Here is a 57,671-nt window from a genome sequence, read left to right on the forward strand (position 1 = left end):
AAAAAGTGCCCTCAAAGCTTTCTTCGTCGATGATAAACACAGCACGGGATGTTTTGGCATCTCTGCTAAAGTGTTCATCCACTAATTTTGGCTCCACCTTGATATCACTTGAATTTTTTGGAATGGCATTCAATGTGATTTTTTCAACCCCGGAAGCTTCATCCACAGCATCTACCGTTACTTGAATGGCTTTATTAAAAAACATGCCCAGTGTCAGGTGATTCAAGAACTCAGAAATAATGTCATCATGTATCTGTTCCACTTTGACGGATCTGCCAGCAGCAAGCGCTGGTGCGGACTGGTCAATATTAATGTTGACGCTTTGTTTGACAGATTCATTCCCTGCCTTATCCACCGCCCATACTTGATAGGTGCCGGAAGTGTCAGCCGTGAAATGGAATTGGTTTGTTTCCGCATCAAACGGAATTTCTGCAGCTGTTTCTTCTCCCGCTTTGCTGTAGAATACTTTATCAATATCAGATGAATAATGGATCTCTTCAAAATTCTGTTTCCCATTTTCAACCGTGCCAGAAACCTTTACTGGACCGCTATACCATTGGGATCCATCAACGGTATCTTGGTTGGGGCCATCTACTGTTAGGCCGGATAGGGCTGGAGGCTCTGTATCAAATACCAGATAGATATCGCCATCCAATGGAACTTCCTTGCTTCCCCAGCTCCCTGCAGCCTTCACCTTCATTTTTTCGATAGAAATCGATTGCTTAAAGGCATATTCCTTTTTCCAGCCTCTAAAGGACTGCAGGCTGATGAGATCATAGATGGAATCAGTATTTGGAGCCACTGCGGCCTCTGAACCTCTTGAATAAATACGGATTTCCTTATCGCCTTCATGATAAGGCTCTTTGGCTAAAGAACCCGTGATGGACACGTAATCCTCCCAAGTGCCAGTTAAAGACTCATTTTTCGCAAAAATTGCTGTCACTGTCTTGTCATTCGCAATATTCTGAATGACATATGTAAGTGTGCCATCCTCATCGTTCGGAATAATGCCTTCGGTCACTTCCGTTCCATCGATTAGCAATTTGTCGAGGTGATAATCAAAATCTGGATTAATCGTTACTGTTACACTGCCCTTGTAATCCACAACTGGCTTATCGAGTGATAACTGGCCATTGTCTGGTTCGGCAGCCGTCACGTTGTAGGTATTGATGGCAAATTCAATGACCACATTTTGGTCTTTTGTCACGGGGGCAGGCGCCGAAAATTCATATTCTTTCGTTGACTGCGGCTCCCCTGAGGTAATCAAGGTGTCCCCGAAGGTAATCCGCTTAATATGGTAGCCCTCTACAGGAATCACCTTAAACAAAGGTTTCGAGCCATAGTTGACAATGACGGTTCCGCCGGCTGAATCAATGGTTTCGTTGGAGCCATCTTTTACTTCGCCCTGATCGCCATTGTATTGGAAGGAAATCACGTAGGTGTCGACAGCAAAGGCAATGTTGACGGTATGGGCGGCGGTTATATTTTTTATCGTGTACGTATAGCTGCCATCTGGATTTTTAGTGAGATCTTTAAGATCAGTGGCTGTCCCGTCTATTTTAATGGTATCCAGATGATACCCTTGCTCAGGTGCAAGGCTAAAAGAAAAATCGGTACCATAGGTGACGCTGATAGGCTCATCAGGTGGAATCGCTTGGCCATCCGCCGCATTCCTAACAGTGCCATGCTCATAGGAACCAAAGGTAATCGGATTACTTTGTAATCCAAACTCAATGATTATAGTGGTATCCTCTGTCAGGCTGGGGATGGTTTCTGTATAACCGCCCTTATTTTCTTCTGGAACCTTCTTTGCTTCCGCATTCCCTATTTTAATAGATGTAATCTCAGCACCTTGGCTGGGTTCGATTTTGATCTCAACTGGCCCTTCAATGGCCGAAACAGGCAGTCCCTGATAATCATCACCGTTAATTTGCACGGTTCCGCTGCCGTTTCCGATACTGTTAACGGTAATCTGATGGGATATTTGATCTTGATCAGCTGCCGGGTCCGGCTCTTGTACTGGATTGGTTTGTTCTGCAGTGCCGCCAGCTTGTTCCTCATTTACAGCCTGCTGCTCGTCCGTTGTAATCGCAAGAGCGAACTTTCCGGCAGGCAAGTTGTAAGCAGCCAGCATAATGGCAAGAACCACTGCCAAAATACGCGTTACCTTGTTTTTCCTGTTAAACATTTTTCTCCCCCTTGAAAAAATTCTTCATGTTCCTTCCCCTGTATGCGAATATCGTTCATAGATTAAATAACTTCATTCGTGTGGGTAACTTTTATGTCCTTGACCAGCTTAAATTCAACCGCCGGAACTAATTTTTCATCCACTAGTGATGCCGGGTCTAACACGGTTGTTTCCTCCAGCCCTTCGCGGGTCCCGTTCGGCAATTCTTCTGTAATCGGCGCCGATAACAGTTCTGTAGTTTCACTGTCTAGTAAAACCGTTTCCGGAACGGCGATGACCTCGGTGGGCAAGCTTCCCGGACGAGGAGCCGTTTCTTTCGTTTGTCCTGTTTTCCCCAGTCTCCCGGACCGCGGCCGGCTTAGCCGGTCAAACGGGCTCAGGAAAGCACGGTTGCTGCCTGAATGGGCCTGTTCCCGGATTGCCTGGATCTGTTTAGCAGCCGTCCGGCCCGTCAACTCGCCTATCAATGCCGGGATCTTCATTTTGATAAAAAGAAAGATCGTCACGGCCATTAGCACTCCGGCAAGGGAGTACCCGATGATGGAGACGGTTAGCCATGCTGTTGCATCCATACGAATTCCCCCTATTCTTTTCTATAGGCATTATTAATGGCTTGTACGGTAACTTCAAAGCGGTTGATGACGTCCTTTTTAATAGCTGCCAGCTTGTCGGACGAGGTTTCGATGCTGCTGGCACTTGTGTTTACTGATTCAACAACGGATAGCAAATCGCTTTCTTTGACCCCATCCGCTTTAAACTTCCTTGCATACGTTTCAACCGAATGCATCGTTAATTTGTAGAGTTCGAGTTTGACAATTTCGCTTTCATCTTTTTCATCGACGAGTTTGATCAGCTGCTTCATGTTTTTCCAATAAGGTCCGTATTGACCTTTATCGGATGCTTCTTCCATTTTGAGTGTTATGTCCTGATTGAATTTGCCAATGTCCCGGTAAATCACGGCCATTTCATAATAGCTGCTGTCCTTTGACCCATATTTCACAGCATCTTCAAACCATTCAACGGAGCTTTTCATTCTGGTAATCTGGTTGTCGCTTTCGGCCGTTTTGCCATAGTCATAGTAATACCAGTAGACTTTGCCTGTTTCAAATGCCAGGTCGGCATAGTCCGGGTTTTTTCGAAGCTCCGTCAGGTTGGTGTTGATTTTTTTCGTCAATGTTTCTTCTTCCTCAACAGTAAACGCCGTATCATTTTTAAACGTATTAATTAAACCCATATAGGCCTCATTCTCCGCGGGCTTGATATCGATCGCTTTTAAATAGTAGTCTTTTTTATGGCTGTCTGCCGAGGCTGTTTTCGCCATCTGGATATTATGGTCGTAATTGTCATTCGTTTGTTTGACGTACATGATTTGCCCGGTTATGCCTACAGCAAGAAAGAGCAGGGCAGAACCAGCTAGAATGCTGAAATTCCGGAGTCTCGCCTTCTGCTTTGCCCGATAGGCATCATCAGCTTCTTCATAATGGTTCAGTGCATAGAGCAGCTCGGCACAGGACTGGTACCTATCGTCGGGATTGAGCTGCGTACATTTCTGAATAATTTTTTCCAAACCGCCGGATAACTGCGGGTTCCAATGCCGGATGGGATAAATCTCGTAGGGCGGCTCACTGGGGTTTTTCCCTGTTGCCAAATGGTAAAGTGTGACACCGAGACAATAGACATCCGTTCTTGGGTCAGTTTGGCCTTTGCCGCCGAACTGTTCCGGAGCTGCATAGCCTTTAGTCCCTAAATTCACGGTATCTGCGAGATTTTCTTGTTTGAATTCTCTGGCAATTCCAAAGTCAATGAGTTTTAGATTGCCGTCCGGCTTCAGCATGACGTTGGCCGGCTTCATATCCCGGTATATGATAGGAGGATGGTTGGTATGTAAATAATCGAGCACATCGCAAAGCTGCTTTGCCCATTCAATGACCTGTTCCTGCGGCTGTGCCCCGTATTCGTCTAAAACCTTGCTCAACGGCTCGCCCTCGATGTAGTCCATAATGACGTAGATCACGTCATCCTTGTCTAATATGTCAACGATACGCGGCAGGGCAGGATGGTCGAGCTTCTTAATCATGTTTGCTTCGGCAATGGCGCTCTGAATCACCACTTCGTTGTTTTTATCACGGGCCCTTTTTTCAATTTCTTTGACTGCCCATTGTTTATTGAGGCGTTTATCCATGGCCAGATAGACCTTTGACATGCCGCCTTTGCCAATCAGCTTCAGTATTTCGTATTTTCCTTCTATTACAGAACCTATTGCAGCCAAAGTGCGTTCCCCATCCTTACAAAATTTTAATAAGCAGCACGGTGATATTGTCGGTTTCCTGTCTTTGCTTATTAAGTTCCACCAATTCCTTTGTTTTTTCTTCCATCACCGTTTCATCGGTTAAGTGCTGCGGAGCGAATGCCTGATGGATTTCTTCCTCGGTTATCATGTTGCGGAAGCCATCTGAACAAAGCATGAATACTTCTTCCTGTGGAGGGTCCTCCGTTAAAAAAACGGGCTCCACGATCCTGGAGGCGCCGATGCATTGCAAGAGAACATTTTTTCTCGGGTCAAACCTGGCCTGTTCCGGCGTTAATCTGCCCCTTCTAACCTCCTGGCCCACTACCGTCTGGTCCTCCGTTAAGACTTCCAGCTTATGGCGGCCGATTCGGTAAGCTCGTGTGTCCCCGACGTGGGCAATCAGCATGGGTTTTGATTCGATCAGAAGCAGGGCAGTAAGAGTGGTTCCAAGCTGAATGCCAACTTTTTGCCCATAGGCCGCAATCCTTAGGTTTTGTTCCTGAATGATGTGCTCCCAGCTGGACTGAATGTCGTTGAATGGGTCATTGGTGAGTTGTGCCGGCAATTCTAGTTCGAACCAATCCGAGAAGGCATTGATGACGCTGGCACTAGCGACTTCCCCCTTGGCAAGCCCTCCCATGCCGTCGCAAATGACAGCTAAGACAACTGTTCCAATTGATGTTTCTGCTATCTTGATGCAATAGCTGTCTTGATTGGTTGGCTTTCTAATTCCAATATCGGTATGTGCAGCTGTTAATAGTTTCATATCAAACCTTCTTTACTCTGCTATATAAGTAATCCATTACCTTATGTGTTTCTATATGAAAAACAGGATTATAGTATGAAATAATCAATAAAAACGATAAAACTATTATCCTACTCTATCCAATTATTTCCCATTTTACATCAATTTGTTTAAAAGTGTCGATGCACAGTAATACCTAAAAAAAATGATAAAACCTCCGATTTCAGGCAGTTAACTAGGACTTTTTTACTAGTTATTATAAAATTGGAACTGCCACTCACTGCTTTAAAGCGGCGGGGGACAGTCCCCCGCCGCTTTAAAGCAGTGCCGCAACTATAAAAAGAGAAATGTTTCACTAATTCTTCAAATTTTTCACTTGATTTCGACAATTTACTTTTATATATTATGATAGGAATATTTTTTCTAATGTGATTTCTTGGTACTCTATTACACTTAGGCAGGTTTAAAAAATGGTATTTGACGGAATTATAATTTCAGTGATTATCGGCTTCCTTCGGAAAGGGAATCTTAAGGCATTGGGAAATTTGAAGTTTAAGTGGGGATGGATTTTTCCACTGTTATTAGTGATTGAACTTATCGTTTTCGCTTTGCAAAACAAGATTAAATTCCTTGGGCAAGTCAGTGGTTTTATCTACATAGTCATCTATATTTTGGGATTGTTATTTTTATTTATTAATCGGAAAAATCCTGGCTTCATTCTTATTTTAATTGGAGTATTTTTAAACTTTTTAGTTATTGTCATTAACGGAGGGAGAATGCCAGTTTCGCTTGAGGCTGCATCCGTTCTAGAACCCGGGTATGTCGAGTCGCTAAAACAAAGCTTGTATGCCAAACATCAAGTGTTAACCAGTTCAACAAAACTTGGATTCCTGGGAGATATTATCCCCCTGTCTAAGCCATATCCACGAACCCAAATCATCAGTATCGGAGACGTGGTAATGAATATTGGCATCTTTTTTTTCATTCAGTACCTAATGCTTTCTCATCCATCAGCAAATAAAGATAAGTCTGCTTCCGTTACATTGAAAGGAGGTGAAACAAAATGAAACAACAAAAGCGTGATGGCATTAAATTAACTGGAATTTTAGTAAATGGTATTATTTTAGCTTCTATGATTGTCGCTTTAACATCTGGTTGGAAACTAATATAATGACTATTAGAAGGGAGAGAAGCTTGGATTTCTCCCTTCTAATTATTAAAGATAAGAGTGATCGCAATGGATAGTCTAAGAAAACCTTCTAATTTATATTTAATAGTTCTAAGTGTTCTGGGCTGCATTCTCTTTTCTATATATGCCCTTTTCAATTTTAATTCAACGTCTGAAACTGTTATTAAATTTGCCTTTATCGGCTCCATCTTACTACTAAACCATTTTACAATACCCATTCCTCCTGAAGGCAACTCTACCTCCATGGACTCTGCCGTTTACATGGCAAGTATTTTTTTATTTGGCCAGGGTTTTACATTGGATATTTTATTTATTAACTGTATCATCTATGCGATGTATCAAAGGAAAATTGCTTGGTGGAAGCATCTGTTTAATTTCGCCCTTTATAGTATCATGATAATTTTTTCCTATCACATCTTTATTATGCTCGGCGGAAAAATTGGAGAAATCAGTACCGATGATTTACTTCCATACTTCCTATCATTAAGTTCCTACTTTATTCTGAATATAACATTGATTGGAATCTACTTCTTTTTGCTAGAAAAGGAAAATATCGGACAAATATTTTCTAGAATGTTAAAAGATCGGTCTTTTTTAGTTAGTTATTTATCCACACTTTTAATGTCTATTGTTTTTGCGATACTAATTTACAGTAAAAATATTTTTGGCCTTTTCTTATTCGTTTGTATCGCCATACTTTTGTCTGTAGCCTTTAATGAACATTTCCGTCTATTTCAGGAAACATTAAATAAAGCTAACAAAGACTCCCTCACGGGTCTAAATAATCACGGTTATTTTAAGGAAATTTTAGAAAAAGAAGTGGCCTTTGCGAAAGACACTGATAAACCTTTAAGTGTTGTCATACTAGATATCGATGATTTTAAAAAATACAATGATTTAAACGGGCATATTCAAGGGGACCATCTGCTTCAGGAGTTTGGTGCACTGTTAAAGACGGAAGCGGAAGCAGCCAACTTTATTGTTGCCCGATATGGCGGAGAAGAGTTTTCCATTATTATGCCTAACACAGACCACCATACAGCTTACTCGTTCATGAATGATTTCCGGAAAAAGGTTAATGACACATACTATAAAGGGGTAGAGCGGCTCCCCTATGGCTGTTTGTCGTTTTCATCCGGAATTGCCGAATGTGAAAAAGCAACCTACAGCATTTCGGAACTCCTTAATAAAGCCGACCAAGCCATGTATGCGGCCAAAAACCAAGGGAAAAACCTAGTGAAAATCTTTAATGGGCAATCGGATTATTCACTCCACCACTCGCTGTCCCTTGAAAAGGATTTGGAAGAAATGGAGTATCAATTGAGAATCTTTCTCTCCAAAGATGTCTATACCTATCGCCACAGCAAACGCGTTTACCAATATGCAGTCGATTTTTCAAGGATACTAAAATTAAGTGAGTACGAACGAAAAACGCTTATTCTCGGTGCTCTGGTCCATGATATTGGAAAAATAGAAGTTCCGCGGGATATTTTAAATAAGAAAGGCAAACTAGACCCGGATGAATGGGAAATGGTGAAAAAACATGTAACATGGGGAAAAGAAATTGTTTCAACCAATAAGAAATTAGAGGACTTGATCCCACTAGTGGAACTTCACCACGAGCGGTATGACGGCAACGGTTACCCTTACGGACTAAAAGGAAAATCGATTCCAAAACTGGCCCGGATCCTCTGCATCATTGACTCATTCGACGCCATGACAACCGAACGGCCCTACCAAAGGACCAAAACCTTCCAAGAAGCATTCGCCGAACTGCGCCAATGCGCTGGAAAACAATTCGACCCGCAATTCATCGAACCATTCATCAGCATGGCCAAACAACAAGACACCGCCGAAGCCACAGGAAAAGTTCTCATAGCAGGCGATGCACATTAAATAGAATGGGGACAGTCCCCCACTCTGGTAAAGCATTAATGCGCTGGGGGACTGTCCCCATTTAATATGTTGATAAGATCTCTAAGAGTCTGGATCTCATAGGTTGGGACGATGTCTGTGTGGTTTGGCTTTTGTTCTGGGTTGAACCAGCAGGTGTCGATTCCGGCGAGGTGTCCGCCTTTGATGTCTGAGTTAAAGGTGTCGCCAATAATGAGTGTTTCTTCCAATGAGAATTGATCGATTCTGGCGAAGACGAAGTCAAAGTACTGTTTCATTGGCTTTTGGCAGCCAACCGCCTCCGATACGAAAATATCTTTAAAATAGGGATATAATCCAGATGCGCGCAGCCGCTTATCTTGGGTTGCCGCCACTCCGTTTGTCACGATGTATAGATCGTATTTATTTTGAAGGGTCTCCACTACCTCAATTGCCCCCTCCATCAACTGATGGCCCTTATCCAGGTAGGATCGGTACCGCTTCTCTAGAAAAACTCCATCCACCTCTTTGCCATATTCCCTAAATAACAGCGAAAACCGGGTATTCACTACCTTATCCCGGCCGATCTTCCCTTCTTCAAAAGACTTCCAAAGCCCCTGATTGATCTCCATATAGCGCTGCCCTATCTCAGGCGTTAAGGCAAGCTCTTGTTCTTCAAAAAGCGAACTCAATGCTTCCCTTTCAGCTGCGCTAAAATCTAGCAATGTATTGTCAACATCGAATAATAAAGTTCTGTATTGTTTCATCCATCCTTCACCCCTTCGGCGCTGCAGCTTTTCTCATACTTGAAACAGTAGACGTTTAGAATACTAACCTTTTTAAGGGTACGCCAAACACCTAGGAGGGTCAATCTATTCTAGTATAGTCTAATTCATTCTATTAACTAGTCAAAACCGTTTTTCCAGCCGCCGGAAAGGATGGAGCGGCCCTTTCAGCAGTTTCAACGCTACCGTATTTCACCAGCGCAATTCATTTCCTAAATAGTTTAGAAAGTGTGCCCCGCTCTTGTTAGTTGTTTCATAGTTTGATAGTACTTGGATCACCTGTTTCGCAGCTTGCTCAGGCGTCAGGTCAGCGGCTTCATCCAATTTCCCCTGCATATAGTTTTGAATCCAGCCCGGATGAAGCGATAAAACACGTCCTCCCTGTTCCTTCAACTGATTATGCTGCAACTTAGACTGCATGTTAAGCCCCGCCTTCGACATAGTGCAGGCAAATTGGTTCACCCTCCAGCAATCTTGGATGCTTCCCGCCTCCTTTACTGGCCCCGGTGATCAACACAACTTTACTCATTTCTATTCCTCCTTACGTTAAGTCTTAAGAACAAACACATCCAATCCATAATACGTGAAGCAAAGGGACATCTCGATGAGAAAGCCTATAATTCAGTTAAATGCAAACAGGCCAGTGTAACACAAGCCTCATTATTAAATATTCGCTGAGATCCGTCTTTGACCCTTTTTAAATTTTATTATGCCAGTTGAAATGAGTACCCCTGAGATTACCAGCACTGTTCCAGACAATTGAGAAATATAGACGGGTGTTCCTGTCATAACAGACAGAAACAAGGTAACGACCGGAACCAAGTTAAAGAATAATGAGGCTTTGCCTGCCCCAATCATTTCCATCGCCTTGTTCCACCACAAATATCCTAAAACAGATGTAAAAACAGCCATGAATAAAATGGCTCCCCAGGCAGCCAGTGCCACGTGCCCGAGCGGCTGTGGACTTGGCAAAAATAAAGAGAGCAGCACTAGACATATAGCACCAACGACCATCGTGTAGGTAGTTGTTTCCAAAGAAGAACTTTCTTTCAGGTACTTCCTGCCTAATACCCCGTATAATGCCCAGCATAGATTCCCCATTAACACAAGGAAGTCTCCAACGGATATCGACAGGGTCTGAATGATCTCCCATGAACCTTGAGTTAAAACCAATATGACACCTGCCAAAGCAAACAAAATTCCAATTATTTGCCGTCTTGTCAGGGGAGTTTTTAGAATAAAAAAAGCCAATATGGAAGTAAGCAACGGATTCGTCGCCATTATTAACGCTCCATTTAACGAAGAAGTATATTTCATGCCAAAGAAGAATAAGACATTAAACCCAAAGATCCCAATTACACCTAATATCGTGTAGGCTGTCCCATAGCTTCTAATGGTGCTCCATCTGATTTTCTTCTGTAGTCCTAAAATCAAGACCATTAAAAAAGCAGCCATTCCAAATCTCCAGCTGGCAGCACTGGCTGTTGAGAAATAATCAAGCGAGAATTTCGCAAGATTAAAGGTGGCGCCCGTAAAAAACGCAAACCCCACTAACATGGCATAAATTTTAATCATCGCTCCGATCCTCCTGTAACATATCTTGATAAATAGCCAGCTTCTCTACGGTAAGTTTGATGACCATTTCCAGTTCTTCCTTTTGTTTTTGCAATGAAACCAAGTGCCTTTGCAAAATATCAATCCGTTTATGCACTTTTGTACTCTTTTCCTGCTTGGGCTGATTAGTTTCTAAAATACATCCGTCAATTAAAAATTGTTGGATATTCTCTAAAGACATGCCAGTATTTTTTAGGACCTTCATAAATTGGAGCAGCCGAATATCTCCTTCTGAATACTTGCGTTGCCCGCTGCTTCGATCCGGTTTGGACAATAATCCGATTTTTTCGTAATACCTTAATGTATGGGCAGAAAAGCCCGTTTTCTTTGATACTTCAGAGATACTAAACATTCACATCGCCTCCATGTATTTACATCGTAAAACTTAGAGTTAGCTCCAAGTCAAGAGAAAACATATATTTTTTTCAACGCAATAAAACCTCAGGGCCTTTCTTAACCCCGAGGTTTTTGCGTTCGTTCTAATATTTGCTTGAAGCAATAATCGTTTCATCCTTTATTGAAGCAGCCGGACCGTCCCCATGCTTCACCCCGCGTGTCATTTTGGCAGATTGACGGGTTTTTCTGGTTGTTATTTTGGTTTTGATGGTTTTCATGAGGTGGTATGCAGTCGGCACGATGACTAGGGTCAATAGGGTTGATGTTGTGAGTCCTGAGATAACGACGATGGCGAGTGAGCGGGAAATGAGTCCGCCTTCGGTTGACAAGGCCAACGGGAGCAGTGCCCCAATGGTTGCCAGTGCAGTCATTAGGATAGGGCGCAGTCTGTTTTTCCCTGCATCGATCAAGGCAGCATTCAATTCCATGCCCTTTTCTTCGTTTTGCTTCACACGGTCCATTAACACAATGGCGTTCGTCACAACAATCCCGATTAACATCAAGAATCCCACTAGAGCTGGCATTCCCAGTGCTTGCTTTGTCAAATAAAGCCCAAGCAATCCGCCAGAGAATAAGAACGGCAGCGAGGATAAAATAGCGGATGGCATCATCATGTTTCCAAAGGCAATCAACATCACGATAAACACGAGGACAACCGCTACGGCCATGGCAATCAGCATATTGGTGAACCCTTCGTTCATCGCCTGTGCTTGCCCCTCGGAATGGTAAGTGATACCATCCGGCAGATCCAATTCTTTCATCCGTTTATCCACTTCAGCCTGCACACCGGACGAATTGTCAGTAGTGATGCGGCCGGTAATTTGCACATATTGCTGCTGATTCAGCCTAAATAATGCAGAAGGGCTTGGCGCAATTTTCAATGTGGCCACTTCTGAAAGGGGAACCTGCTGCCCCATAGGATTCGTCATGCTTTGGCTCATAATTTCATCAATCGAATCTAATGGTTCACTGTTCAAAGATAAGTGGATACTGGTAGTTTTCCCTTCCACCTGCATGTTGGCCACATTATCACCGGAAATCAACTCCCTGACAAATCCCGCTGCCATGATCGGGCTAAATCCTTTTTCAACGGCTTTTTCATCATCAATGTCCAGCTGCAGCTGTTCTTTGACACCGGAAAGGTTGGATTCCACATTTTCCAAACCATCAATACCTTGAAGCTTTTCTGTGATTAGATTTCCAGCCTTCTCCAGGTCCTTGGCATTTCCACCCTCAACCATTAAAGCGAGACCGCTTGTGCCGACAATGCCGACAGGTGCCAGCGCCACCTGCATTTGGCCGTCCAGCTTTTCAGATTGATCTCTGACCCTTTTTTCAAAATCGGCTGTTTGTTCCTTTGTAGTGTTATCCTTTAAGTCGATGGAAAAACGAATAAATTCACCGTTCACAATGGTTTGAATATCTTTAACCTGTTTTTCCTGTTTAATAATCGCCTCCATTTTTACTGCCAGCTGATTGGATTTTTCTAAGGAAGTCCCAGCCGGCAGCTCCCCAGTTAACTGGTAGTATACAGCTTTTTCCTGCGGCAAAAAGTTCTGCGGAATCATGGGAACTAGGATAAGCGAACCGGCAAATAGCACAATAGCTGACACAATGGTGACGGCTCTTCTTTTTAACACCCATGAAAGGGTGGACTTATACGCTTTTTCAAAAATCGTTTCTTTTTCCTCTTTCGGTTTAATTCGCAGTAAAAATAGCTTTGCAAGCAACGGGACAACGGTTAAGGAAACAATCAGTGAAAATGCTAATGCGACGATGACCGTGATCCCAAACGGTGCAAAGAATCGTCCGATGATGCCTGGCACGAAGGACAGTGGTCCAAATACTGCAATGGTTGTCAAGGTTGACGAGGTAATCGCGCCTCCGACTTCTTTAGCTGCCGTCAGGACCACTTTTTCATCCCTCTGTGGACTCGTTAATGTCCGGCGGTAAACATTTTCAATGACTACTATCGAGTCGTCGATCACCCGTCCCACCGCAACGGCAATACCAGCCAGCGTCATCATGTTTAGGCTGTAGCCGAAGTATTTCAAGGTAATCATCGAGGCTAATATCGATAATGGAATAGACAGAACCGCCACGATCGTTGCTCTGATATTTCGCAAAAACACAAACGTCACAATCACAGCGAACAAGGTGCCAAGCAATACTTCCCGGAGCATTCCATCAACCGATGTTTTGACCTCTTTCGATGTATCGTAAAGCTTCGTTAACGTGTAGCCTTCCGGCAAGTCTAACTCATCCAGCTTCTCTTTTGCATCGCTGACCACTTGGACGGCATTGGAGCCTGCCTGAGCTTTCATTTCGACTAAAACCGCAGGCTTCTCATTTAACCGGGTATAGACCGTTTCTTCTTTGTTGGTATAGGTTACGTCGGCGATGTCCGCTAGCTTCACCTTTTCGATTCCCGTCGGTCCCTGCGATAAAATTTGAACATTTTTTACATCGTCTATAGAATCCAGCTTAAAATCAGCCTGCACATTTAACGTTTTATCCTCCACGTTTACTTGGCCGGCCGGGAATGAAAAGTGGTTAGCTGACAAGGCTTGCTTAGCGGCCTCATACGTGATTCCATGCTGCTTCATTTTTCCAGGATCAAGCTTAATGGCGACTTCCTTTTCCGTTTCTCCTGAAATATCAACGCTTCCTGCACCTTCAATTCCAGTTAATGCCGGCTTAACCTGATCATTGATATAGTAGGTCAAATCGGATTGATTGGCGGTTTCCGATGACAGGGCAAACGTGAATACCGGCATTGCAGATGGGCCGTCTTTTAGGATGTCTGGCTTTTCAGCTCCTTCCGGCAGCTTCATGGAGGACACCGCTGTTGTCACATCCTTTTCCGCTTCGTCCATATCTTTGCTCATTTCAAATTCGAGAACAGCTACGACAACATTACTGTGGGCTTCAATGTATAAATTATCGAGTTTCTTTAATCCTGATAATGTTTGTTCCATCGGTTTTCCAATATCCTCGAGCCCTTGCTCCGGTGTTGCCCCTAGATATGGAACCTGGACGATCATATAGGGAATATCGACATTCGGCATTGACTCCATTTTCATGGTCCTTACTGAAAAAATCCCTCCTATGATCACCATAATCATAGCGATCCATATAACCCCTGCATTCTTTAGTGAAAACTTGATCCATGACTGCATAACCTCATACCCCTCCACTTTCTTTTTCTAGTACTTTAGATCTCAACTGGATCATTTACTGAATTTACCTTTTTTATTATAGATTTTCCATTCTGTTGCCCACATCGGACGGCTACTGTAATCTCAACTACGACTACAGACCTAGAAAAATCCCCCAGCAATTCTTAGTTTAAGCTTCTCAAATCACAATCTATAGTGATGAAAGTCATCTCTTCCGGCTGAAAAAGTCACATTTCCGAAAGGGGGAAAGTCATGCCCATGAACCTCTCATGCACCCCAAGAAAAAACGGCTAACCCCCAATAGTAATAGGGTTAGCCGTTTAATATTTTTGGTAAAAAACAAGGGGACATTGCCGCGAATCAGCCAAGCGATGCAGCCGAACCTTCCCCCTGCATCACCTCATCCATTAACCACTGAAACGGGATGAGGCCTGCTTGGTTTTGGACAGCCATCATTTCCGGGTGCCATTGGACCGCCATGAGGCGGTGGGAGGGATGGACCAGCGCTTCGACAATTCCGTCCGGGGCAATAGCAGCAATATCAAGGCCCTCCCCAATCTTATTCGCAGCCATATGATGAAAACTATTAATCTCAATTTCTTCCGAGGCATAAAGCTGGCGCAAAACGGGATGAAGCAGACTCGCTTTATGGGCCGTATACCAGCGGGGGATCTTTTCAAAATTATGTACAAGGACATCCCCTTTATCGGACACATCTTTATATAACGTGCCGCCAAAATAAACATTAATCAGCTGCAGGCCGCGGCAAATCCCCAATATCGGCTTGCCGGCTTTTAGGGCAGCCTCAAGAAGCTTCCATTCAAAGTCATCCCGTTCCGGACAAATCCTTCCGAACCGGTGATCCACATTCTCCCCGTATAAATGCGGGGCAATATCCTCACCGCCCGTAAAGATAATCCCGTCTAATGCTTCCACCACCGACACATTCTCCTTATTTAAAACAGGCAGACCAACAGGAATCGCCCCCACCCGCTCCACACACCTCAAGTAATCATGCCCAATGACACTAAACCCCTGCCCGGCATTGCCGCGCAATTTCCCGCCAAAACCTTCCTCGCCAGATACATCATACCCTGTCACACCAATCAGCGGTTTCCGTTTCATCATTCTTGTCCCTCCTATGTGACCGTCTTCTGTTGTTCATCCCAATCAATCTATACCAAGGTACAGCTTTTTTGAATTCAAATGAAATACCTGATTCGTCCAAGCCTCCCGCTTCTCCACACTTGTATAACGCGCCACCAGCGGGTCGTCCAAGTGACTGGCAAAGGCATCCCGGAACAGCTCGGCAGCCAATGCAAACATCTCCGGTCTTGTGTGGGCATCGGAGGCAAATAAGTACCTAGAATACGGAGCCAGCTCTAATGCCTCTGCCACAACCCGCCGCGCCGAACTGACGCCAAGCGGGACAATCAGGGACGTATCGAAATAGACATGATTATAGACACTCGCCAAATAGCCTGCTTCCCGATGGTACGGATAACAATGAAGCATCACAACAGAAAGTCCCATCGGCGTAAACGTCTCAATGAAATCACGCAGATGGAGCGGATTGCCAAGCCTCAAGTCCGTATCCGGATCGCCATAGCCAACATGAAATTGCAGCGGCAATGCTTGCTCTGCCAAAAGCGGCGCCGCTGTCCAAACCAGATAATTTAACAGGGACTCATCCGCCAGCCGGCCGGACCCCGATTGTTTCCATGCTTCAAATGACGCTTTTGCTTCGCGCTCCTCTACCTCGTGAAGGTTCAAGCCGGTACGGTAGGCGGCAATCGATTTCGCTCCAATATATCCCTTTTCCCGGGCCGCTTTTACCTGGCTGAGGACCATTTCCCTCCAGTCTGAAAAGGCCGCGGCCGTTTGAAAGGCGGACTCCGCCACTTTTTCCAATCGCAAAACAGGATAAACTGCTGCATCCGTTAAATCCGCCAGTTTGCCTAGTGATGGAGACGCTGCAGGTGCATAGCCAGTATCGACAAACAATGCCTGATAACCGGCGTCCTTAAATAAAGAACGGCAGTAGGCTTTGTAGTCCTGCTGCTTGAGGATTGCCCCCAGCTCTTCCTCCTGCTTCCATTCCGATTTTGTATAGCGCCTGGCAATGGTCTGAACCGCCTCCCAAACGAGCCGCTCCTTCAAATCAGCAAGCGGATAAGAGGAAGGGGCCTCCGAGGTGACCCGGATCATCGCTTCCACATCTCCTTGGCGGCTTTCATCCACAATCGAATGGCAATGGTGATCAATTAAGGGTACTGTAGAAAAATAGTCTGTCAAATCTGCTCACTCCCGTTAAAAGCGTCTAATATTTTTTAAAATGATGGACCAGCTCAAACTCGACCGCTTGTTCCGAAAAAGCAGCATGCTCCGATAATTTGACCTGCTTATAGGAACGGAACAGCAGCTCACCCATCGTTTCAGCAAAGAACGCATCCTTTTCCATTTGCGCGACAGCCTCCTGTAAACTGGCTGGCAGCCGTTTAATTCCCAGCTTCCCTCGTTCTTCATCCGTTAATTTTGCCGGATCTATATCCACACTGTCCCCCGGAACTAACTTTCTGCGGATGCCGTCAAGCCCGGCAGCCACAATGGCACCTAAAGCCAAATACGGGTTAGCGGAGGAATCACTTGCCTTCAGTTCAAGGTTCATCGACTTTTCTTCATTCCCCCAAAACGTCGAGGCAATCCGGACTGCCGCTTCACGATTGTCCTTGCCAAACGCCGCATATGCCGAGCTCCAAGCGCCCGGCTGCAGCCGGCGGTAGGAATTCACACTTGGACAGGTTAAGCCGACAAGGCCGGGAAGATGCTCAAGGAGCCCAGCAGCAAATTGATAGCCCGCTTCACTTAAGTGATTGGGGTCATCCGGGTTCCAAAACAAATTTCGTTTCGTCTGTTTATCCCACAGGCTAAAATGGATGTGCCCCCCATTGCCCGCCTGATCGACAAATGGTTTCGGCGCGAAGGAAGCGGCCATGCCATGTTCTTTTGCTGCCGCTTTTACGGTCTCCCGAAAGCGAATCTGATTGTCGGCAGCCGTCAATAAATCGGCCGGACTAATCGATAATTCATGCTGGCCGTGCCCGAGCTCCGGATAATATTGCTCCGGCTGGATGCCTTGCGCTTTCAGTGCAGCCATAATATCAAGGATCACGGGATTTCCGGCGGCCATCCCAGCAGTGCTGAAGCAAAGCGAATCATCGATGGGCACATAGGTCCCATCTTCTTTTTTCACCGCTAACGTGAACTCATCCTCGTAGGTTGCCATCACCTCGATGCCCATCTCCTCAGCCTGCTGTACAATCGATTTTAAAAAGCTTCTCGGACAGGCTGCCCAAGGCCTGTGGCTTAGATCAATCTGATCGCACATCATTGCCGCCACCTTTGGCTGATACGGCAGGATCCGAAACGAGTCCGGGTCCGGCATCAAACGGACTTCCCCTACTGCACTCATTTCAGGAACCGGCTGCAGCTGATCCAGCATATTCATTGCCAGCATCGCTGAGGTAAGCCCAATGCCCCCGATCATCCGGCTTTTCAGATGATCCACATGTGTCAGTTTGCCGCGGGTAATTCCCCCATAATCCACATATAAAAATGCCACTAATTCTACTCCAGCTTGTTCAGCCTCACGGACCACGTCATCGATATTCATCGCTGAAACCTCCCTTTCTCTGTTTGCCCCGTCAGCGGAAACCAATGTCCCGCCAATTGATCGGTCTCTTTTTTAAACTTAAATATCCAGTCGCTGAGATGTCACTTCCTCCGGTGCCGTTTTCAATTTGACATTAATGATAATAATTCCAATAATCATCCATGCTGCCGCAATATAAGGGAATAAATTAAATGGGAAATCCGGGATCGGATATAGACTGCCATAGATCGGATACAGCAAGGCTAAAAAGCCGAGAATCGGAACAATGAAATGACGGATGGCCGAATATTTTTCATCCTTATTTTTCTGAAAATAACGGACAGCCGCTAAGGTGACCAAAATATATGCAACAAGCAGGGTCAAGGTGCCAATCGTTCCAAAATAAGCATAAAAATTCGGTGCCCCTGTTGCCAGCCCGACGACCAGATACAACACAAGCGAGAGAATGCTGATCGCGTTGACCGCATTAATCGGCGTTCCATGGGTCGGATGAACCCGGCTCAAAAATTTCGGCAGCGTGTTGTCCCGCCCTAAGGCAAACAGCATCCGCGATCCGGCATTGGCAGCCCCCAATGAACAAGCGAAGGCACTGATTAAAGCGGCAAAATCAACAAAAGTGGCCATTGACTTGCTCATATAATTGGAGGCCAGATCATCAAGCGGGGCAGTGGAGCCTGACAGTTGATCAACATTGCCAGTGCCAAAGCCGATGATTTGCGAATAGCTGACAAAGATATAGAAAACACCAGCTGCGATGACAGTTCCAAAAATAGCGAGTGGAACCGCCCGTTTTGGATTTTTAGCCTCCTCCCCCAAAGTGGCCGCCCCTTCAAATCCAGCAAATGATAGTACAGCAAAAATCATTCCGGCGCCGACCCCTGAAATGCCTACGGACCCGAGTGAAAACGGCTCCGCTGTATTCCCAGATTCACCGCCGCTTCCAACAATGACAAAACAAAGAATGAGCACCACAATAATCGAAATACCTTCGAGAATGAGGGCTGCACGAGTGGAAAGACGAATATCACGGGCAGAAAAAAACCAGACAAGCCCAATACACACGATGACCAGCAGCCATTCTGGAATATTGACACCTAAATGGGACAAAAAGGCGTTCGCGAAATTCCCGAATAAAGCGGCTGTACCGGCCGAATAGCAAAAATAAGTCGCTGTAAGCGCCCAGCCGGAAACAAATCCTGTCCGCGGGCCAAATCCGGCTGTCGTATAGGCATAGACTGATCCGGAATGCGGAATTCGTCTGGTAAATTCCACAAAGGCAACCCCTACCAAAATCATCGCAATCGTTCCAACTAAAAACGATAACGGTACACTGGTTCCGGCCACCCCTGCGGTAGGCGCCGTGTTGAAGGCCATCGCCATTGTCGGTGCCACAATGGCTACTGACAAAGCCAGTACCTCCACCATGGACAGATACCCTTTTTTCAAATTCGTTTCACTCATTTGCACTCACTCCAATCTTTCATTGTTTTTTTAATAGAAAAGTTATCATGACAAGGCTGTTCTGATAAGCAGTTATTCAACAAGTCCAGCTGTTTAGCTTAGGACATCGAATGCCTGCTTTAAATCTTCTACAAGGTCTTCGGTGTCTTCAATGCCGGCCGAAATTCGAATTAAGCCATCCGGGATTCCCATCGCTTTTCGCTCCTCCGCCGTACACTCCACATGACTGGTTGTCCTTGCCGGGCCATAGGTGGTTTCCACAGCCCCGAGATTCGCAGCCCGATGAGCATATTGAAGTGCTGGCAGCAAAATCTTCGCCGCCTCCATTCCGCCTTTGAGGGAAAAGCTGAGCATCCCGCCAAATCCATCCATTTGCTTCTTGGCAATATCATGGTGAGGATGGGCTGCTAATCCCGGATAAAAGACCGACTCCACCAGCTCCTCCGTCTGCAGGAATTCCGCAATCGCCATAGCGCTTTTTTCCTGCTGCTTCACACGAAGCTTCAATGTTTTCATCCCTCTTAGCAGTAAATAAGCCGACCAGGGGTCAAGCGAGGCCCCATTGATTTCACGGTAATGGTAAACCTGTTCAACCAGCTCCTTCCTTCCGCAAACGACGCCGCCAAGCGCATCCGCATGCCCGCCAAGAAATTTTGTGGCACTATGCACAACCAAATCTGCCCCTAGACTGATTGGATGCTGGTTGATCGGTGTTGCGAACGTATTATCAACCATCACAATCGCTCCGACAGCTCTAGCCGCTTGTACCATCCGTTCAATATCAGTAATTTTAATCGTCGGATTCGTGGGTGTTTCCAAGTAGACAATCTTGCAGCCTTTGGCAATTTCCTGTTCCATTGCATCATGATCGCCTGTTGCCACCAATGTGGTCTCCACATTGATTTGCGGGAGAAATTCAGTAAAAATTTTATTGGTCCCGCCATATGTATCCTTGATCGAGACCACCCGATCACCCGGGCGCAAAAACGTGTACAAAGAATTGCTGATTGCTGCCATCCCAGTTGAAAAGCTAGTTGCCGCCTCCGCTCCTTCCAGTCCTTTTACCTTATCCTCGAAGGCCTGCACCGTTGGATTGGTGTTCCTGCCGTAAATATGTCCCGGCCTTTTTCCTATTGCTACCTCGTACCACTCATCGACATCCTCATAGGTATACGCAACGCCGACCATGACCGGCACTTGTGTCGAATGATGAACAAGGACCTCTTTTTCTCCTGCCCACACTGCCTTTGTGCCGATTGCTGCCTTTCCTTCCACCATCACATCTCCCCCTGTTGCTCTAAGAATTTAGTAACCAGAATCCTTCTCGTATTTTATCTGACACCATTTGTGATAAAATATATCTTATATTCTAAATAGTCATAAAATTAAAATCTATCAACCAGATTGTAAGAAAATACGACCAAATTTTTTGTCATTTTTTCAAATTCCTTTGCCTCTCACGGTTCATCGTCACTTGCTTGTCAGGTTTACTTACATATTTTTTTGAATAGCTGCATTTACTCAATTTAGGGGGCCTTATGATGAGTTATACCATCCGCGAAATCCTATCCCATCCGCTCATGAATAAGATCAACATTTTATCCGGACAAGCGGTTATTCTTACCCAGCCTGTCGGGTCGATCTCCGTCATCGAAATTCCCGTGGAGCAATTTGTCAGAAGGAATGAATTTGTCTTATCGACAGCAATGGGGTGTCAGGAGGATGAGGAGTTATTTCTATCATTTGTCAAAGACATCATGGAATCGGGGGCAGCCGCCTTGGCGATTGCGGTTGGAAGACATGTGCAGCAAATCCCCGCTAAAGTTCTGGAATTTGCCCGCCTTCATGACTTCCCGCTAATTGAGCTGCCGTGGGAGCTGCGTTTTTCAGATATGATTGAATTCGTCATGAGAGGGATTCATGACTGGGAACAGGCAAGCTGGCAAACATATGAGCAGCTTCAAAAACAGATTCTTCAGCTATACCTTAGTGGACGTGATATCGCAGATACACTAAAAGTCATGGCTGAGACCTTCAATGCCCGTATCTGGCTGCTTCAAAAAAGGGCTATTTACACTGCCCAGGAGCAGGATGCCGAATGGCTATACCAATTCGCCAATCAGAGCGAGCCCTCTTACCATCGGACGGACCGCGATACCTTGGTCCAGCTATTTCCCTTTCGTATTTTTAACCAGGAGCCTGCTGTCCTTGTCCTCGAGACATCCGATGTTTCCCAGCAGCCTATTCCTGCTGCCATTTTGGAGCAAACGGTGCTAGGCCTTAATTTATGGTTCAAAAAAGATGTTGTTTTTTTGGAAAAGGAAAAGCGCAGGAAGGCAGAGTTTTTGAAGATGTTGATAAAGGGAGACTGGCAGGACTTAGAAAAAATCCAGGTCCAAGCATCCCAATATGGCATGATGAAAGCAGAGGCGTATGTCTGCCTGACTGCTTTCCCGGAGGCGGATGGCCGTGAGGGAAAATGGCTTGCCAATAACCATTACATCGAAGATATAGCCGCTGTCTGCGCCATGAAACTCCATTTGAAGCATTTTTGTACGATGGATGAGGAATATTTGGTGGTCTTTTTAAAGGCGGAAGATGATGGCCTGCCAGACATCGGCTTGTATATGGATCGGCTCGATAAGGAGTTGCATGCTGCCGAATTCCCTATTCTTTCTTGGGGGATTAACGACACGGCTGCCGATCTTTCGCTATTCCCGACAGCATATGAGCTTGCCAAGGCCGCTTTAAAAATCGGCCTGAGACAAAAGGGCCCTGGACATCGGAGCATGTACTCCCACACCGTCATCTATCGGGTCATCTCACAAATGGCTCAGGATGGCGCCATGAATGAACTGATGCAGGCCACCATGGAACCGCTCTTAGCGTACAGCCAAAATCACAGCCTGGATTTGATCCAAACCCTGACCTGCTTCATTAACTGCAACCGGAATGTCAGCCAAACAGCCAGAGCCCTGTCGCTCCAGCGTCAATCCTTGCTTTACCGGATCCAGAAAATTGAAACGCTGACACAAAGATCTCTATCCAATCCCGACGATCTCTTTGTTCTGCAGCTATGCCTAAAAGTGCTCAATCGCTGACACAAAGGACCCGAAATCGCCATCCAAAATATGGTATAGTGATGAAGTCTACTACCCAGGGGGTCATTGAATGGAAAATCAAAAGCAGTGGTGGAAAAAAAGCGTTGCTTATCAAATCTATCCCCGCAGTTTTATGGATGCCAATGGAGATGGAATTGGGGATATCTTAGGAATCATTTCGAAGCTGGATTATCTAAAGGATTTAGGGATCGATGTCATTTGGGTCTGCCCGATGTACCAATCGCCCAATGATGACAATGGCTATGATATTAGCAGCTATCAGGAAATCATGGCGGAATTTGGGACCATGGACGATTTTGACCGCTTGTTGGCCGAGATCCACCACCGAGGCATGAAGCTGATTCTTGATTTGGTCATCAATCATACGAGTGATGAGCACCCTTGGTTTATCGAGTCCCGTTCAGCAAAGGATAGTCCTAAGCGCGATTGGTATATCTGGCGTGACGGCAAGGATGGCAAAGAACCGAATAACTGGGAAAGTATTTTTGGCGGTCCGGCATGGGAATATGATGAGGAAACGAATCAATATTATCTGCATCTTTTTTCAAAAAAACAGCCTGACCTCAATTGGGAAAATCGCCAGGTCCGGATGGCTCTCTATGACATGGTCAATTGGTGGCTCGACAAAGGAATTGACGGCTTCCGTGTGGATGCCATCAGCCATATCAAGAAAGAACCGGGACTCAAGGATATGCCGAACCCAAAGGGCCTGCCCTATGTCCCTTGCTTTAAAAAAATGATGAATGTCGAGGGAATCCACACCTTCCTTCAGGAGTTAAAGGAAGAAACGTTTTCCAAGCATGACATTATGACGGTCGGTGAAGCGAACGGGGTGTCGGCTGATGATGCTGAGGATCTCGAGCTTTGGGTCAGCGAAGACAAGGGCAAGTTCAATATGGTCTTCCAATTTGAACATCTTGCGCTATGGGATGCGGAAAAGAAGCAGGAGCTTGATATTGTCGAATTAAAGGATGTTCTGACCCGCTGGCAAAAGGCACTGGAAAACAAGGGCTGGAATGCCCTGTTCATCGAGAACCACGACAAAGCCCGAATTGTTTCCACATGGGGCAATGACAAGGAGTACTGGCGTGAAAGTGCCACAGCGTTCGCCGCGATGTACTTCTTGATGCAGGGCACGCCGTTTATTTATCAGGGACAGGAAATCGGCATGACCAATGTCCAGTTCGAGTCGATTGAGGAATACAATGATGTTTCCGCCAAAAATATGTATCGGCTGAAACGGGCTGAGGGTGTTCCGCATGAAGAAATCATGGAGATGATTTGGGCAGCTGGCCGCGATAATTCTCGTACGCCGATGCAGTGGTCAGCTGAAGAAAATGCAGGATTTACAACAGGATCGCCATGGCTGGGGGTAAACCCCAATTACCGGAAAATCAATGTGGAAGCACAGCTGCAGGATCCGAATTCGATTTTACATTTTTATAAAAATTTGATTTGGTTAAGGAAGACCTATGAAGTATTTACTTTTGGCACCTATGGGTTGCTGCTGGAAGAAGACCCGCAGATTTATGCTTATACCCGGACAATGGGTAAGGAAAAAGTTGTTGTCATCGCCAATCTTTCGGCTAATCCGGCAGTATTCACAGGGATTCCTTTAAAGCTTATGAATCTTTTGCTGCAAAACTACGAAATTGAAGGCCCTGATACGGCGGATGAGCTGGCTTTGCAGCCATATGAGACGCGGGTTTATCGGGTTTAAAAACGATTCAAAATGAAGCAGAACATGGTTATCTACAGCAATTCATCTTCACTAATAGGGCGGGGACAGTCCCCCGCCCTATTAACGCGTTAAAAGGTTAGCTTGAATTCTTTTTTGAATTCGTCTAGTTCAATTTCGAGGGCGTTGCAGCAGGGTGTTAATGATATAAACCCTTTTTTGACCAAATAAAGAATTAATGATTTTGTTCCTCCATTTCTCGATAATAAGTGATTTTTTCTTCAATTTTATTTAGGTTCTGCTGAAGCCCTGCTATTAGAGCCAAAACATTTCTTTCGTGCTCCTCTAACAATTCGCGGCGCGCTTGGATAGTAGTCTCTCCCTGACTTCGTAAATCCGAGAACCTTTTCATGTCAGAAATGGGCATGCCTGTGTCCCGTAAACGGATTAAAAAATGGATCCAAGAAAGATCCTTCTCTGAATATTGCCGATAACCACTTCTATTCCGGAATATCCCAGTAAGCAGCCCGATTTTTTCATAGTAACGCAGAGCATGAACAGATAGATTAGTTATTTCCGATATTTGTTGGATACTGAAAAATTTTTCCATATTTTTATTATACCATAAAGTTGCTGCAGTTTAATTTTCTCCTTCTGATCACCCTTCATTAATTATTGATGATTTCCTTTAACAAATGATAGGCATTAATGGCTGTTGGAAAACCGGAATAAGGCACTGTTTGAATAATAATTTCTTCAAGCTCCTCTTTTGTAATTCCTACATTCAAGGCCGCCGTTAGATGAACCTTTAGTTGCGGCGCACAATGCCCCAATACGGTGAGCATGGCAACAGTAGCAATCTCTCTTTCCCTCAAGCTTAATCCATCCCTTGAATAAATATCCCCAAATGCGAATTCTACGATATATCGACCCAGGTCCCCCAATGGTGCAACCACTTCCCCGCCTACTTTCCCGTCCACCTCGGATAACTTTTCAACTCCTCTTTCAAATCGATCATTCATCATCGCGTTTCCCTCCATTTGATATATGTTTAAAAACTTATATCCGTAGCTTAAAGTATGGAGCGCGCTCTAGGGCAAGAGGAAAAGTGAATATTCCTGTTTATTTCATCTAGGTACTTATTCCCATTTAATCCCAACAACTATTAACATAAAATAAATAATAGCTACATATTTTTGCAATAGTATGAATTTAATGTCGTTTTTTGTGTTTGTCACTCAAATTTTCGGAGGTGCTGTATGAGGAAAGGTTGGAAGAGGCGATTTTTGCCGGTGACGCTGTCGATGGCGCTCGTGGGCAGTATCATTTCGCCGAGCTTGACGTCGGCTTTAGGGAGCTTTGATTTAAACTCGCCCATTGTCCAGACGCCGATTAATGAGTACCGGACAGATCTTGCTCCAGGAGTCGTGGAAAAACACTATAGTTTTGAGGGGAAAGATGGAAAGAAGATTGAGAGTTTCGTAGTTGATGTGGATGTACATAATCCGAGTGCAGCCATCGAAGCCGGTACACCGAATGATGGAACAGCCTTTGGACTGCAGCCCGTCAGGCAGCAAGCCGCTGCAGCAGACAGCGAGAATCATAAAGTTGTCGCGGCAGTGAACGCGGACTTCTATAATATGGCAACAGGCGAACCGAACGGGATTGTTTACAAGGATGGACAAGCCGTGAAAGCCCAATACACGCCATCCGAGAAGTTTTTCGGGATTACTAAATCGGGCGAGGCTGTAATTGGCGACGGAGCCCTCTATGAGGGAATGAAGGATCAGCTGCAAGAAGCGCTTGGCGGCAATGCCATTCTTGTAAAAAACGGCCAAATCTATCAAACTCCGCAAACCGGTGCCGATCGGGAGCCGCGGACAGCAGTTGGTATTAAAGCCGATGGCGATGTCTTTTTTGCCGTCATTGATGGAAGGCAGGAGCCCTATTCAGCCGGAATCTCGATGCCGGATTTAGCCCAATTGATGATGGATTTGGGCGCGGTCACAGCGCTGAATCTGGATGGCGGCGGGTCCTCCACCTTCACCACCCGTGAGCTGGGCGGAGACCAGCTGGAGGTCGATAACTCCCCATCTGACCGTTCGGAAAGAAGCGTGTCGAATACCTGGCTGATTGTCTCAAAAGAGCCTTCCGACCATGTTTTTGCCTCGGCACATATTGAACCATATGATCAATCGTTCACTCCAGGATCTGCCATAAACTTCACGGCCAAAGGCAGAGACAAATCAATGGCCTCTGCGTCATTGCCATCCTCCGGTTTAAATTGGGAAGTTTCTGATCCTGCCTATGGCACGATTGACGCGAATGGAACCTTTGTCTCCAGCGGAAAAACAGGCCAGTTCGAGGTTATCCTGAAAAATCAGGGCAATGAGGCAGGAAAAAGTATCATCGAAATCGCGCAGCCCGATGAGATGTACTTTACCGCATCAGAGCTTACGGCAGCGAAAAACAGTGAAATGGATTTGAGCCTAATCATGAACTATCAAAAACGAGAAGTGAATTGGAACTTACAAGATCTTGAGTTTGACATCCCTGAGGGCATGGGAACGATCGATGATTCCGGTATACTGCATACAGGAGACAAAACGGTATCAGGCACCATTACAGCCAGCTTGAAAAATACAAACCTGCAAGCCCAAATCAAAGTCTCGGTCGGTAAGCTGCCGGAGGTACTGTTTGATTTTGAAAACGGGCTTGGCGGCTGGAAATCCACCGTGGTCGGCCGCGGGGAAAAAGCCTCGCTTGGTTTGTCCGCCTACCCGGGACCAGTAAGATTTGGCAGCCAGTCGTTACAATTTGATTTTGATTTGACCAACGCCCAAACAGGGACCACCCTTGGCGCTTATGCAGGACCTGGCTCAAACATCTCCATTCCGGATAATCCTACAGGCATTGGGATGTGGGTGTATGCCACACCGGAAGCACAAGGCTACTGGCTGCGGATGAACCTTGTCGACGGCAACGGCAAAACGCAGACGGTTAATCTCACAAACGAAACTCCCGGAGTCAATTGGACCGGATGGAAATACATCGAGGCAGAAATACCGTCTTCGTTCACTGGCCCGTTCAAATTATCGGGGACACAAACGATCCGGCTCATGTCGACCAAATCAGGCATCACCGGACCGATGTCAAAGGGCACCATTTATATCGATAATATCCGTGCCGTTTATGGTGAAAAAGTCGATGACCTAAATCCGCCGGAAATTCAATCAATTAACGTTGACGGACAAGCCTTCACGACCAATACTGTCAATTTGAAAGCAACCGTGAATGAATACGAGAACGATCCCTTCAAGACAGGAATTGATTGGGAAAAAATTAGAGTACTGGTTGATGGCAAAGACTATTCCCAAGCACCTGGCCACTTCTCCTATGACATGGATGGATCGGTTTCATTAACAGGTTACAAATGGGCCGACGGAACCCATCAAGTCACCTTTATCGTACCGGATAAATTCGGAAACCAAGCCATCAAAACCGTTTATTTTTCCGTAAACACTGGCTCAGCCAAGATGGAAGTAGTCAAAAAACAAGAGCACGCCTTGCTGGGAGACGTATTTGAGCTTGTCGTAAAAGCTTCCAGCCCCGCTGAGATTTCAGGTTCGGTGATGAAAATCCAAGTGGATAAAAACTACCCGGTTGAAGGGGTAACTTTTTCAAACGGATTTCATACAAGCAGTTACAGCTATGATGACGCGGCGGGAATTCTCACACTGAATCTGGCAAATAGCGGTGAAACAGCAGCGGAGGCGGAGGCAGCAACGATTCAGATACGTATCCCGGCATCCGCCCAAGAGGGCAGCAAGGTAGCCTATGAGATGCTGGAAGGCAGCCTCCACTATACATCACCGAAAGAGACAAACTTTGTTTCGACCTATTCCATGGTTCCGGGCAGTGCTGATGTCATCGGCGCCTTTACACTAACAGCTGAACCGATCTTAATTGGGAAGCCGGCTGTGATGAAGGTGAAGGATATAGCAGATCAGCCGGTTGCTGACGCTGAAATTTATGCCGTCATCGAAGGCAGCAAGAGTGCCATTTCATTGGGAAAAACAGATGTCAACGGCACGCTTAAGGTCGATGAAATCACCGATGAAGTGAAGAAAATTTCCCTATATGCCGTGAAGGACGGGAAATATTCCTTTAAAGTGAACACCCAGACCTACCCGCCGCTTGCAGAAAAGACAGAAATCAAGAATATCATCTCGACTCCAACTGGCGACCCTTATAAAGAAAAAGGATTCACTTGGATGTCGAGCCCGTTAGCAAAGGAAAACAGCATCATCGAATATGCCCGGGAAAAGGACTACAGCAAGAAAGGGAAAAAGGCACTGGAAACCATCAAGGGCTCATCCAGCAATCAAGTATTTGACGGTGAACAAGATCCAGCGAAAAATGGAATCGTCCGGGTCAATGAAGTGAAATTAACAAAGCTTCAGCAAAATACAACCTATGTATACCGTGTAGGAGATGGCGAAAACTGGTCCGACTGGCAGGAGTTCACTACTTTAGGCCGGAAGCAAAGCTTTGAATTTGCTGTATTAGGGGACACGCAATCGCCAGCTGACCTGAGTGACTTCACAAAAATTCTTGGGAATTTGGAGAAAAAAGACCTGGCGTTCATGATTCATGTTGGTGATTTAATTGATGAATCCGCTAAGTTTAACCAATGGGATGGCGCCTTGAACGTATTAAGCGGCTACAGCAAGATCGGCTCAACCGACCTTGTGGCAGCACTGGGGAACCATGAATACATGGGGGATGCCGATGCCAGCCTCGCCAAGTCGATCTTTAACTCGCCAGAAAACGGGCCTGAGGCAGACAAAGGCGGAACATATTCGGTTGATTACAATAATATGCATATCAGCGTGCTCGGTTATACGGACAGCACCGAGGTGCTCGACCAGCAGCTCGAATGGCTGAAGCAGGATGTGGCGTCCTCCGACAAGCCATGGAAAATCCTTGTGACCCACAAACCACCCTATTACACCAATCCGTTTGGCGGAAATGAAATCATGAGGGAAAAACTGCCGCCGGTCGTGGATGAACTGGGAATTGATGTCGTATTCTCGGGGCATGACCACTCCTATGGCAGAACGAAAAAGATTAAAGCGGGTGCCGAGGATCCGCATGGAACCGTCTACGTGGTATCAGGCACAACCGGCAAAAAGCATTATGATGCCGTCGCCGATGAAAAATTTGACTTCGTCAATATGGAAAGCATTGCGATATCCCTGCAAGCAAAAGTAGACAAGGACAAACTCACCATCACCACTGTAACATCGGATGGAGAAACGATTGATCAATTTACTGTAGTAAATGAAGATTATTTCGAAGAGTGATTCGATATTTGAATGAAGATGGTTTGCTGATCCTTTTTTAGCAGCTATTCAGTCGAGCAACTTCTAGGAGGAAAAAAGGCGCAGTATCAAAAGGGGCCGCCCCTTAGACACAGCGCCTTTTTCTATTAAAAACAATTCACATTCCCTGCTATCCCAGCAGGACTTTTACTAAGAGCGATGAATATCATTATAAATTAAATGATAGGAGGAAAGAATATCGATGTCTGACTTTATTTTTCATATTGCCACTGTAGAAATACCAGTCACGAATTTACGCAAATCGATTGCATTTTATACGGATATCTTAGGAGTGGAAGTGAAGCATGAAGAAGAATCAAAATCAATAGAACCGAAGGATACTATAAACGCTCCTGAAGCAAATAAAATCTAACATGTATCGGATTACTATTCATGAGGAGTGTTCGTTGATGGCAAATAGCAGACTGAATCCTAAGGTGGATGCATTTTTAATGAAAGCAAAAAAGTGGCAGGAAGAATATGAGAAGTTGAGAAATATCGTCCTTGACTGCGGGCTGACCGAAGAGTTTAAGTGGATGCATCCATGTTACACGTTTAAAAATAAAAACGTGGTTTTAATACATGGATTTAAAGAATATTGTGCACTCCTGTTTCACAAAGGTGCCTTATTGCAGGATCCTAATGGAATTCTCATCCAGCAGACGGAGAATGTCCAAGCGGCGCGCCAGATTCGGTTCACCCATGTTCAGGAAATCATGGAACTGGAACCCGTCTTGAAGGCCTATATTCTTGCAGCCATTAAAGTGGAAAAAGCTGGACTGAAAGTGAATTTTAAAACGAAGGACGAATACGTCATTCCTGAAGAATTTCAAAGGAAGTTGGATGAGATCCCTGCTTTGAAAATGGCCTTTGAAGCATTGACGCCGGGACGGCAAAAAGCATATATCCATTATTTTTCTCAAGCCAAACAACCCAAGACCCGGGAGTCAAGGGTTGAAAAATATATGCCGCAAATTCTCAATGGAAAGGGATTAAATGATTAAATCAAACGATGCAGTCATAAATCTTAGGACCGATAGCCAAAACCGCCATTGCGTTTCTCCCTCATTTTGGAAACGACTAAATTTGTAGAAATCTAGTATAATAGTCGTAGGAAACTCCTTAAGGGGGAAACATCATGGAGAAAGACACAAAGTTGTCCAAAGGTGATTTGGATTATATTATTAACCAATTGAAGCAACCCCAGAAAGAGTCAGCTTCAACCATTGCCGTGCAGCCTAGACTAACTCATTTTAATAGATCATTTTCAGCCAAACCTTGGCTTATGGGGTTGATCTTTGGGGTTATACTTGCCCTTGCGGCTATATTTACTTGGCAATTCTATTCCCAAAAGGCAGAAACGTTGAAAAACGGTTCTGCAGTGGAAAGCGTCAAGAAGCTGTCCAAATTAGCCACAGCACAAGGCCATATCAAAACGATTATATCCAAAGAAGATAATGAACTATTCGGAAAAGAGATTTCCTTTAATTTTCCTGGATCAAAGCGTACCCTATTTTTGGTTGTTCCGGCAGACGTCACGGCAGGTGTTGATCTAGAGCATCTTACTAAAAAGGACATCACCATCGATGACAAAACCAAAACCATTACGATGAAGCTGCCGCATGCGGCGATTATCCAGGAGCCGTCTCTCGACTTGAAAAACATTCAAACCTTTTCAGAAGAAGGAATCTTCCGCAGTGATGTGTCATGGGACGAAGGCTTCGAGCTCGCGGACCTCGCGAAACAGCGGGTTGAAGAGGAAGCGATTAATTCAGGGCTGCTGAAAACGGCAGAAACCAATGCCCGCGTTACTTTGCAGGATTTTTTCAAGAATCTGGGATATAGCGTAGAGGTTACGTTTCAATAAACATAAAAAAGAGCTAATCAGATTAGCTCTTTTTCATTAACCTATGTGGGTTTTCCTCACTTACCATTCTCCTTTTTTTCATTGGAGCATGATATGATCAAAAATCCAAATTATCGAATGCTATAGGCAGGAGCTACCGGACGGGGAGTCAGCGGCTTTCCTCCTAACGCAATCGAAGCTTCACTAGCCCAATAAGGACTGCGGAGCATGCCTCGGCCAACAGCAACCAAATCTGCTTTCCCCTCACGGACAGCCTCATCCGCTAATTTCGGGTCCTCCATTCTGCCGACTGCAATCACAGGGATATTCAAGGCAGCTTTAATGGCTTGTGCCAAATCGAGCTGATATGCTGGACCCGCTGATGCTGGACCCGATGTCCCTTCTCCGCCTGACGAAACATGAATTATGTCAACTCCGGCTTCATGGTAGCGTTTTGCCAGGTCAATGGCATAATCAATCCCATAACCGCCTTCGGTATACTCAGTGGCAGAAATTCTCATCATTAATGGCATTGATTCCGGCATGACGCGCCTTGCTGCCTGGATAATCTCGACACCAAAGCGGGCTTTATCCTCACCGTAAACGTCCGAACGTTTATTGGTTAATGGTGATTGGAACTGGTGAATCAGGTAACCGTGGGCACCATGGATCTCGATCGTATCCACCCCAGCCTTGATCGCCCGCTCGAAGGCCGCTTCAAACTTGCCAACCATGGCTTTCACTTCATCGGTTGTTAATTCCCGAGGCTGTTTGTATTGTTCAGAAAAACGGATTGCCGATGAGGAAACAGGCTGGTCCGCATCTTCCGCTTTTCTTCCGGCATGGGCAATCTGAATTCCCACCTTAGCTCCATAGCTTTGGCATACCTCAATGATTCTTTTAAAAGCAGGAATGTGTTCATCAGACCACAACCCTAGATCATAATCGGTAATTCGTCCATCAGGTTCGACATCGGTCATCTCCATGATGATGAGGCCGGCACCGCCAGCTGCACGGCTTGTATAATGCGTAAAATGCCAATCATTTGGCTTCCCGTCCTTTGCTTGGACCGAATACTGGCACATTGGAGGCATGACAATCCGATTTTTTAAACTTAATCCTTTGTATTCAAATGGCTCCAATAAAGAAGGCATGTAATCTCTTCCTTTCTGCTGCTAAATTCCCCTTCCACAAAACGGAAGGATATGAATTTTTTACACCCATTCGGGGAAATCGTCAAACAATCCGCTTACCTAGATATTCTGTTCATTCGGCCCCATCACAATTCAGGGAGATCTCCAGGCCTTCAAATTGGTCAATCCGATAAAGAAAATGAGAGGATCTTCAGCCGTCCCGCTCTATCATCTGTTTTAAAAAAATTGAAAGTTGTTTCGTCCTTTTTCCTTGGCCTTATACAGCGCCAAATCAGCATGTTTGAGAAGCTGCTTTGCTCGATTTCCATCCTCAGGATATAGAGAAATCCCCATACTTGAAGTCGTTTGGATAATCTGGTCCCCAATGTTCCATGGGTCCAGCATCGCCTCTCTTATTCTTTCGGCCACTTGGATGGCATCGTCCTTGTGAAGAATTTTGGGAAGCAGAACGATAAATTCGTCTCCCCCCAATCTGGCCGCCATATCACTTTCACGCAGGCAGCTCTTGATTCGTCGGGCAAACTGTTGGAGGAGTTCATCCCCTGCATCATGACCCAATGTGTCATTAATCATCTTAAATTTATCCAAATCCATCAGTATGACAGCCAGCATTTGCTGATAGCGCTCCGCTTCCTTTATGGATTGTTCAAGATACTGGATCACAAATCGGCGGTTCGGAAGCCCCGTCAACGGATCCTGATAAGCCATCTGCTCCAGTTTTTCTTGATAGAGACGCCTTTCCATAATATTTCGGCTGTTCAACACCATACGCTTGACCTTGCCTGTTTCATTAAAAATAACCGTTCCGTGTGTTTCCACCCAAATCCACTGCCCGCTTTTTGACAGTTTACGCAATTCCATGCTGAAGTTCTCACCTTTTTGAATCGCCTCCGTTAACCGGCCCATAAATACCACGGAATCATCCGGATGGATCCACTGTCCTAAATGTTTTCCGACCAATTCCTCTTCATTGAATCCAAGCGTGGTTTTATGTGAAGGTGATGCATACAAGATGATTCCATCGTCATCGACCAATTTGATCATATCTTGGGAGTAATCAGCAATCAGGCGATATTTTTCTTCACTTTCCCTTAACGCAGCCTCTGCCATGAAACGCTGGGTGATATCACGTGAAACAGCTAATAGATCCTTCACCTGGCCGTTACTTTCAATAATTGGCAAAATATCTGTATCAAAGTAGAAATACTGATGGAGGTCATTCCTTTTTCGCAGTACGATATTCTCTGGTGCTTTGGCCGTTCTGACATCTGCCAGGACTTGCTGTACCTGATGATGTTCATCAGGATGAACGAGATAGGTGGCCGCTTGTCCAACATATGTTTGTGGAGGGATTCCCAGAACAGTCCCGTAGGATGGAGAGGCATATTTAACATGGTTATCTGCCCCGACTACCGCAATTAAATCCATCATATTTTCCGCAATTAATCGATAGTTGTCCTCGCTTTTCCGCAAGGCTGCCTCCGCATTTTTCCTCCTGGTAATATCATGAACCATCATAAGAACGGCCACTTCAGAACCGTAGGTTAAAGAAATTCCAGTCACTTCCACATCGATAACGTCTCCATCCAAACGGACCACTCGTTCCTCAGCTGGCGGGACAAAGGTGCCAGGCGCTGTTAATTGGTCAATACGTTTTTTCACCATGTCGACATATTCCGGCGGCGAGAAATCGACAATCGATTTTCCAATCAACTCAAGATGGCCGCTTGCTCCGACTAGTTCTGTGAATGCAGGGTTAACAAATCTGATTCTGCCCTCTTGATGGACAACCATGGGAATCGGAGACAATTTGACAAGACGCTTGTAACGCTCTTCACTTTCTCGCAAGGCTTGAATCGTTTGATTGCTTTCTGTAATATCTTTTATTATCCCATATAAACCAAGCGTTTCCTTTCCGCGGATCATCGGAACCAATTTGACCTGTATCTCACGCCTCCGTCCATCCTTGCGAATAAACGCCGTATCAAACACTTGGGTCACTCCATCGAGCGCTTGTTGAAAGCACCTTTTTATCCACTCCATCTCAGACGAATCTGCCAGTGGCAAGAAAGAGGAGTTGACCAGTTCCGACGCGGCATACCCCGTAATATGAGCCAGTGCGGGGTTCATGCGAAGAAGGATCCCCTCCCGGTTGAGGGTAAACATCCCATCCGGATTATATTCAAACAGCGATTTATAGCGAGTCTCTTCCCATTGTGCTGCACGAATCACCATTCGATGATGGATAATGGAAGTGCTCAAGGTAATCAGGACGATAAAAAAAGCCAATAAAAGAAACGCGGTTCCTAATCGATCTGAATAAACAATTTCAATGATGCTGCCCATACGGAGCTCTGGACTGAGCAATAGGGTAATCAGCAAAGCACAAAGTCCGACTCCAAGCATCAATGTGACGGCCCAGTGCCATATTTTCTTGGCCTTGCTTTCGGACTTTGTCATCCTTTTGACTATATCTAAGACGGTATAAGAGGCTATAATAGCAATTACTATCGAAAGCGCGATATAAGGAATATGGTAGGTTTCTGTCATTTTACACCTTCTTTTCAGGGAAATTAGGTGCCAAAGTTTGTGAATTCCTCCTTGGCACCCTCCATTTCACGCCTATTGAGTAATCTTGTCCATGTTCACACTTGAAGAAAGTATTTAGACAGGGAAGAATCCATGAAACACCTTCTTTATGATTGTCGTTTGAAAAGAAAGAAGCATGGGAACCGTGCTTAAACTTCATTCACTGGAAGCGGGCACTAAAGACTGTTCCTATGCTTAAAAGGGAAGGGTGTAATGAATGTCAAAATGAATTAACGATTATATTTTTTGAGTAAACTCATCCCCTTGCTATCGATCATTATAGGGGAAGGGAGTAATCTATAATGGCGGGAGATCGATTCTGCCCTCTTCGAACAACACCTTTAGCATGTGCTTCGTATAGCCGACTGCTTGGGCGAAGGTGATGTTGCCTGGGATCGGTGCCTCGTCTGCGTCAACCACTACATCAATGATACACGGCTGGTTTTGCCGGACAGCATCCTGGAAAGCCGGGAGCAGTTCATCCGGCCGTTCCACCCGATAGCCGATGCCGCCGCATGCTTCGGCATATTTGGCAAAATTCGGGTTTTGCAGGTCGGTGCCAAACTCAATATTTCCCATCACTTCCTGCTCAAACTTAATCATCGCAATTTTATGGTTATTCAGCACCACCACCACGATCGGGAGCTGGTATTTAACCGCAGTGACAAAGTCATTCATTGTCATTCCAAAGCCCCCGTCCCCGCAAATTGCAAATACTTGTTTATCCGGAAAGGCCATTTTTCCGGCAATCGCGCCTGGAAGCCCGCAGCCGAGGGTGGCCAGCCAGCTAGAGGTGATAAACTTTTGCCGGGCCATATGAAAGTGGCGGGCGACCCAAACTGTCACATTGCCTACATCAGTAGAAAGAATTGCGTCTTCTGCAGCCACGGACTGCAATGCCCGCATCACCCGCTGGGGTTTGAGGGGAACTGATTCCTCCTCCTCCTGCTTCTCCAGGCGGCTCCACCACTTGTTCATCCTTTCCTGGCATTTTTCCAAAAAGTCACGGTTTGCCTTTTCCTGCACATTTCCCATCAGCCATTGAACCGCCAAACCAGCTTCACCCGCCAAACCTACATCAACAGGATACCGCTTGCCGATTTGGTAAGGGTCGATATCAATTTGAATCGTCTTGACCTGATCAGGCAAAAATCCAATAAACGGATAGGAAGTCCCAATCATTAACAGCAAGTCGGTTTCCTGCATCCCTTCATAGGCCGCCTTCGTCCCTAAGAGACCCAGTCCCCCTAAACAGTAGGGATGCTTATCAGGGACCGCTCCTTTCCCCGGTAGTGTCAGCACTATCGGGGCAGCGATTTTTTCAGCAAAATCGAGCAAGGTATCGCGAAGGCCATGCGTTCCTTTCCCGGCAAGAATGATCGGCCGTTTGGCTGCATTGATTAATTCCTTTGCCTTCTGCAAGTCTTCTTTAAGGGGTAAAATTTCCTGCTTGGCGACAAAACTGGAGGTGACCCGGGCTTCCCGTCCCACTTCAAACTTTGGAATATCATCAGGAATCGTCAGAACAGACACTCCTTTTTTGGCATACGCTGTGCGGATGGCTTGATTCACGACTGATGGCAGCTGTTCCGCTGACATAACCCGCTGATTGTAAACCGCCACATCATCAAACAGCCGTTCCAGATTCACTTCCTGAAACGAATCCGTCCCAAACAAGTCAGTTTCGACCTGCCCAGCCAAGGCCAGTACCGGCACTCTATCGAGCTTGGCATCATACAGCCCATTTAACAGATGAATGGCACCTGGTCCGGCGATGGCCGTACAAACGCCCATTTTTCCAGTCAGCTTCGCGTAGGCCGCCGCTGCCAAAGCACCTGCTTCTTCATGCCGGACCTGAATGAACTTAATTTTGTCCTGCGCTTTTCGCAGCGGCTCAATAATCGAATTGATTGAATCCCCCGGCATCCCGTAGATGTGGTCGACACCCCACTCCACCAATAACTCGATTAACTTCTCCCCTGCTGTTTGCTTCAACATATTAGTCATCCCCTTTTGCATGATTCTATATTGTAGTGTGGGAATAATTCTCTAAAATATATCCCATTTTAAGGGAATGTTAATAAAAACTTTATTGCAGGTGGTTTAAGTTGAAGCAGCTTGTTTTGATCCGGCATGGACAAAGTCTTTACAATCTGGAGAATCGGTTTACCGGCTGGATGGATATTGATCTTACCGATGTGGGCTATAACGGGGCGCGGGAAGCGGGAGCAATTTTAAAACAACATGGATTTGTGTTTGACGCTGCCCACACCTCTGTGCTGAAACGGGCAATCCGAACTTTGTGGATTCTGCTGCATGAAATGGATATGATGTGGATTCCTGTCTATAAATCCTGGAGATTGAATGAACGGCATTACGGGATGCTGCAGGGCTTGAACAAGGAGGAAGTTATAGAAGCATTTGGGGCGGATCAGGTCAATGAATGGCGGCGCTCCGCGAGTGTACGCCCGCCCGCTGTTTCCGAGGAAAATCATTTAAAGGATGTAAAAGATCCGAAATACGCTCGTATTGGCCATGAACAGATTCCTTTAACAGAAAGCCTTCTTGACACTGAAGAACGAGCCTTGGTTTATTGGCGGGAAAACATTGTTCCCGACCTCAAGCAAAATCGCCGCATCCTTGTTTCCGCACATGGAAACACATTGCGGGCGCTGGTCAAATATCTTGACCAAATTCCCGACGATGGCGTCGTCAGCCTTAATATTCCCAACAGCATCCCGCTCGTCTATGAACTGGATGAACACCTCCAGCCCATTCGGCACTATTACCTGAGCCATGATGGCGAAATAACCGACGGCTCCATCCCCAAACATTTCGACCTCAATGACCCGGACAACCACGATTGGATCGGTTGAAGCAGAGGGACGGTTCCACAGTTTAAGGAGCCGTCCCCGCTTTTTAAGCCTTTAGCGCCATGCTGATTTGTTCCCATTTAATCCTGTCTTCTCGGTTCGGGTCCTGAACGACTTCACTTTTTACATTGAAGATCATGGTTGACCGATTGTTCGTATCATATCTTGGCCATTCCGGCAGGGCGTCCGTATTTGGATTGCCGCTGCGGGCAAAGCTAATCCATGCCTGATGCATTTGATCGGCGGCAAGCTGCCGTTCAGGGGAGGCACCGGTGAAGTTCTCCGTGTGCGGCGTATTCAGGGTGTTGAATACAAATGGAATTTCCAGCGCATGAGTCGCTTTTAGCGCGCCGCCAAATACCGGAGTCTCCCAATCAAACCGATACATGTAAACCCGAGCGCCTTGGTGATCCTGCAGCTCCGCCAATCTTTGTGCGGGGTCGGTAAAGATACTCCTGGTAACCAGTTTATTGAAAAGTTCTAGGTTTAGCGGAACGTTCTCGGCAAATTGCTTTGAAATAATAGGCAAGAGCGGGCCAAAGGTTTTTTCAAACAACGCCGCAGCCTTTGCCTCGTCTGCGTTTTTCCATTCAGGGTCAAAAACACTAAAAATATTGTATTCATCCTTGTTGGTGCCAATCAATATCGTAATATCCTTGGCCGAACCTTCTGCGATTGCCTCTTCTGGATGCTTCGGAAGGGAAACACCATCGATCACAGGTGCCAACGCCATCGCTGGGACGGCATCGGAGGCTTCAAGGAGCTTTTCAACAGGCATCTCCTCCAATTTTGAAAGTTCGCCCGGCTCTATTTGCAAGGCATCCAAGATTCGGCTTGCAAATTTAGCGGCCTTGCCTGAAGGATGGACATTGGCTGCAGCGCCGCTTTGCAGGATGGCTTTATGGAAAAGGCCCTGTGCGGATGGGAATCCCAGCAGCACCCCCACACTCATGGCACCTGCCGATTCGCCAAAAATGGTGATATTGTTCGGATCACCGCCAAACGCAGCGATATTCTCTTGCACCCATTGCAAGGCCGCTACTTGGTCCAGAATCCCGCAATTTCCGGAGACTGCATATTCCTCCCCGCCAATTTCTCCAAGATGCAGAAAGCCCAATACTCCTAAACGGTAATTAATCGTGACGACGACTACATCACCTTGTGCTGCGAACGAGGCGCCATTATACCAATGGCTGGATCCCGATCCTGACAGATAGGCACCGCCGTGAATCCAGACCATGACCGGACGTTTTTTATCATCCGCTCCTGGCGACCATACATTTAAATACAGGCAATCCTCACTCATATTTGTAATGTCATTTCCGAAAAATTGCATGATTTCCCTCTGCACCTGTGGGGCGACAGGCGAAAAGGCGGAAGCATCGCGAATCCCTTCCCAGGCATCCGGCCGCTCAGGCGCCCGAAACCGCAGCGGTCCAACCGGAGGCTTCGCATAGGGGATCCCTTTCCAGACAAATACACCATCCAGTTCTATCCCCTGCAGCTTTCCGCAAGCGCTTTCAACAATTATTTTAGACATTCCCATTCTCCTCTCACATAAGCTACTTAGATTGTATTCGGTAAACATAGAGTCATTTCCTGTTTTTTACATAATTAAAAAAAACGAAAACCATTTCCACTTTTTTCTAAAGCTTGGTATACTCTAATTGACCCCTCCGTCCTTTGGATCAGTTCCTTTGAACTATTCAGGACTTTCTCTTTAGTCAATTTATTTACGATCGCTCTTTTTCCTATTTATCTTGTATTCTTATAGAATGTATTTAAAAAATTGCCATACATTTGGAGGATTTGTCCAATGCGAAATACCAGCAAAAAAAGAAAATGGCCAAAGGTCCTTGGAATTATTCTTTTATTATTAATAATTGGCGGCGGAGCCTATGTTTACTCCATTTATCATTCTTTAAAAACGGCCGTAACGACGATGCATCAGCCAATTGAACGGAAACAATCGGAGAAACGTGCAGAACCAGTGGTATTAGAGAAAAAAGATCCATTTTCGGTCCTTATGTTAGGTGTCGATGAAAGGCAAGGTGATAAGGGGCGTTCTGATACGATCATTGTTTTGACTGTTAATCCCAATAATAAGTCGGTAAAAATGCTAAGCATCCCGCGGGATACTAGAACGGAAATTGTAGGAAAAGGGAAAGAGGATAAGATTAACCATGCCTACGCCTTTGGCGGGGTGCCAATGGCAATGGATACGGTCGAGAACTTTCTAAACATCCCAATTGACTATTATATTCAGATTAATATGGAAGGATTTAAGGACATCGTGAATGCTGTTGGCGGGGTGACTGTCCAAAATGATTTAGATTTTACCAATGAAGGCACTCATTTTGCCAAAGGAGAATTGACATTAAACGGGGACCAGGCTCTCAGCTTTACCAGAATGCGCTACGATGATCCTAGAGGAGATTTTGGACGCCAGGCCCGGCAGCGCCAAATTATTCAAGCCATTATTCATGAAGGCATCAGCGTTTCTTCCTTGACGAATTACTCTGATATTTTTTCTGCCCTAGGAAAAAATGTCAAAACCAACCTAACCTTTGCCCAGCTTGTAGATATTCAACAGAACTACAAAGAAGCAGGAAGCAATATTCAGCAAATGGAGATTAAAGAACAAGGAACGATGATCAATCAAATTTACTATGGGCTGGTAGCAGCAGAAGAAAGACAAAGAGTGCAAAACGAGCTAAGAGCACAATTAGAGCTGAATGAATAGCTCACCAATGGCCGTCCTAAGGATGGCCGTTATTTTTTTACCATTGTATAGTGGCTAATGAAAGCTTGTTGAAAACACCAGTTAATTAGAAAATTGTGGACAAATTGGCAGATTTATTTTAATATACTACTAGTAAGGTATGACAAGAATCGACATATATTGGCAAACTATCCTAAAGGGTAGGACGCAAAGCTATAGGGGCTAATGTTTTATACGATGCCAGCCAGTTGCTCTTCTAAAAGAAAGATTGAGTATCCTCTTCATTTTCTTAGAAGAGGATTTTATTATGCTTTTATGACTTGGACTCGTCCTAACGAAACGAATGGCTTTTAAAATGTTGCCTTTGTGTAAGAATTGAAATTCTCACAAAATTTGTTGGTGGTGTATGGAATGATTGAAATTCTGCTTGTGGATGACCATCAATTGATGGTTGAAGGAACAAGGTTAATTATTGAGCAGGAACCGGATATGAAAGTGCATACTGAGATGTCAAGTTTAAAGGCATTAGAGCAAATAAAAATACAATCATTTAATGTTATGCTCGTCAATCTTCAAATGTCAGAAATGGATGGGTTTGAGTTGACAAAAAAGGCACTGGCTATCGATCCAAATGTAAAAATCCTAATTTATTCAGGCTTTGAGATTCTCCCGCATTTTCATTCATTTATGGAGTCCGGAGCGGTTGGGTTTGTCCCCAAAACAGCAAGCAGGGAACAGTTAATTACCGCTATTCGATGCGCTTTAAAACAGGATGTTGTGATTCCGATAACTTTATTAAAGGAATTATATCAAGCGATTAGTCCGTCAATGTGTCAAGAAGCTGTTGTGAAAGATCTTACCCTTAACGAGAAGGAAAAGACCATATTAAAAGAATTGGAAAAGGGCAAGACAAATAAGGTAATTGCCCAAACGCTTTATATTGGTCAACGGACGTTGGAATATAACCTGACAAATATTTTTAATAAATTAGGAGTAAACTCAAGGATTGAGGCTGTCTTGAAAGCAAAAGAAATAGGTTTATTATCCTCATAGCAAATACATACACCTTGGATACCTTTTATAGCAGAATGGGGAGAGAATGCACACACAGGTTTATCACATCATCCCTTCCAATTTTGCCCCCAAATCCATCTAGTAAGATTGCTGCAAAAACCCTCATTCATGAAGCTGTACTCCTTAAAGAAAATCCCTCCTTTAAAACCATAAAACCATTCTTGGTATATGTCTTAGAAGAAATGAAAATAGGTGATACTTGCCAAACGAGAGAGGATTGCTTTTATTGCCAAGGACCTATACCTTTTTTATTCCAAAGTGAATCGCAATAACCGTAACTATCCCCACTTATTGTATAATCATCTATATAAATTGAAACAAAGGGGTATATGATGAGTTTAAGTACTTCGAAAGCATTTGGAGAACAGCAAAACATATCTAAAAAGTTGATTTTATTGATGGCTGTAGCATGCGGGGCAGCCGTGGCCAATCTTTATTATAATCAGCCGCTCTTAGCTGAAATGGCACGGACGTTTCATGCATCTGCGCATGCGGTCGGCAATGTTGGGATGGTGACCCAAATTGGTTACGCTGTTGGAATGTTTTTATTTGTCCCCATGGGGGATATGAAGGAACGCCGCCAATTGATTACGATTTTGCTGGGGGCTGTTACCCTCTCTCTGATCGGGGTTGCGACGGCACAAAATCTCCCTTGGATGTACATCGCCAGTTTAGCCGTGGGAATTACCACTGTTGTCCCACAAGTGATCATTCCTCTGGCTGCCCAATTGGCCGGCCCCAAAGATCAAGGGAAAGTGATCGGTATCGTCATGAGCGGGTTATTCGTCGGCATCCTTTTAGCAAGAACATTCTCTGGGGTGATTGGCGGAGTCCTTGGCTGGCGCACCATGTACTGGATCGCTGCCGCGATGATGTTAGTCCTGGCGGTCATTTTGCGGATCTTTCTTCCAAAAAGCCATCCAGAAACCACGTTATCGTATCCTCAACTATTTAAGTCGATGGGTCAGTTGATTGCCACCCAGCCGGTTTTAAGGGAAGCCTCTATAATTGGTGCGATGATGTTCGGCGCGTTCAGCGTATTTTGGACCTCCCTTTCGTTTCTGCTTGAAGGAGAGCCTTACTATTATGGCAGCGAAATTGCCGGCCTGTTTGGATTGGTCGGGGTTGTTGGTGCCGCGGGTTCACCGATTGTCGGACGATTGTCCGACCGCTTTAATGTCAAGCAAATCGTCGGCCTTTTGATTGGGATTACCCTAGTATCCTATCTGTTCTTTGGATTTTTGGGCGCATCGTTGTGGGGACTCGTCATCGGTGTCATCCTATTGGATTTAGGCGTCCAAGGCGCACAGGTCTCGAACCAAACCAGGATCTATAGCCTGATTCCAGAAGCCAGGAATCGTTTGAACACTGTGTATATGGTCAGCTACTTTCTTGGCGGGTCCCTCGGTTCTTCCCTTAGCGGATATGCATGGGGCCTGTGGAAATGGACGGGGGTTTGTTTAACAGGAGGTTTGATGATTATCATTGGATTAATGACGTGGGGCAGCCATCGGGCAAATAAGTGAAAAAAATAATAGCCGCTCTTCGGGTGGCTATTATTTTTTTCAAAACTATGCTCCAACAGCCTTGAGAAAAGGAGCCTGCTATCCTCTAGTCGTTATCAGACTCTACATATTGCTTCAGTGACAACAATTTTTCATCCCAATATGGTTCGAAAAATCCCAGCCAGTCTTTTATTTCCATTAATGGTTGTGAGTGAAGCTTGTACCTGGTTTCCCGCCCAGCCTTCCTGCTCATGACAAGCCCAGCATCCGAAAGAACCTGCAGATGCTTATTTACAGCCGTCCGGGTGATCGGGAAACAATCTGTAATGGAAGCAATCGACATTTCCTCGTCAGCCAGCAATTTTAACAGGCTGCGGCGAGTCGAGTCGGCAATCGCTTGGAATACGTCGTGGTTTCGTTCGGATACTGCCAATGTTAACCCTCAATATATTCAGGAAGTTTTTCTTTGACAATTTTCTCCCAGCCGCCGTCCATCACGCCACGGATAACTGTATGCGGTTGTCCAAATTCTGTGACTTTTTCTGCATCCCATCCAGAATGAATCAGTGTAAACTCAGTAGTAGCCTCATCTAATGCTTTCAATTCAAACGCAAGATGCCAATCCTTCCCCCAGTCAAAACCAATGCGGTAAGGAGGGTCCAGTTCTGTTATTTTACAAGGCGAATCGCCAAATGGACCGGCATGGAGGATGAATTCACGTCCCATAATAGGTTCTAATGTATTGGGCATCCACCAGGCAGCAATGCCTTCTGAAGTGGATACAGCCTTCCATGCCTTTTCAATTGGAGCCTTCAATACAATGGTTTTGCGGATTTCCGGCAGCGTTTCTTTCATTATTTATGACCTCCAAGAAATAAGTAACACCATTTGGTGTCAAGAATGATTATAACACCTTTTTGTGTTATGTCAAATAGTTTTGTAATAAATAGATAGAAAGGAAGTAATAAGTAACCATATCACTATTAGAATGAACGGAAATGCTCATTTCATTCCTACCAACAAGCGATAACAAATTTTTACTAGTTTTTAAAAAAATTGTAGGTTATTCAAAGAAACTGGTGAATTTCAAAAAAATGTTAAAAATTTGTAAAAAAATACTTGCCTTGAATACGCTTTCAGTTGTTAAAATAAATCCAGTGTTGTAAAAAAAGGGGATTTAGTCCATGAGTAAAAAAGATTTAATGAATAGAATTGAAGTAGTGAGAGAACAAATGATAAGTACGGGGATGAGCAAAGGCTTCACCTCCCCAGAAACCATTAGACTGAGTCATATGCTTGACCGATTAATTATCCTTAAAATGAGTTCATAACTAGTAAACTACTATATGATGCATGCAAACGCCGCCTAGCCGACGGGCAGTACTTGAAAGTGGGTTTCCATGAAGAAATGGAACCTAACAGAATAGATCTAAACAGAAACAAAAGAACTGCCCCGCCTATTTTAACGAACCACCATCCCCCTTTATTTAGATCCCTTCTCTTTGTGGCCTCTTTTAAGATTCTATATCCTGCTTCTACTAATGATCATTTCGACACTGCCAAATCTATCACCTTCTCCATTTATTATGTATGAGGATTACATAATTGGATAATATAAACAGAGAAAAACAGTGGCTGGAGTGGATTGCCTATGATCAAAAAGCGGCATTTGATATTTAACATAGCGCTCGTATTGTTTCCTTGGCTGACGATGTTATTTGTAGGGAAGCGGGCGTTTAAACGTTATGCTTTTTCCGGTGTCTTTGTCGTGATATTTGAGATTCTCAATCATATCTATGGACACAAGCGGAATTGGTGGAAGTTTTACGATAAGAAGGCATCTTTTTTTAAGGATGAGCTTCCTTTCAGTGTAGGTCCCTATATGCCCCTTTCCATGTGGATCCTAAAATATTCGTACGGAAACTTTAAAAAGTTTGCCTTCCTTAATGTAATCGCAGACGGTCTCTTCGCTTTTCTTTTCATAGATATTCTGAAAAAGTTTAAGCTCGTTGGCCTCAATCGATTAAATCATTTCCAGTTTTTCATTTACTTACATTACAAAGCTTATTTATTATATGGAGTTCAATATTTATATGAGAAAATAAGAAAATAAATGATTTATTCGTTATAGGACATTTAGCAGCGCCGGATTCCCCAATGAATCCGGCATTTTTCTTTGGGTCCATTCACCTCATTTATAACAAGTCCTTTCCATTGCAGTAGTTTCACCTTTCATAGTGTTAAGAACTGATTTAACACTACCGCGACATTATTAACCTAAACCAAAAATTAAACTAACCGATAAGGGAAGTGAACAGGCATCTCAAGGGTCTAAAGAAAAAATTGTTTTTAAAGTGACTTTTTTAAACTACTTAACTCTTGTTATAGCTGGTAAAACAACAAGGAGGCAAAGGAAATGGAAAAGTATAGCATTAAAGTTAACACAGCGAAGAAAGCAGTAGATATGAACGTGAATGGCACTTTCACTACTGAAGATGTTCAAAACTTTGTTCGTGACTATCAGGCAACAGTCGATTCAATTGAGGCGGGAAGCTTTACGCTTGAGGTCGATTGTACAAATATGGATATCCTAACCCAGGATATGGTCCCTTCTTTAGAAAATTCCTATAAAATGTACAAAGAATCCGGGTTTAAGCGAGTAAACTTTTCAATTAAAAAGAATCCTGTATTAAAAATGCAATTAACCCGAATTGCCCGTAATACAGGGCTAACCAACGCACAGGTTATTGAACTCTAATAAATCAAAGCAAGGGGGCCTTCTCTCCTTGCCTTTTTAAATTTTTAATCACTTTATTTTGAAACCATCAAGGAGAAACTGCCATGAGTAATGTCAGAATTAAAGAAGTCGAAATATATCATCCAGAAAATGTTGTTCATAATGATTACTATATTGAATATTTTGAACAGAAGCATGGAAGACAGGTTGGAAAATTTTTAGAACATATGGGACGGAAAGACCGTTTTGTCATTGATAATGATGAAGAAAATGGTTTAACCATGGGGATAGAGGTAAGCAAACGGGTTCTCCGAAAGGCTAATATGACTGGCAAAGACATTGATATGATCGTCTTTTCAACACAGATTCCTGAAACTACTTTCCCAGCTAATGCGATGTATATCCACAGTGCTATCGGCGCAAAGCATGATACGATTATTCTTGATTCTAATGCCAACTGCGCGGGAATGACCGTTGCCGTGGAACAGGCATCCCGTTATATGATTTCAAACCCACATATCCATTCTGCGCTAATCGTTGGTTCTGATCATAATACGCTGATTGCCAATCCGGAAGAAGAAGTCACCTATGCCAACTATGGAGATGCTGCAGCTGCTGTAATTATAGAAAAAACGGAGGAAGAAACCGGTTTTATCGATTCCATCTATTTTACTGATTCCATCAATCGCGATAAGATCAAGTTTCCTTCTGAAGGGTTAACCAGCGCAATCCGAACAGGAAAAGGCAAATATATTGAATGGCTGCCGTTCGATGGAAATATTGCACTTCCCCCTACTTATGAAATGATCAGCAAACTGCTGAAAAGAAACGGTCTGAATCCAGAGGATATCAAGCTATACTGTTTCTCTCAATTTGCTCTAGGAAATATTAAAAAGATTCAAGAGCATTTTACGCTTCAAGATGAACAAATTATTTATATTGGTGATAAATTTGGCTATACCGGCACAAGCAGTCCATTCATAGCGTTGCACGAAGGTTTAAAACAGCAACGTATTCAACGCGGAGATCATATCTTGTTTTGGACGATTGGTGCTGGATATCAGTTGGCAGCTATGTTATTTAAATATTAATTTTTAAGGATTTCCCACAAAATCTGATTCATTTTTTTCATCATCAATAATCCTAAAAATCACTCCATACTGCGGACCTTTTTGACTCATGTTAGCCTGTCTTTTTTCTCGATAAAACGATAAATATAGGGTGAGACATGAAGCGCCTGCGCCTCAAAATTATTCTTATCGAAAGGAGTGAACCGCAGTGGATCAAATCATTCCACTTATTAGTGAAGTAGGTTTTCCCATCGTGGTGACCCTGTACTTGCTTTACCGGATCGAGGCAAAGCTGGATTTGGTGGTTCAATCGATTCAAAATCTTCCCGATCGCATGAAGGGATGATGCTGGTCTGAATATCCCTGGAAAGAATGGAAAGACTATAAATGAGAGGTGCCGGGAACACTTCTCTCCCTCGACTGCTCCTAAACGGATGCTGTTGGGGGATTTTTTTTGTTTAATATTGACACCATCTGTTATATCTGTGTATATTGTATATATACAGATATAACGATATGAGGGATGTTATGAGTGAATATTTTAATATCAAATTCTTCGGATGAACCTATTTACATGCAGATTGTGAATCAAATGAGAGAGCAGATTGTCAAGGGGGAACTGGCAGAAGCCGAGATGCTCCCATCGATCCGAAGCCTGGCGAAAGAGCTCAAAATTAGTGTGATTACCACAAAGCGGGCCTATGATGAGCTTGAAAAGGAAGGATTGATCGAAACCGTTGCCGGCAAGGGCTCCTATGTAGCCTCGATCAATAAGGACATGCTGCGGGAAACAAAAATCAAAATGATTGAAGAAAAAATGGCAGAAGCAATTTATACAGCCAAGCTGGCGGGGCTTTCCCTTGAGGAGCTCCAAGAAATGCTCCTGCTGTTATATGAGGGGTGAAGACGTTGAGCAATATTCTCGAAATGACCAATGTATCAAAAAGGTATAAGGATTTCTCGTTAAAAAATGTGAATCTATCTCTGGAAAAAGGCTATATTATGGGATTCATCGGCCCAAACGGGTCCGGCAAAAGCACGACCATCCGGCTAATGATGAACTTAATCAAGAAGGACAGCGGCACGATTAAACTGTTTGGTTTAGACAGCGAAAAACACGAACTGGCAATTAAGGACCGAATCGGATTTGTGTATGACGAAAACCATTTTTATGAAGACCTGACGATCCAAGAAATAAAGGACTTCGTCCGTCCCTTTTACACTAAGTGGGATGAAGAAATTTTTGAAAAATATGTGGACCAATTCGAACTTTCATCAAAGAAAAAAATCAAGGAACTGTCAAAGGGGATGAAAATGAAGTTCTCATTGGCGGTCGCCCTTTCGCATCATGCAGAGTTATTGATTATGGATGAACCCACCTCGGGATTAGACCCGCTGGTCCGCTCCGAACTGTTGGAGGTGCTCCAATCTTTATTGGAGGATGAAAACAAATCGGTGTTCTTCTCCACCCATATCACGTCAGACTTAGACAAAATTGCCGATTATATCACCTTGATCAATAACGGTATAATCCAGTTCACCAAGCCAAAAGATGAACTATTAGAGGAATACTGCATTGTCAAAGGCGGAATCGATAAACTCGATGAGGCCAATCGGGAGAAATGGATTGGGCTTAGGGAAAATGCCTTTGGATTTGAAGCCTTATCGTCCAATAAGCAAGAAGTAAGGCAGCATTTCGGTGATTCCGTCATGATTGAAAGACCGACATTAGAGGATATTTTAGTATTTTTCACTAGGAGGGCTGACCGTGTTTCATCTTATTAAAAAAGATATTTTGGTTCAAAAGCATGCGCTTCTTATCTCGATCGCCTTGATCATCTTTTTTTCTATATCTCTATCAAGTTTAGGACCGGTTGGCATGACGGTGGGGATTATCACCATCACTTATCAGCTTGTTTTGGGGGCAAGCGCCCTGGAAGAAAAAGCGAATAGCGATATTATTCTCATCAGTCTCCCTATCAAGAAACACACCATGGTCCTTTCCAAATATCTTTCTGTTTATGTCTTTGCAGCCTATGCGATCCTTGGGTTTTGTCTCCTTTACCTCATAGCCCAGGTGTTGAACCTGCCGATTCAACTGACAGTCACGCCAACAGCCATAGCGGGCAGCCTGGTGGCGATAACGGTGCTATTTTCAGTCTCATTCCCGCTGATCTTTAAATTCGGCTATATAAAATCAAAAATTGTCAACATTCTTATTCTCTTCGTCCTGATATTTGGAGGAACGATGACGATCGGCAACTTGGCTCAAAATGAACAGTCTGATCTTAGACAAAAAGCGCTCGAGCTGATCCAAGAAGGGGCACAGCTGCAAATTATCCTTCTCGTCTTGATTCCGCTCGCCCTTATTTTTGCCGCCTCCTATTTTCTATCGCTGAGATTTTATAAAAATCGAGAGTTTTAAAACAAAAGGACGGTTCTCTGCTCCAAAATGGAAGAGAACCGTCCCCTAATATCCTATTATGCTTCCGCAATGTTTGACTGTTGATAGGTTTCTTGGTCTAATTCACCGGTTATTTTAGCTGTTAACACACCTGTTGTCATCGCACCGCTGACGTTAAGAGCTGTACGGCCCATATCAATCAATGGTTCAACGGAGATTAACAAACCGACAATCGCCACTGGCAGGTTCAAGACGGACAAGACGATCAATGCGGCAAATGTCGCACCGCCGCCTACCCCGGCAACCCCAAACGAACTAATGGCCACGACAAGAATGAGGGTAATAATGAAGGAAAAGCTGGTTACATCAATTCCTGCTGACGGTGCCACCATGATGGCTAACATCGCAGGATAAATGCCAGCGCAGCCATTTTGCCCGATGGAAAGTCCAAAGGATCCGGCAAAGTTGGCAATCCCTTCAGAAACGCCTAAATCTTTGGTTTGTGTTTTAATGTTTAACGGCAGCGTACCGGCACTTGACCGTGATGAGAACGCAAAGGTTAATGTTGGCAATGCTTTTTTCATATAGTTGACAGGATTCAACCCTGCAATGGTGATGAGCAATAAATGCACAATAAACATGGCAATCAATGCCACATATGAAGCGATGACAAATTTTCCTAATTTAACGATGGCGTCATAGTCACTTGTTGCAGTAACCCTGGTGATAATCGCTAAAATGCCATATGGCGTCAAGCGAAGAATCAAGGTCACTACCCTCATAATGATGGTGTAGAGCGTATCAATGATTTTTGCAAAAAACTCAGCCTGCTCGGGCTGTTTGCGTCTTACTCCCAGGTAGGCAACCCCAATGAAAGCGGCGAAAATAACGACCGCAATGGTGGAGGTTGGGCGGGCACCTGTTAAATCTTGGAATGGGTTGCTTGGAAGCAGTTCAACAATTTGCTGCGGGATGGTCATATCTTGGACACCGACTACTTTTTCCTGCAACAGCTCATTGCGTGCCTTTTCCGCATCCCCTTCACTTAAGTGGATGCCGTCCAAGTTAAATCCCAGCGCAGATCCAATTCCAAGGGCTGCTGAAACGGCTGTGGTGCCCAGCAAGAGTGCGATGACTAAGAAACTGATTTTCCCAATATTCTTCGTCAATTTTAGCTTGGTAAACGCACCAATGATGGAAATGAAGACAAGCGGCATAACGACCATTTGCAGCAGTTTTACATAGCCGTTGCCGATAATGTTAAACCAATCGATCGTATCAGTGGTTACATCCGAGGCCGTACCGTAGACCAAATGAATAATGAAGCCAAATACGATTCCTAAACCTAATCCTGTAAAAACACGTTTTGAAAAAGAAACATGTTTTTTTTGCATAAAAAATAAACCAGCCATTAATGCCAGTAGAATAATGATATTAATGATGATAAGAACGGTATTCAATTTGTTTCCCCCTTTTTTAAAAACGATGTTATTGTAATATAATTAACCCGATAAATCAAGTAGGAATACTTGAACTTTCCTCCCTCTCCTTTTTGTCTTCATGACGACAAATTCTCCGAGACCTCCCCCATTTTTGTCCTCATGATGGCTCCAACGGGAAAGAAATCTCCCGATGCGGGAACTCCCCAACACGAATCCTTCATTTCCATTAACCAGCAAGCTCAATAGCGGCTGGTTTGGATATTTTTAAAAAATAAACTCCCCATTGTTTATGAGGAGTTAACCGAAACCATTTCAATCTATTGCTTACACTGATAATTTTCTTTCCCCGATCTCCTTTAGTCCGGCCCGGATAAGCAGGAAGACAACCACCCAGGATGCAGCCATCAAAAATACCTGCCCAAACGGAAACATTCCCGTTATCGGGGTATCCCATAATGCATGCATCGTCACAACAAGGGCAAAAACCCGCCAAAATTTAAAACGGACTAACAGGCTAAGCTTAAATGGCTGATCCCCTTGCACCCTGCAGAAAGCTGCTCCCGTCAAGCCCGCCCAAGCAACATGACCGCCCGGGGCAAAAAAACCCCGCCACATAATCGTGTTGTAGAGATTGGCACCATCCCCGGAAAGCAGCGACCTTAACGCATACCCAGCCGTTTCAAATGCGGCAAACCCTGCGCCAACCGCGGCCCCAATCAACAGCCCATTCAAAATATACCTGTATTTTCGATATCGCACAAAAATAATGACCGTGATGGCTTTAGCAAGCTCTTCAGCAATCCCAATCGTAATCGGATTAATATTGTTTCTAAGAATGTCGAAAAACAAAAGAGCTGCCAGCATCGAAAGAATTCCCCCCACCAGCACAACATAAATCACCCGATAAAAAGCGATATTTTGCGGGGCATTCATTTCCCAAAAGAAAATTAACGTCGTAAACGGAACCGCAAAAGCTCCAGTAATAATAAGTCCGGGGATAAAATTAATATTGTGAAAATAGCTGACGCCAATGTAAAATCCAGCAAAAGCCAGAAGCGCAATGATGAACACCCTAGCAAACAGCCAAGGCTTTGGCCACGTGTCTGTCACTTCAGTAATTTTCGGTGTCGTCAGCGCCGTTCCTACAATGAATAGCCGTTCCGCTTCCAGTTCGCTATGATTGCGGAAAACCCGCGAAAAGATATTCTGAAATTTTGGTTCAACGGATCGTTCAAACTTAGGAACCGCATCCACATAATGAGCAAATTCATAAAAAAAGCTGGTATCATCCTCCGGCGTATTCTGTTTAACAAACTTTTCGCCGCAGTTTAAGCAGAACTTCACCCCATCTGGATTCGAATAAACACATTGCGGGCATTTCAAAAAAGCTCCCCCCTCTATAACCATCCATGCCATCTCAAAAAGAGTATGCCCAATTATTGGTTAAAGATGTGCGAGCCTTGAGAACAGTGACGCCCCATTCAGATTTTGATAAAGAAATAATAAGAAGAGAAAAGAATGATCGCTAAACAAATCAGGATGATGCTAATTGCATAATAGGCTTGGATAAAGGCTGGCAGCCACGGGACAATCAAAAGCAATAATCCCGATACAACAAAGACCTTTCCTCCCAAGCGGTGAGTTTTTTTCCATACCTCTTCGTTTGCCAATGTCCACGGCGTCCGAATGCCAAAAAAGTAATTCGGTTTGAATTTCGGGCTTACGTTCCCAATAAAAATAAATAATAGCCCTGCCAGTTCAGGGACAACGTATTTAGGATTCACGACTCCCAGCCCCGTGGTGATTTTCACCGCCTGCAATAAGAAAAGAATGACCAGAATGCCATTCATCGTCCAAAAATAGGTGCCCTCGAACCGCTTGTAATTATTTTTCTTCGGATCAATCTTAGGCAAAAGCATGGTTAAAACATACAAAAGGATCATAAACACCGGCATTGAAAATAAACCAAAAGACTTGTGACTATAGCGGTCCGGCACTCCCTTATAATTCCAATGCTCCGCCACTTGATCCGGCATATAGGGATACGCCGCCACCGTTCCGATGACAGTCAATAGTAACAAGAATAAACCAAACCCATACTTTTTCATTTCGTCTCACCCTCCTCATCCTTCGTTAGAAAATCCATAAACCAGGTGACCACATCTTCAAACACACTCGTGTTGAGCGAATAAATCACTTGCTGCCCCTTTTTTTCGGCATCCACTAAATTGGCCTGCTTTAATAAATTCAAATGGTGCGAAATGCTGGGCTTTGACATATTGAACTGATCAGCAATTTCTCCAGCCGATAGGTCTTGCTTTTTCAACAAATGGAGGATTTTCCTCCTGCTGGGATCGGACAACGCCTTAAAAGCATCATTCATTTAAAACACTCTCTTCCATGATAAAAATGGCTGAAAAAAGCTTTTCGTTATTTAGATAATTATCTAAATATATAATATATCAATAAGCCAAAAATATCAATGAGAGCCCACTATTTCAACCTTTGTTTCAGACTATGCTATAATCGGGCATAAACAAGCAGGCAAGGAGATTATCATCTATGAGTCACAACGTTCAAAAAGGAGATTTGCAGCGCGGTTTAGAGAACCGGCACATTACGTTAATGTCTCTTGGCGCTGCCATTGGAGTCGGATTATTTCTTGGTTCAGCTTCCACGATTCAGACCGCTGGTCCAGGAATCCTCACGGCCTATGTGCTGAGCGGCATCGTGATTTTTATCATTATGAGGGCACTTGGAGAAATGGCGATTGAAAAACCCGTCGCGGGCTCATTCACCAGGTACGCCCATGATTATATAGGGCCGCTGGCCGGATTCTTGACAGGATGGAACTATTGGTTTCTGTGGGTGGCCACCTGCATGGCTGAAATTACCGCCGTTGGCATCTACATGGGGTATTGGTTCCCTGGCGTCCCCCAATGGGTTTGGGCACTGGCTGGATTGCTGCTGATGGTCATGATCAACATCCTCAGCGTCAAGGCATTTGGGGAGTTAGAATTTTGGTTTGCCCTGATTAAGGTTGTCACGATATTGGCGATGATCGCAGTGGGAGCGTGTCTAATTGCTGGCATTGGGAGCGGCGTGAAAGCAGCCGGGATATCGAATCTTTGGGAACATGGCGGCTTTTTCCCGAACGGATGGAATGGAGTGTTATTGTCGGTTCCAATGGTCGTGTTCGCCTACCTAGGGATTGAAATGATTGGGGTGACCGCAGGGGAAGTGAAGAATCCGGAAAGGACGCTGGCACGGGCAATTGATACCGTGTTTTGGCGGATTTTGCTTTTTTATGTGGCTTCCTTATTTGTCATTATGAGCCTCTACCCGTGGGAGGAGATTGGCACGAAAGGCAGCCCGTTTGTGCTTACTTTTGAAAAAATCGGCATCAAAAGCGCGGCGGGAATCTTAAATTTCGTAGTATTGACAGCGGCACTGTCTTCCTGCAACAGCGGTATCTTCAGCTCTGCCAGGATGCTGTATTCACTTGCCCAGCAGGGAGAAGCACCGCAGAGATTGGGAAAAGTCACGAAGTCAGGTGCACCGGGGGCAGCCGTATTGGTAACAGCTGCCGTCTTATTGATCGGTGTAGGGCTCAACTATGTGGTTCCGGCAAAAGTGTTTACTTGGGTGACCAGCATTGCCACGTTTGGGGCAGTTTGGACCTGGGGCATCATTCTCGTTTCCCAGCTCCGCTACCGCAAAACCCTAAAACTTGAAGCCATCCAACGGATTAAATACAAGGTGCCTATATTCCCATACACCTCCTACATCGCCTTGGCCAGCCTAGTTCTCATAACCGGCCTGATGCTCTACAACCCAGACACCAGAATCGCCTGCGTTGTCGGACCTCTATGGCTCATCCTCTTAGCAGCCATTTATTATTGGAGAAGGAAATGAGGAGGCGCGACAAGTACCAGCCTCCATGACCAAACTAAATTGATCGGAAGGCCAGAGGGACGGTTCTTATGGCAAAAAGCCATAAGAACCGTCCCTCTGGTCACTTTGGTCATGACTCTACATACTGAATCTCCATGTTTTCGGATTGAAGCTCCAGATTCTTAGGAATGGAAAGAAACAGGATACGGGTGCCTCCAATTGATGAAGAGGAAAAGCCTGTGCCCGATTCTCCTTTTAATTGTTTGACGGAGAAAACACTGTTATACGTAGAAAATTTTAATTTGCCTGACGCTGGCTTTAACAATGTAAGGGTACGATTCGAGAGCTGTAACTTCGGGTCATCAATCAGCTTTGTGATATCGAAACCATTCATGCTGTATCGGGCCCGGTAATAGGCTGCCTCGATTTTCCCATCATCGCCGGCTTTTCTTTTAACTATAACCGGCATCATCATATTCCCATCTTGAAAAGCCAGATCCAGCCGCTGCTGATCATAATCGAAGACCCACTTCTTTCCTAAAAACGCCGGGTCCAGCGCCTCTACTCTTCCTTCTGCCGCTAATTCATAAAGCTGCTGGCTCTCCCGTTCAACTTCTTTGTCCTTTACACGCTTCAACTCTACCCCTCCCGGCGGTGGAAGCAGCAGGCTGACGATCATACAAAGGATCAACACAGCCAAATAGACTGTAAACACCACTTTTACCCGTCTTAAGTAAGAAAAACGGCCGCGCTTTCCAGAACCTCCCATCATCATTTTCGCCATCATGCCCGCCATTCCAGCAATCAATATAAGAAATAGGATAAGGCTCATCACGATCGAACCTCCAATCGATTAGACAACCCAGCCGATGCCAAAAACAGCAGGCCAGCGGTAGCCATAATTTTCAAGAAGAAGAGAAAGACGGAAGATTCAGAATGATAAAAAGTAAAAATATCGGCGAAAACCCCAGCCTTCCCGTCAGCCACATCCAGAAAGAGGACTCCCAAAATCGCCGCCGGCAGCAAAGCGGTGAGGGATTTATGAAACTGGACCAGCGTGCCTGCCAAATACCCCAGCATGCAAAAGAGAAAGATATAAAGAAATGCCGAGAATATGCCCAGCAGAGTCTCCAGCGCCCCCGGCCAGCCGTTAGGATTGCTGAAAAAATATTCACTGACAAACAGGTTCACCACGATTTTTAAAAGATAAGATGACAGGATCGCGGTTATCCCTCCTATGAAACTGGCAGTCAACAGGAATAACAGATTGGACAGATTGCTTGTCAGCCGGTTCGTGATAAACAGATAATCATCGTTCCGGTAGGCCTTTGTCGTAATGAGAACCGCGCTGATAATCCCCCACAGCATCGTAAAAACTAAGACCATGTCGGCTGAATAATAGCTCAGCTGCACCTCCACCATGCCATCGCTCGAGCCCATAGAGGCAACACCCCCTAATGAAAAGAGCACCGCTATCATTTGCAGAAAAATGAGTGAGAGAAACACCTGGCTATAGGCCTGCAGCTTGAAGGCATACTGCTTTTTAATCACCACTATCATCGACATTTTTGTCAAAGACATCATCAATCCCCCCTATTGAACTGCTAGTTAAATAGACACATAGATCACTTGTTGAGACTGGCAGCAAATCAATCCCGGCCTCCCGGGCAAGCTGCCGCTCCTTATCAGAGAAATCATTTTTCACAACCGTATACATCTGATCCATTCCGACTTTTTCGGAAAAAATAATCTGTTTATTCTTTGACCATTCCTGTACAAAAGCAGCCTTCCCTTGAACGGCTGCGGCCCATTCCTGAAGCTCATCGATGGTCGTATGGAGAAGTTGTTTGCCTTCTTTTAAAACAAGAATTTCCTCCAGGAGATCCTCGATTTCATCCAAATAGTGGCTTGATAAGAGGATCGTGCGGGGATGGTCCATATAGTCCTTTAACAGAGCGCGGTAAAAGTCCTTTCGCACAGCCGTGTCCATGCCGGTCGTCGGTTCATCGAACAAGGTGAGGGGACAGCGGGCCGATAAACCGAGTATCATGTTAAAGGTGCTTTTCATACCTTTGGACAGGCCATGATAATACTGCAATGGCTGAAAGGAAAAGTAATCAAATAAACGGGTGGCAAGCCCATGGTTCCAATTGGGGTAAAAGCTGCCCGCTGCAGCTAAGATTTCTTCAAGCGTTAAGGCGGTTGGCAGATTCATTTGGTCATGGACAAAAATGACGTTTGCCGACACAGTAAGGTTGTTAAAAGGCGGTTGGGAAAATACATTGATTTCCCCCGATGTTTCCCTTAAATAGCCGGCAATGATTTTTAACAAGGTGGTTTTTCCCGCTCCATTGCGACCAATCAAGCCAGTTAGTTTATTTTCCTCAATCGTGCAGGAAAGCTGGTCAAGCGCTTTTACCCTTCCAAACATTTTGGTTAATCCTTTGCATTCAATGGCATTCATTCTTCTGCCCTCCTTGTCATGGCCGCCTTGATCATCTTGATAAGTTCGTCTATGCTTACATGAAGCTGTTTGGCTTCTGCCGCCAATTCCTCTACTAATCCCGTTAAGGTCTGCGTTTTTCGTTTTGTCAGGATGATCGATTTTGCCTCCTCTGAAACAAACATTCCAAGCCCTCTCTTCTTATAAAGGATGCTTTTATCCGCCAGAATATTTAACCCCTTTGCTGCGGTTGCCGGGTTAATCATAAACATTTCCGCAAGCTGGTATTGGGAATAGATTTTTTGGCCGCTGTCAAAATGGCCATTCAAGATCTCATTTTCA

Annotated in this window: 51 protein-coding genes and 1 riboswitch (2 of these 52 cut by a window edge); of the genes, 21 read left to right on the forward strand and 30 right to left on the reverse strand. The window is 44.8% G+C overall.

Features of this window, described 5'->3' with window-relative positions:
- From NFS43_RS00530 to NFS43_RS00545, 4 genes are all read right to left on the reverse strand, one after another.
- Positions 1 to 2,188, reverse strand: partial view of an Ig-like domain-containing protein gene (locus NFS43_RS00530; RefSeq protein ID WP_251548765.1) — the 5' portion only. 3,734 nt of this gene lie to the left of the window's left edge; the window shows 2,188 of its 5,922 coding nt (coding positions 1–2,188); its start codon is at positions 2,186 to 2,188; its stop codon lies beyond the left edge, outside the window.
- 62 nt (positions 2,189 to 2,250) lie between these two features.
- Entirely contained in the window at positions 2,251 to 2,760 is a 510-nt protein-coding gene (locus tag NFS43_RS00535; RefSeq protein WP_251548766.1) for a hypothetical protein, read from the reverse strand.
- An 11-nt stretch (positions 2,761 to 2,771) separates the two neighbouring features.
- On the reverse strand, positions 2,772 to 4,457 hold the full coding sequence (locus tag NFS43_RS00540; protein ID WP_251548768.1) for a serine/threonine protein kinase: 1,686 nt from the start codon (positions 4,455 to 4,457) through the stop codon (positions 2,772 to 2,774).
- Between the two features lie 16 nt (positions 4,458 to 4,473).
- Positions 4,474 to 5,244, reverse strand: coding sequence for a PP2C family protein-serine/threonine phosphatase (locus NFS43_RS00545; RefSeq protein ID WP_251548769.1), 771 nt, complete (start codon positions 5,242 to 5,244; stop codon positions 4,474 to 4,476).
- 449 nt (positions 5,245 to 5,693) lie between these two features.
- Between NFS43_RS00545 and NFS43_RS00550 the strand changes: the two genes are divergently transcribed.
- Together NFS43_RS00550 and NFS43_RS00555 are read left to right on the forward strand one after the other, a co-directional pair.
- On the forward strand, positions 5,694 to 6,290 hold the full coding sequence (locus tag NFS43_RS00550) for a DUF5317 domain-containing protein (RefSeq protein WP_251548770.1): 597 nt from the start codon (positions 5,694 to 5,696) through the stop codon (positions 6,288 to 6,290).
- Positions 6,291 to 6,460: 170 nt separating this feature from the next.
- Positions 6,461 to 8,308 (forward strand): bifunctional diguanylate cyclase/phosphohydrolase, encoded by a 1,848-nt coding sequence (locus NFS43_RS00555; RefSeq protein ID WP_251548771.1) that lies wholly within the window; start codon positions 6,461 to 6,463, stop codon positions 8,306 to 8,308.
- Between the two features lie 35 nt (positions 8,309 to 8,343).
- Here the strand turns inward: NFS43_RS00555 and NFS43_RS00560 are convergent, their stop codons facing one another.
- The 10 genes from NFS43_RS00560 to NFS43_RS00605 all read right to left on the reverse strand — a co-directional run bounded on the left by NFS43_RS00560 (position 8,344) and on the right by NFS43_RS00605 (position 20,670).
- Entirely contained in the window at positions 8,344 to 9,051 is a 708-nt protein-coding gene (locus NFS43_RS00560; RefSeq protein WP_251548772.1) for a YjjG family noncanonical pyrimidine nucleotidase, read from the reverse strand.
- Positions 9,052 to 9,261: 210 nt separating this feature from the next.
- Positions 9,262 to 9,489 (reverse strand): Rossmann-fold NAD(P)-binding domain-containing protein, encoded by a 228-nt coding sequence (locus tag NFS43_RS00565; protein WP_251548773.1) that lies wholly within the window; start codon positions 9,487 to 9,489, stop codon positions 9,262 to 9,264.
- 243 nt (positions 9,490 to 9,732) lie between these two features.
- Positions 9,733 to 10,644 (reverse strand): DMT family transporter, encoded by a 912-nt coding sequence (locus NFS43_RS00570; RefSeq protein ID WP_251548775.1) that lies wholly within the window; start codon positions 10,642 to 10,644, stop codon positions 9,733 to 9,735.
- Positions 10,637 to 11,035, reverse strand: coding sequence for a MerR family transcriptional regulator (locus tag NFS43_RS00575; protein ID WP_251548776.1), 399 nt, complete (start codon positions 11,033 to 11,035; stop codon positions 10,637 to 10,639). The genes NFS43_RS00570 and NFS43_RS00575 overlap by 8 nt, the downstream gene beginning before the upstream one ends.
- 127 nt (positions 11,036 to 11,162) lie before the next feature.
- Positions 11,163 to 14,258, reverse strand: a complete 3,096-nt coding sequence (locus NFS43_RS00580; protein WP_251548777.1) for an efflux RND transporter permease subunit — start codon at positions 14,256 to 14,258, stop codon at positions 11,163 to 11,165.
- A gap of 360 nt (positions 14,259 to 14,618) precedes the next feature.
- Positions 14,619 to 15,386 carry a gamma-glutamyl-gamma-aminobutyrate hydrolase family protein gene (locus NFS43_RS00585; protein ID WP_251548778.1) on the reverse strand — a complete coding sequence of 256 codons (768 nt, stop codon included), beginning with the start codon at positions 15,384 to 15,386 and terminating at the stop codon, positions 14,619 to 14,621.
- 42 nt (positions 15,387 to 15,428) lie between these two features.
- The gene (locus tag NFS43_RS00590) at positions 15,429 to 16,553 is read right to left on the reverse strand and encodes an amidohydrolase family protein (RefSeq protein WP_251548779.1); all 1,125 of its coding nucleotides are present in this window, start codon (positions 16,551 to 16,553) and stop codon (positions 15,429 to 15,431) included.
- A gap of 25 nt (positions 16,554 to 16,578) precedes the next feature.
- Entirely contained in the window at positions 16,579 to 17,931 is a 1,353-nt protein-coding gene (locus NFS43_RS00595; protein WP_251548780.1) for a glutamine synthetase family protein, read from the reverse strand.
- Between the two features lie 78 nt (positions 17,932 to 18,009).
- Positions 18,010 to 19,392 (reverse strand): APC family permease, encoded by a 1,383-nt coding sequence (locus NFS43_RS00600; RefSeq protein WP_251548781.1) that lies wholly within the window; start codon positions 19,390 to 19,392, stop codon positions 18,010 to 18,012.
- A 93-nt stretch (positions 19,393 to 19,485) separates the two neighbouring features.
- Positions 19,486 to 20,670 carry a cystathionine gamma-synthase family protein gene (locus NFS43_RS00605; protein ID WP_251548782.1) on the reverse strand — a complete coding sequence of 395 codons (1,185 nt, stop codon included), beginning with the start codon at positions 20,668 to 20,670 and terminating at the stop codon, positions 19,486 to 19,488.
- Between the two features lie 263 nt (positions 20,671 to 20,933).
- Between NFS43_RS00605 and NFS43_RS00610 the strand changes: the two genes are divergently transcribed.
- Positions 20,934 to 22,493 carry a PucR family transcriptional regulator gene (locus NFS43_RS00610; RefSeq protein WP_251548783.1) on the forward strand — a complete coding sequence of 520 codons (1,560 nt, stop codon included), beginning with the start codon at positions 20,934 to 20,936 and terminating at the stop codon, positions 22,491 to 22,493.
- 70 nt (positions 22,494 to 22,563) lie between these two features.
- Positions 22,564 to 24,234: a glycoside hydrolase family 13 protein gene (locus NFS43_RS00615; protein WP_251548784.1), complete on the forward strand. Its 1,671-nt coding sequence runs from the start codon at positions 22,564 to 22,566 to the stop codon at positions 24,232 to 24,234.
- Positions 24,235 to 24,427: 193 nt separating this feature from the next.
- On the opposite strand, the gene NFS43_RS00620 is transcribed toward NFS43_RS00615, so the two are convergent.
- Both NFS43_RS00620 and NFS43_RS00625 read right to left on the reverse strand, forming a co-directional pair.
- Positions 24,428 to 24,802, reverse strand: a complete 375-nt coding sequence (locus NFS43_RS00620) for a MerR family transcriptional regulator (protein WP_251548785.1) — start codon at positions 24,800 to 24,802, stop codon at positions 24,428 to 24,430.
- A 58-nt stretch (positions 24,803 to 24,860) separates the two neighbouring features.
- Positions 24,861 to 25,217 (reverse strand): carboxymuconolactone decarboxylase family protein, encoded by a 357-nt coding sequence (locus NFS43_RS00625; protein WP_251548786.1) that lies wholly within the window; start codon positions 25,215 to 25,217, stop codon positions 24,861 to 24,863.
- Between the two features lie 234 nt (positions 25,218 to 25,451).
- Here NFS43_RS00625 and NFS43_RS00630 point away from each other — a divergent pair, with 234 nt between their 5' ends.
- The 4 genes from NFS43_RS00630 (at position 25,452) to NFS43_RS00645 (ending at position 31,443) form a co-directional block, all read left to right on the forward strand.
- On the forward strand, positions 25,452 to 29,558 hold the full coding sequence (locus tag NFS43_RS00630) for a phosphodiester glycosidase family protein (RefSeq protein ID WP_251548787.1): 4,107 nt from the start codon (positions 25,452 to 25,454) through the stop codon (positions 29,556 to 29,558).
- A 220-nt stretch (positions 29,559 to 29,778) separates the two neighbouring features.
- Complete coding sequence (locus NFS43_RS00635) at positions 29,779 to 29,949, forward strand: VOC family protein (RefSeq protein ID WP_251548788.1); 171 nt, start codon at positions 29,779 to 29,781, stop codon at positions 29,947 to 29,949.
- 37 nt (positions 29,950 to 29,986) lie between these two features.
- Positions 29,987 to 30,580, forward strand: coding sequence for a YdeI/OmpD-associated family protein (locus tag NFS43_RS00640; protein ID WP_251548790.1), 594 nt, complete (start codon positions 29,987 to 29,989; stop codon positions 30,578 to 30,580).
- Between the two features lie 134 nt (positions 30,581 to 30,714).
- Complete coding sequence (locus NFS43_RS00645; protein WP_251548792.1) at positions 30,715 to 31,443, forward strand: DUF4230 domain-containing protein; 729 nt, start codon at positions 30,715 to 30,717, stop codon at positions 31,441 to 31,443.
- Positions 31,444 to 31,553: 110 nt separating this feature from the next.
- Here the strand turns inward: NFS43_RS00645 and NFS43_RS00650 are convergent, their stop codons facing one another.
- The 3 genes from NFS43_RS00650 to NFS43_RS00660 all read right to left on the reverse strand — a co-directional run bounded on the left by NFS43_RS00650 (position 31,554) and on the right by NFS43_RS00660 (position 37,163).
- Positions 31,554 to 32,576, reverse strand: a complete 1,023-nt coding sequence (locus NFS43_RS00650) for an NADH:flavin oxidoreductase/NADH oxidase (protein ID WP_251548793.1) — start codon at positions 32,574 to 32,576, stop codon at positions 31,554 to 31,556.
- A 216-nt stretch (positions 32,577 to 32,792) separates the two neighbouring features.
- Positions 32,793 to 35,126: a sensor domain-containing protein gene (locus tag NFS43_RS00655; RefSeq protein ID WP_251548796.1), complete on the reverse strand. Its 2,334-nt coding sequence runs from the start codon at positions 35,124 to 35,126 to the stop codon at positions 32,793 to 32,795.
- A gap of 336 nt (positions 35,127 to 35,462) precedes the next feature.
- The gene (locus NFS43_RS00660; protein ID WP_251548797.1) at positions 35,463 to 37,163 is read right to left on the reverse strand and encodes a pyruvate oxidase; all 1,701 of its coding nucleotides are present in this window, start codon (positions 37,161 to 37,163) and stop codon (positions 35,463 to 35,465) included.
- Positions 37,164 to 37,273: 110 nt separating this feature from the next.
- Between NFS43_RS00660 and gpmA the strand changes: the two genes are divergently transcribed.
- Positions 37,274 to 38,041 carry a 2,3-diphosphoglycerate-dependent phosphoglycerate mutase gene (gene gpmA / locus NFS43_RS00665; protein ID WP_251548799.1) on the forward strand — a complete coding sequence of 256 codons (768 nt, stop codon included), beginning with the start codon at positions 37,274 to 37,276 and terminating at the stop codon, positions 38,039 to 38,041.
- A 43-nt stretch (positions 38,042 to 38,084) separates the two neighbouring features.
- On the opposite strand, the gene NFS43_RS00670 is transcribed toward gpmA, so the two are convergent.
- Complete coding sequence (locus tag NFS43_RS00670) at positions 38,085 to 39,578, reverse strand: carboxylesterase/lipase family protein (RefSeq protein WP_251548801.1); 1,494 nt, start codon at positions 39,576 to 39,578, stop codon at positions 38,085 to 38,087.
- Between the two features lie 276 nt (positions 39,579 to 39,854).
- On the opposite strand from NFS43_RS00670, the gene tagU reads away from it, so the two are divergent.
- The 3 genes from tagU to NFS43_RS00685 all read left to right on the forward strand — a co-directional run bounded on the left by tagU (position 39,855) and on the right by NFS43_RS00685 (position 43,360).
- Complete coding sequence (gene tagU, locus NFS43_RS00675; RefSeq protein ID WP_251548803.1) at positions 39,855 to 40,781, forward strand: polyisoprenyl-teichoic acid--peptidoglycan teichoic acid transferase TagU; 927 nt, start codon at positions 39,855 to 39,857, stop codon at positions 40,779 to 40,781.
- A 151-nt stretch (positions 40,782 to 40,932) separates the two neighbouring features.
- Positions 40,933 to 41,016, forward strand: a riboswitch (cyclic di-GMP riboswitch).
- 155 nt (positions 41,017 to 41,171) lie between these two features.
- Entirely contained in the window at positions 41,172 to 41,813 is a 642-nt protein-coding gene (locus tag NFS43_RS00680) for a response regulator transcription factor (RefSeq protein ID WP_251548805.1), read from the forward strand.
- Between the two features lie 353 nt (positions 41,814 to 42,166).
- Positions 42,167 to 43,360 carry an MFS transporter gene (locus NFS43_RS00685; RefSeq protein WP_251548808.1) on the forward strand — a complete coding sequence of 398 codons (1,194 nt, stop codon included), beginning with the start codon at positions 42,167 to 42,169 and terminating at the stop codon, positions 43,358 to 43,360.
- A gap of 85 nt (positions 43,361 to 43,445) precedes the next feature.
- Here NFS43_RS00685 and NFS43_RS00690 read toward each other — a convergent pair whose 3' ends face one another.
- Positions 43,446 to 43,772 carry an ArsR/SmtB family transcription factor gene (locus tag NFS43_RS00690; protein ID WP_251548810.1) on the reverse strand — a complete coding sequence of 109 codons (327 nt, stop codon included), beginning with the start codon at positions 43,770 to 43,772 and terminating at the stop codon, positions 43,446 to 43,448.
- 2 nt (positions 43,773 to 43,774) lie between these two features.
- Entirely contained in the window at positions 43,775 to 44,194 is a 420-nt protein-coding gene (locus NFS43_RS00695) for an SRPBCC family protein (RefSeq protein ID WP_251548812.1), read from the reverse strand.
- A gap of 329 nt (positions 44,195 to 44,523) precedes the next feature.
- On the opposite strand from NFS43_RS00695, the gene NFS43_RS00700 reads away from it, so the two are divergent.
- The 8 genes from NFS43_RS00700 (at position 44,524) to NFS43_RS00735 (ending at position 49,571) form a co-directional block, all read left to right on the forward strand.
- Positions 44,524 to 44,670 carry an aspartyl-phosphate phosphatase Spo0E family protein gene (locus NFS43_RS00700; protein ID WP_251548814.1) on the forward strand — a complete coding sequence of 49 codons (147 nt, stop codon included), beginning with the start codon at positions 44,524 to 44,526 and terminating at the stop codon, positions 44,668 to 44,670.
- Positions 44,671 to 44,990: 320 nt separating this feature from the next.
- Positions 44,991 to 45,452: a hypothetical protein gene (locus NFS43_RS00705; protein ID WP_251548815.1), complete on the forward strand. Its 462-nt coding sequence runs from the start codon at positions 44,991 to 44,993 to the stop codon at positions 45,450 to 45,452.
- A 303-nt stretch (positions 45,453 to 45,755) separates the two neighbouring features.
- Positions 45,756 to 46,097 (forward strand): hypothetical protein, encoded by a 342-nt coding sequence (locus tag NFS43_RS00710; protein ID WP_251548817.1) that lies wholly within the window; start codon positions 45,756 to 45,758, stop codon positions 46,095 to 46,097.
- Positions 46,098 to 46,180: 83 nt separating this feature from the next.
- Positions 46,181 to 47,167 carry a ketoacyl-ACP synthase III gene (locus tag NFS43_RS00715; protein WP_251548819.1) on the forward strand — a complete coding sequence of 329 codons (987 nt, stop codon included), beginning with the start codon at positions 46,181 to 46,183 and terminating at the stop codon, positions 47,165 to 47,167.
- A gap of 187 nt (positions 47,168 to 47,354) precedes the next feature.
- Positions 47,355 to 47,492 (forward strand): YvrJ family protein, encoded by a 138-nt coding sequence (locus NFS43_RS00720; protein WP_251548820.1) that lies wholly within the window; start codon positions 47,355 to 47,357, stop codon positions 47,490 to 47,492.
- 186 nt (positions 47,493 to 47,678) lie between these two features.
- Positions 47,679 to 48,050, forward strand: coding sequence for a GntR family transcriptional regulator (locus NFS43_RS00725; protein WP_251548822.1), 372 nt, complete (start codon positions 47,679 to 47,681; stop codon positions 48,048 to 48,050).
- Positions 48,051 to 48,064: 14 nt separating this feature from the next.
- Positions 48,065 to 48,931 carry an ABC transporter ATP-binding protein gene (locus NFS43_RS00730; protein WP_251548975.1) on the forward strand — a complete coding sequence of 289 codons (867 nt, stop codon included), beginning with the start codon at positions 48,065 to 48,067 and terminating at the stop codon, positions 48,929 to 48,931.
- Entirely contained in the window at positions 48,915 to 49,571 is a 657-nt protein-coding gene (locus NFS43_RS00735) for an ABC-2 transporter permease (RefSeq protein ID WP_251548824.1), read from the forward strand. The genes NFS43_RS00730 and NFS43_RS00735 overlap by 17 nt, the downstream gene beginning before the upstream one ends.
- A gap of 56 nt (positions 49,572 to 49,627) precedes the next feature.
- Here the strand turns inward: NFS43_RS00735 and NFS43_RS00740 are convergent, their stop codons facing one another.
- The 4 genes from NFS43_RS00740 to NFS43_RS00755 all read right to left on the reverse strand — a co-directional run bounded on the left by NFS43_RS00740 (position 49,628) and on the right by NFS43_RS00755 (position 53,375).
- On the reverse strand, positions 49,628 to 50,962 hold the full coding sequence (locus tag NFS43_RS00740; protein WP_277613887.1) for an L-cystine transporter: 1,335 nt from the start codon (positions 50,960 to 50,962) through the stop codon (positions 49,628 to 49,630).
- Positions 50,963 to 51,316: 354 nt separating this feature from the next.
- On the reverse strand, positions 51,317 to 52,375 hold the full coding sequence (locus NFS43_RS00745) for a PrsW family glutamic-type intramembrane protease (RefSeq protein WP_251548828.1): 1,059 nt from the start codon (positions 52,373 to 52,375) through the stop codon (positions 51,317 to 51,319).
- Positions 52,376 to 52,473: 98 nt separating this feature from the next.
- Positions 52,474 to 53,100, reverse strand: coding sequence for an SdpI family protein (locus tag NFS43_RS00750; RefSeq protein WP_251548830.1), 627 nt, complete (start codon positions 53,098 to 53,100; stop codon positions 52,474 to 52,476).
- A complete protein-coding gene (locus tag NFS43_RS00755) occupies positions 53,097 to 53,375 on the reverse strand; it encodes an autorepressor SdpR family transcription factor (RefSeq protein ID WP_251548832.1) in 279 nt (92 codons plus the stop codon). Before NFS43_RS00755 ends, NFS43_RS00750 begins: the two co-directional genes overlap by 4 nt.
- Positions 53,376 to 53,554: 179 nt before the next feature.
- Here NFS43_RS00755 and NFS43_RS00760 point away from each other — a divergent pair, with 179 nt between their 5' ends.
- Positions 53,555 to 54,907 carry an amino acid permease gene (locus tag NFS43_RS00760; RefSeq protein WP_251548834.1) on the forward strand — a complete coding sequence of 451 codons (1,353 nt, stop codon included), beginning with the start codon at positions 53,555 to 53,557 and terminating at the stop codon, positions 54,905 to 54,907.
- A 109-nt stretch (positions 54,908 to 55,016) separates the two neighbouring features.
- Here the strand turns inward: NFS43_RS00760 and NFS43_RS00765 are convergent, their stop codons facing one another.
- The 4 genes in view from NFS43_RS00765 to NFS43_RS00780 are tightly spaced (each overlapping or abutting the next) and all read right to left on the reverse strand, a layout consistent with a single transcriptional unit that may run on beyond the window.
- A complete protein-coding gene (locus tag NFS43_RS00765) occupies positions 55,017 to 55,721 on the reverse strand; it encodes a hypothetical protein (RefSeq protein ID WP_251548836.1) in 705 nt (234 codons plus the stop codon).
- Positions 55,718 to 56,467, reverse strand: coding sequence for a hypothetical protein (locus NFS43_RS00770; RefSeq protein WP_251548838.1), 750 nt, complete (start codon positions 56,465 to 56,467; stop codon positions 55,718 to 55,720). The genes NFS43_RS00765 and NFS43_RS00770 overlap by 4 nt, the downstream gene beginning before the upstream one ends.
- Complete coding sequence (locus tag NFS43_RS00775; RefSeq protein WP_251548839.1) at positions 56,430 to 57,350, reverse strand: ABC transporter ATP-binding protein; 921 nt, start codon at positions 57,348 to 57,350, stop codon at positions 56,430 to 56,432. Before NFS43_RS00775 ends, NFS43_RS00770 begins: the two co-directional genes overlap by 38 nt.
- A protein-coding gene (locus tag NFS43_RS00780; RefSeq protein ID WP_251548841.1) for a GntR family transcriptional regulator crosses the window boundary here: on the reverse strand, positions 57,347 to 57,671 show its 3' portion. The gene runs 56 nt beyond the window's last position; only the last 325 of its 381 coding nucleotides appear in the window; its start codon lies off the right edge, out of view — the gene reads right to left on this strand; it ends in the stop codon at positions 57,347 to 57,349. Before NFS43_RS00780 ends, NFS43_RS00775 begins: the two co-directional genes overlap by 4 nt.

This window comes from Neobacillus muris, assembly GCF_943193175.1.
Lineage (GTDB): Bacteria > Bacillota > Bacilli > Bacillales > Cytobacillaceae > Neobacillus > Neobacillus muris.

Excerpts from the sequence above, each read along its gene's own strand:
- NFS43_RS00560 (WP_251548772.1), bottom strand. The coding sequence starts at position 9,051 with ATGAAACAATACAGAACTTTATTATTCGATGTTGACAATACATTGCTA.
- NFS43_RS00740 (WP_277613887.1), bottom strand. The coding sequence starts at position 50,962 with ATGGCTGGTTTATTTTTTATGCAAAAAAAACATGTTTCTTTTTCAAAA.
- NFS43_RS00685 (WP_251548808.1), top strand. The coding sequence starts at position 42,167 with ATGAGTTTAAGTACTTCGAAAGCATTTGGAGAACAGCAAAACATATCT.
- NFS43_RS00700 (WP_251548814.1), top strand. The coding sequence starts at position 44,524 with ATGAGTAAAAAAGATTTAATGAATAGAATTGAAGTAGTGAGAGAACAA.
- NFS43_RS00635 (WP_251548788.1), top strand. The coding sequence starts at position 29,779 with ATGTCTGACTTTATTTTTCATATTGCCACTGTAGAAATACCAGTCACG.
- NFS43_RS00585 (WP_251548778.1), bottom strand. The coding sequence starts at position 15,386 with ATGATGAAACGGAAACCGCTGATTGGTGTGACAGGGTATGATGTATCT.
- NFS43_RS00655 (WP_251548796.1), bottom strand. The coding sequence starts at position 35,126 with ATGACAGAAACCTACCATATTCCTTATATCGCGCTTTCGATAGTAATT.
- NFS43_RS00545 (WP_251548769.1), bottom strand. The coding sequence starts at position 5,244 with ATGAAACTATTAACAGCTGCACATACCGATATTGGAATTAGAAAGCCA.
- NFS43_RS00565 (WP_251548773.1), bottom strand. The coding sequence starts at position 9,489 with ATGCAGTCTAAGTTGCAGCATAATCAGTTGAAGGAACAGGGAGGACGT.
- NFS43_RS00550 (WP_251548770.1), top strand. The coding sequence starts at position 5,694 with ATGGTATTTGACGGAATTATAATTTCAGTGATTATCGGCTTCCTTCGG.
- NFS43_RS00625 (WP_251548786.1), bottom strand. The coding sequence starts at position 25,217 with ATGATGAATGATCGATTTGAAAGAGGAGTTGAAAAGTTATCCGAGGTG.
- tagU (WP_251548803.1), top strand. The coding sequence starts at position 39,855 with ATGCGAAATACCAGCAAAAAAAGAAAATGGCCAAAGGTCCTTGGAATT.
- NFS43_RS00570 (WP_251548775.1), bottom strand. The coding sequence starts at position 10,644 with ATGATTAAAATTTATGCCATGTTAGTGGGGTTTGCGTTTTTTACGGGC.
- NFS43_RS00615 (WP_251548784.1), top strand. The coding sequence starts at position 22,564 with ATGGAAAATCAAAAGCAGTGGTGGAAAAAAAGCGTTGCTTATCAAATC.
- NFS43_RS00770 (WP_251548838.1), bottom strand. The coding sequence starts at position 56,467 with ATGTCTTTGACAAAAATGTCGATGATAGTGGTGATTAAAAAGCAGTAT.
- NFS43_RS00605 (WP_251548782.1), bottom strand. The coding sequence starts at position 20,670 with ATGGTGGAAGGAAAGGCAGCAATCGGCACAAAGGCAGTGTGGGCAGGA.
- NFS43_RS00555 (WP_251548771.1), top strand. The coding sequence starts at position 6,461 with ATGGATAGTCTAAGAAAACCTTCTAATTTATATTTAATAGTTCTAAGT.
- NFS43_RS00650 (WP_251548793.1), bottom strand. The coding sequence starts at position 32,576 with ATGCCTTCTTTATTGGAGCCATTTGAATACAAAGGATTAAGTTTAAAA.
- NFS43_RS00660 (WP_251548797.1), bottom strand. The coding sequence starts at position 37,163 with ATGTTGAAGCAAACAGCAGGGGAGAAGTTAATCGAGTTATTGGTGGAG.
- NFS43_RS00760 (WP_251548834.1), top strand. The coding sequence starts at position 53,555 with ATGAGTCACAACGTTCAAAAAGGAGATTTGCAGCGCGGTTTAGAGAAC.
- NFS43_RS00695 (WP_251548812.1), bottom strand. The coding sequence starts at position 44,194 with ATGAAAGAAACGCTGCCGGAAATCCGCAAAACCATTGTATTGAAGGCT.
- NFS43_RS00640 (WP_251548790.1), top strand. The coding sequence starts at position 29,987 with ATGGCAAATAGCAGACTGAATCCTAAGGTGGATGCATTTTTAATGAAA.
- NFS43_RS00750 (WP_251548830.1), bottom strand. The coding sequence starts at position 53,100 with ATGAAAAAGTATGGGTTTGGTTTATTCTTGTTACTATTGACTGTCATC.
- NFS43_RS00715 (WP_251548819.1), top strand. The coding sequence starts at position 46,181 with ATGAGTAATGTCAGAATTAAAGAAGTCGAAATATATCATCCAGAAAAT.
- NFS43_RS00775 (WP_251548839.1), bottom strand. The coding sequence starts at position 57,350 with ATGAATGCCATTGAATGCAAAGGATTAACCAAAATGTTTGGAAGGGTA.
- NFS43_RS00645 (WP_251548792.1), top strand. The coding sequence starts at position 30,715 with ATGGAGAAAGACACAAAGTTGTCCAAAGGTGATTTGGATTATATTATT.
- NFS43_RS00755 (WP_251548832.1), bottom strand. The coding sequence starts at position 53,375 with ATGAATGATGCTTTTAAGGCGTTGTCCGATCCCAGCAGGAGGAAAATC.
- NFS43_RS00710 (WP_251548817.1), top strand. The coding sequence starts at position 45,756 with ATGGAAAAGTATAGCATTAAAGTTAACACAGCGAAGAAAGCAGTAGAT.
- NFS43_RS00595 (WP_251548780.1), bottom strand. The coding sequence starts at position 17,931 with ATGAATATCGATGACGTGGTCCGTGAGGCTGAACAAGCTGGAGTAGAA.
- NFS43_RS00535 (WP_251548766.1), bottom strand. The coding sequence starts at position 2,760 with ATGGATGCAACAGCATGGCTAACCGTCTCCATCATCGGGTACTCCCTT.
- NFS43_RS00620 (WP_251548785.1), bottom strand. The coding sequence starts at position 24,802 with ATGGAAAAATTTTTCAGTATCCAACAAATATCGGAAATAACTAATCTA.
- NFS43_RS00610 (WP_251548783.1), top strand. The coding sequence starts at position 20,934 with ATGAGTTATACCATCCGCGAAATCCTATCCCATCCGCTCATGAATAAG.
- NFS43_RS00670 (WP_251548801.1), bottom strand. The coding sequence starts at position 39,578 with ATGTCTAAAATAATTGTTGAAAGCGCTTGCGGAAAGCTGCAGGGGATA.
- NFS43_RS00575 (WP_251548776.1), bottom strand. The coding sequence starts at position 11,035 with ATGTTTAGTATCTCTGAAGTATCAAAGAAAACGGGCTTTTCTGCCCAT.
- NFS43_RS00680 (WP_251548805.1), top strand. The coding sequence starts at position 41,172 with ATGATTGAAATTCTGCTTGTGGATGACCATCAATTGATGGTTGAAGGA.
- NFS43_RS00630 (WP_251548787.1), top strand. The coding sequence starts at position 25,452 with ATGAGGAAAGGTTGGAAGAGGCGATTTTTGCCGGTGACGCTGTCGATG.
- NFS43_RS00705 (WP_251548815.1), top strand. The coding sequence starts at position 44,991 with ATGATCAAAAAGCGGCATTTGATATTTAACATAGCGCTCGTATTGTTT.
- NFS43_RS00600 (WP_251548781.1), bottom strand. The coding sequence starts at position 19,392 with ATGAGTGAAACGAATTTGAAAAAAGGGTATCTGTCCATGGTGGAGGTA.
- NFS43_RS00580 (WP_251548777.1), bottom strand. The coding sequence starts at position 14,258 with ATGCAGTCATGGATCAAGTTTTCACTAAAGAATGCAGGGGTTATATGG.